48 protein-coding genes (1 of these 48 only partly in view) are annotated in these 57492 nt (G+C 62.3%); 31 read left to right on the top strand and 17 right to left on the bottom strand.

The window, feature by feature from the left end; translation table 11 throughout:
• The 9 genes in view from C8K58_RS31030 to C8K58_RS30990 are tightly spaced (at most 51 nt apart) and all read left to right on the top strand, a layout consistent with a single transcriptional unit that may run on beyond the window.
• Positions 1-1406 carry the 3' portion of a ShlB/FhaC/HecB family hemolysin secretion/activation protein gene (locus C8K58_RS31030; RefSeq protein ID WP_027607534.1) on the top strand. The gene continues 184 nt to the left of window position 1, outside the view, so 1406 of the gene's 1590 nt are visible here — the last part of the coding sequence; its start codon lies off the left edge, out of view; its stop codon occupies positions 1404-1406.
• A gap of 24 nt (positions 1407-1430) precedes the next feature.
• A complete protein-coding gene (locus tag C8K58_RS31025) occupies positions 1431-3230 on the top strand; it encodes a DUF2341 domain-containing protein (protein WP_027607533.1) in 1800 nt (599 codons plus the stop codon).
• Between the two features lie 11 nt (positions 3231-3241).
• Positions 3242-3667, top strand: coding sequence for a biopolymer transporter ExbD (locus C8K58_RS31020; protein ID WP_010211136.1), 426 nt, complete (start codon positions 3242-3244; stop codon positions 3665-3667).
• Between the two features lie 3 nt (positions 3668-3670).
• Positions 3671-4375, top strand: coding sequence for an energy transducer TonB (locus tag C8K58_RS31015; RefSeq protein WP_027607532.1), 705 nt, complete (start codon positions 3671-3673; stop codon positions 4373-4375).
• A 47-nt stretch (positions 4376-4422) separates the two neighbouring features.
• On the top strand, positions 4423-6123 hold the full coding sequence (locus C8K58_RS31010; protein WP_027607531.1) for a putative porin: 1701 nt from the start codon (positions 4423-4425) through the stop codon (positions 6121-6123).
• Between the two features lie 18 nt (positions 6124-6141).
• Positions 6142-6768: a hypothetical protein gene (locus C8K58_RS31005; protein ID WP_027607530.1), complete on the top strand. Its 627-nt coding sequence runs from the start codon at positions 6142-6144 to the stop codon at positions 6766-6768.
• Positions 6769-6788: 20 nt separating this feature from the next.
• Positions 6789-7250: a YbjN domain-containing protein gene (locus C8K58_RS31000; RefSeq protein WP_043293764.1), complete on the top strand. Its 462-nt coding sequence runs from the start codon at positions 6789-6791 to the stop codon at positions 7248-7250.
• A complete protein-coding gene (locus tag C8K58_RS30995; RefSeq protein WP_027607528.1) occupies positions 7247-8188 on the top strand; it encodes a peptidylprolyl isomerase in 942 nt (313 codons plus the stop codon). The genes C8K58_RS31000 and C8K58_RS30995 overlap by 4 nt, the downstream gene beginning before the upstream one ends.
• Before the next feature lie 51 nt (positions 8189-8239).
• Entirely contained in the window at positions 8240-9220 is a 981-nt protein-coding gene (locus C8K58_RS30990) for a LysR family transcriptional regulator (protein ID WP_027607527.1), read from the top strand.
• Positions 9221-9247: 27 nt separating this feature from the next.
• Here the strand turns inward: C8K58_RS30990 and C8K58_RS30985 are convergent, their stop codons facing one another.
• On the bottom strand, positions 9248-13933 hold the full coding sequence (locus tag C8K58_RS30985) for a dermonecrotic toxin domain-containing protein (protein WP_133822157.1): 4686 nt from the start codon (positions 13931-13933) through the stop codon (positions 9248-9250).
• Positions 13934-14091: 158 nt separating this feature from the next.
• Between C8K58_RS30985 and C8K58_RS30980 the strand changes: the two genes are divergently transcribed.
• From C8K58_RS30980 to C8K58_RS30970, 3 genes are read left to right on the top strand one after another with little or no spacing between them, the layout of a single operon-like run.
• Complete coding sequence (locus C8K58_RS30980) at positions 14092-14646, top strand: histidine phosphatase family protein (RefSeq protein WP_027607525.1); 555 nt, start codon at positions 14092-14094, stop codon at positions 14644-14646.
• A gap of 45 nt (positions 14647-14691) precedes the next feature.
• Complete coding sequence (cobF, locus tag C8K58_RS30975) at positions 14692-15447, top strand: precorrin-6A synthase (deacetylating) (RefSeq protein WP_027607524.1); 756 nt, start codon at positions 14692-14694, stop codon at positions 15445-15447.
• 11 nt (positions 15448-15458) lie between these two features.
• Positions 15459-16178, top strand: a complete 720-nt coding sequence (locus C8K58_RS30970; protein WP_027607523.1) for an alpha/beta hydrolase — start codon at positions 15459-15461, stop codon at positions 16176-16178.
• A gap of 69 nt (positions 16179-16247) precedes the next feature.
• On the opposite strand, the gene C8K58_RS30965 is transcribed toward C8K58_RS30970, so the two are convergent.
• The 3 genes from C8K58_RS30965 to C8K58_RS30955 form a co-directional block, all read right to left on the bottom strand.
• Positions 16248-16802, bottom strand: a complete 555-nt coding sequence (locus C8K58_RS30965; RefSeq protein WP_027607522.1) for a hypothetical protein — start codon at positions 16800-16802, stop codon at positions 16248-16250.
• Positions 16803-16874: 72 nt separating this feature from the next.
• The gene (locus C8K58_RS30960; protein ID WP_092357729.1) at positions 16875-18683 is read right to left on the bottom strand and encodes a monovalent cation:proton antiporter-2 (CPA2) family protein; all 1809 of its coding nucleotides are present in this window, start codon (positions 18681-18683) and stop codon (positions 16875-16877) included.
• 126 nt (positions 18684-18809) lie between these two features.
• Positions 18810-19667 carry an EamA family transporter gene (locus tag C8K58_RS30955; protein WP_108574851.1) on the bottom strand — a complete coding sequence of 286 codons (858 nt, stop codon included), beginning with the start codon at positions 19665-19667 and terminating at the stop codon, positions 18810-18812.
• A gap of 102 nt (positions 19668-19769) precedes the next feature.
• Here C8K58_RS30955 and C8K58_RS30950 point away from each other — a divergent pair, with 102 nt between their 5' ends.
• From C8K58_RS30950 to C8K58_RS30940, 3 genes are all read left to right on the top strand, one after another.
• The gene (locus tag C8K58_RS30950) at positions 19770-20552 is read left to right on the top strand and encodes a helix-turn-helix domain-containing protein (protein ID WP_027607519.1); all 783 of its coding nucleotides are present in this window, start codon (positions 19770-19772) and stop codon (positions 20550-20552) included.
• 93 nt (positions 20553-20645) lie between these two features.
• Positions 20646-22199 (top strand): DUF726 domain-containing protein, encoded by a 1554-nt coding sequence (locus C8K58_RS30945; protein WP_027607518.1) that lies wholly within the window; start codon positions 20646-20648, stop codon positions 22197-22199.
• Positions 22200-22240: 41 nt separating this feature from the next.
• Complete coding sequence (locus C8K58_RS30940) at positions 22241-23560, top strand: Nramp family divalent metal transporter (RefSeq protein ID WP_027607517.1); 1320 nt, start codon at positions 22241-22243, stop codon at positions 23558-23560.
• Between the two features lie 21 nt (positions 23561-23581).
• Here the strand turns inward: C8K58_RS30940 and C8K58_RS30935 are convergent, their stop codons facing one another.
• From C8K58_RS30935 to C8K58_RS30925, 3 genes are all read right to left on the bottom strand, one after another.
• Positions 23582-23959, bottom strand: a complete 378-nt coding sequence (locus tag C8K58_RS30935; protein WP_027607516.1) for a type II toxin-antitoxin system VapC family toxin — start codon at positions 23957-23959, stop codon at positions 23582-23584.
• Positions 23956-24306, bottom strand: coding sequence for a type II toxin-antitoxin system Phd/YefM family antitoxin (locus C8K58_RS30930; protein WP_371263389.1), 351 nt, complete (start codon positions 24304-24306; stop codon positions 23956-23958). The genes C8K58_RS30935 and C8K58_RS30930 overlap by 4 nt, the downstream gene beginning before the upstream one ends.
• Positions 24307-24432: 126 nt before the next feature.
• Positions 24433-25365, bottom strand: a complete 933-nt coding sequence (locus C8K58_RS30925) for a LysR family transcriptional regulator (protein WP_027607514.1) — start codon at positions 25363-25365, stop codon at positions 24433-24435.
• Between the two features lie 117 nt (positions 25366-25482).
• On the opposite strand from C8K58_RS30925, the gene C8K58_RS30920 reads away from it, so the two are divergent.
• The 3 genes from C8K58_RS30920 to C8K58_RS30910 all read left to right on the top strand — a co-directional run bounded on the left by C8K58_RS30920 (position 25483) and on the right by C8K58_RS30910 (position 26687).
• Positions 25483-25971, top strand: a complete 489-nt coding sequence (locus C8K58_RS30920) for a DMT family transporter (RefSeq protein ID WP_027607513.1) — start codon at positions 25483-25485, stop codon at positions 25969-25971.
• A 4-nt stretch (positions 25972-25975) separates the two neighbouring features.
• Entirely contained in the window at positions 25976-26428 is a 453-nt protein-coding gene (locus C8K58_RS30915; protein ID WP_027607512.1) for a DMT family transporter, read from the top strand.
• Positions 26429-26516: 88 nt separating this feature from the next.
• Complete coding sequence (locus C8K58_RS30910; RefSeq protein ID WP_074846300.1) at positions 26517-26687, top strand: metallothionein; 171 nt, start codon at positions 26517-26519, stop codon at positions 26685-26687.
• A gap of 44 nt (positions 26688-26731) precedes the next feature.
• Here the strand turns inward: C8K58_RS30910 and C8K58_RS30905 are convergent, their stop codons facing one another.
• Positions 26732-26995 carry a hypothetical protein gene (locus C8K58_RS30905; RefSeq protein ID WP_027607511.1) on the bottom strand — a complete coding sequence of 88 codons (264 nt, stop codon included), beginning with the start codon at positions 26993-26995 and terminating at the stop codon, positions 26732-26734.
• A 16-nt stretch (positions 26996-27011) separates the two neighbouring features.
• A complete protein-coding gene (locus tag C8K58_RS30900) occupies positions 27012-27254 on the bottom strand; it encodes a DUF6555 family protein (RefSeq protein WP_027607510.1) in 243 nt (80 codons plus the stop codon).
• A gap of 116 nt (positions 27255-27370) precedes the next feature.
• Between C8K58_RS30900 and C8K58_RS30895 the strand changes: the two genes are divergently transcribed.
• The 3 genes from C8K58_RS30895 to C8K58_RS30885 all read left to right on the top strand — a co-directional run bounded on the left by C8K58_RS30895 (position 27371) and on the right by C8K58_RS30885 (position 29380).
• Complete coding sequence (locus C8K58_RS30895) at positions 27371-28147, top strand: helix-turn-helix transcriptional regulator (protein ID WP_027607509.1); 777 nt, start codon at positions 27371-27373, stop codon at positions 28145-28147.
• Positions 28148-28216: 69 nt separating this feature from the next.
• A complete protein-coding gene (locus tag C8K58_RS30890; protein ID WP_081744482.1) occupies positions 28217-28390 on the top strand; it encodes a DUF1427 family protein in 174 nt (57 codons plus the stop codon).
• Positions 28391-28420: 30 nt separating this feature from the next.
• A complete protein-coding gene (locus C8K58_RS30885) occupies positions 28421-29380 on the top strand; it encodes a zinc-binding alcohol dehydrogenase family protein (protein ID WP_027607508.1) in 960 nt (319 codons plus the stop codon).
• Between the two features lie 16 nt (positions 29381-29396).
• Here the strand turns inward: C8K58_RS30885 and C8K58_RS30880 are convergent, their stop codons facing one another.
• The 3 genes from C8K58_RS30880 to C8K58_RS30870 form a co-directional block, all read right to left on the bottom strand.
• Positions 29397-30425 carry a purine nucleoside permease gene (locus C8K58_RS30880; protein ID WP_027607507.1) on the bottom strand — a complete coding sequence of 343 codons (1029 nt, stop codon included), beginning with the start codon at positions 30423-30425 and terminating at the stop codon, positions 29397-29399.
• 14 nt (positions 30426-30439) lie between these two features.
• Positions 30440-31387, bottom strand: coding sequence for a nucleoside-specific channel-forming protein Tsx (locus C8K58_RS30875; protein WP_027607506.1), 948 nt, complete (start codon positions 31385-31387; stop codon positions 30440-30442).
• Between the two features lie 155 nt (positions 31388-31542).
• Positions 31543-32481: an AraC family transcriptional regulator gene (locus C8K58_RS30870; protein WP_027607505.1), complete on the bottom strand. Its 939-nt coding sequence runs from the start codon at positions 32479-32481 to the stop codon at positions 31543-31545.
• A 210-nt stretch (positions 32482-32691) separates the two neighbouring features.
• Here C8K58_RS30870 and C8K58_RS30865 point away from each other — a divergent pair, with 210 nt between their 5' ends.
• Together C8K58_RS30865 and C8K58_RS30860 are read left to right on the top strand one after the other, a co-directional pair.
• Positions 32692-34002, top strand: a complete 1311-nt coding sequence (locus tag C8K58_RS30865) for a sugar ABC transporter substrate-binding protein (protein WP_027607504.1) — start codon at positions 32692-32694, stop codon at positions 34000-34002.
• A gap of 21 nt (positions 34003-34023) precedes the next feature.
• Positions 34024-34797 carry an L-iditol 2-dehydrogenase gene (locus C8K58_RS30860; protein ID WP_027607503.1) on the top strand — a complete coding sequence of 258 codons (774 nt, stop codon included), beginning with the start codon at positions 34024-34026 and terminating at the stop codon, positions 34795-34797.
• A gap of 76 nt (positions 34798-34873) precedes the next feature.
• On the opposite strand, the gene C8K58_RS30855 is transcribed toward C8K58_RS30860, so the two are convergent.
• Entirely contained in the window at positions 34874-35566 is a 693-nt protein-coding gene (locus C8K58_RS30855) for an NUDIX hydrolase (protein WP_027607502.1), read from the bottom strand.
• Between the two features lie 146 nt (positions 35567-35712).
• Here C8K58_RS30855 and C8K58_RS30850 point away from each other — a divergent pair, with 146 nt between their 5' ends.
• The 3 genes from C8K58_RS30850 to nadE are packed head-to-tail and all read left to right on the top strand — an operon-like array spanning position 35713 to position 38403.
• Positions 35713-36360: a nicotinamidase gene (locus tag C8K58_RS30850; RefSeq protein WP_027607501.1), complete on the top strand. Its 648-nt coding sequence runs from the start codon at positions 35713-35715 to the stop codon at positions 36358-36360.
• A gap of 11 nt (positions 36361-36371) precedes the next feature.
• Positions 36372-37589: a nicotinate phosphoribosyltransferase gene (gene pncB, locus C8K58_RS30845; protein WP_027607500.1), complete on the top strand. Its 1218-nt coding sequence runs from the start codon at positions 36372-36374 to the stop codon at positions 37587-37589.
• A gap of 1 nt (position 37590) precedes the next feature.
• On the top strand, positions 37591-38403 hold the full coding sequence (gene nadE, locus C8K58_RS30840) for an ammonia-dependent NAD(+) synthetase (protein ID WP_027607499.1): 813 nt from the start codon (positions 37591-37593) through the stop codon (positions 38401-38403).
• Here the strand turns inward: nadE and C8K58_RS30835 are convergent.
• Entirely contained in the window at positions 38393-38881 is a 489-nt protein-coding gene (locus C8K58_RS30835; RefSeq protein WP_027607498.1) for a type VI secretion system tube protein Hcp, read from the bottom strand. The genes nadE and C8K58_RS30835 overlap by 11 nt on opposite strands.
• 185 nt (positions 38882-39066) lie before the next feature.
• Here C8K58_RS30835 and C8K58_RS30830 point away from each other — a divergent pair, with 185 nt between their 5' ends.
• From C8K58_RS30830 to C8K58_RS30820, 3 genes are all read left to right on the top strand, one after another.
• Positions 39067-39981, top strand: coding sequence for a hypothetical protein (locus C8K58_RS30830; protein ID WP_027607497.1), 915 nt, complete (start codon positions 39067-39069; stop codon positions 39979-39981).
• Positions 39982-39989: 8 nt separating this feature from the next.
• The gene (locus C8K58_RS30825) at positions 39990-40454 is read left to right on the top strand and encodes a membrane protein (RefSeq protein WP_027607496.1); all 465 of its coding nucleotides are present in this window, start codon (positions 39990-39992) and stop codon (positions 40452-40454) included.
• A gap of 245 nt (positions 40455-40699) precedes the next feature.
• Entirely contained in the window at positions 40700-42055 is a 1356-nt protein-coding gene (locus C8K58_RS30820; RefSeq protein ID WP_065924401.1) for an MATE family efflux transporter, read from the top strand.
• Here the strand turns inward: C8K58_RS30820 and C8K58_RS30815 are convergent.
• Complete coding sequence (locus C8K58_RS30815) at positions 42039-42626, bottom strand: TetR/AcrR family transcriptional regulator (protein ID WP_027607494.1); 588 nt, start codon at positions 42624-42626, stop codon at positions 42039-42041. The two genes, C8K58_RS30820 and C8K58_RS30815, sit on opposite strands and share 17 nt — an antisense overlap.
• A 141-nt stretch (positions 42627-42767) precedes the next feature.
• Between C8K58_RS30815 and C8K58_RS30810 the strand changes: the two genes are divergently transcribed.
• Complete coding sequence (locus C8K58_RS30810) at positions 42768-43940, top strand: MFS transporter (protein WP_108574850.1); 1173 nt, start codon at positions 42768-42770, stop codon at positions 43938-43940.
• A gap of 23 nt (positions 43941-43963) precedes the next feature.
• On the opposite strand, the gene C8K58_RS30805 is transcribed toward C8K58_RS30810, so the two are convergent.
• Positions 43964-44329, bottom strand: coding sequence for a type II toxin-antitoxin system HicB family antitoxin (locus C8K58_RS30805; RefSeq protein ID WP_027607492.1), 366 nt, complete (start codon positions 44327-44329; stop codon positions 43964-43966).
• Positions 44326-44577 (bottom strand): type II toxin-antitoxin system HicA family toxin, encoded by a 252-nt coding sequence (locus tag C8K58_RS30800; protein WP_108574849.1) that lies wholly within the window; start codon positions 44575-44577, stop codon positions 44326-44328. Before C8K58_RS30800 ends, C8K58_RS30805 begins: the two co-directional genes overlap by 4 nt.
• A 210-nt stretch (positions 44578-44787) precedes the next feature.
• Here C8K58_RS30800 and C8K58_RS30795 point away from each other — a divergent pair.
• Positions 44788-57492, top strand: a 12705-nt coding sequence (locus C8K58_RS30795; RefSeq protein ID WP_108574848.1) for a non-ribosomal peptide synthase/polyketide synthase, incomplete at its 3' end; no start/stop codon positions are given.

Here is a 57492-nt window from a genome sequence, read left to right as displayed (position 1 = left end):
TTGGCCCGCAAAAGACCCTGGACGATATCGAAGGCGCGCGCGATGCGTTGCAGAAGATCTACCAGGCGCGTGGCTACCAGTCGGTGTTTGTCGAGCTGCCGGAACAGAAGGTCGATGACGGCATCGTCTATCTGCAGGTCAGCGAAACCAAGGTCGGCCGCGTGCGTGTGGTCGGCGCCAAGCACTACTCGCCGGTGGAGATCCGCGAGGAAGTGCCGGGGCTCAAGGAAGGCGCGGTGCCGGATTTCACCACGGTGCAAACCCAGCTGGCCGGGCTCAACCGCAGTGCCGGCCGGCAGGTCACGCCACTGGTCCGCGAAGGCCAGCGCCCGGGCACCATGGACGTGGATCTGCAGGTCGAAGACCAGAACCCCTGGCACGCCAGCCTCGGCCTGAACAACGACTACAGCGCCGACACCGAAAAGCTGCGCTCGGTCGCCACCCTGGGCTACGACAACCTCTGGCAACTGGGCCACAGCATTTCCCTGACCTACTTCACCGCGCCCCAGGACACCGAGAATGCCAAGGTCTGGTCGGGCTCCTACAGTGCGCCGCTGAACGAACGCTGGACCTTGCAGTTCTCCGGTTACCAGTCCGACAGCAACATCGCCACCATCGGCGGCAGCAACGTGTTGGGCAAGGGCCATTCCTACGGCGTATCCGCCATCTACAGCTTGCCGGCGGCGGGCAACTGGGCCAATTCGTTTTCGTTCGGTGTGGACTTCAAGGATTTCGACGAGCAGATGAAGTTCGGCGCCAGCAGCGACCAGGTGCCGCTCAAGTACGCGCCGTTCACCCTGGGCTACAACGGCTATCGCTACACCGAGCAATCCCAGCTGGGGCTGGGCTTGAACCTGGTGGTCGGCACCCGTGCATTTTTTGGCTACGGCAGCGACGCCGAGGAGTTCGATTACAAGCGCTACAAGGCCAGTGCCAGTTTCGCCGTGCTCAAGGGCGACCTGAATTACACCTACACCTTCGCCAACGATTGGCAGTCGGCCTCCAAGGGCGCTTTCCAGCTGGCCTCCGGGCCGCTGGTGTCCAACGAGCAGTATTCCGCCGGCGGCGCCACCTCGGTGCGTGGCTACCTGGCGGCCGAGCGCACCGGGGACGAGGGCTATTTGCTCTCCCAGGAACTGCGCACGCCGTCCCTGGCCAAGTTCCTCGGCAGTTATGTGCAGGAGTGGCGCTTCTATGCGTTCGCCGAAGGCGCGCGCATGCGCCTGCACGACCCGCTGCCCGAGCAGGAAGACGAATACAGCCTGGCCAGTGTCGGCCTGGGCACCCGCGCCAGTTTGAGCAAGTGGTTGTCCGGCAGCCTGGATTGGGGTTACCCGCTGCTCGATGGACCGAACACCCAGAAACAGGACTCGCGACTGCACTTCAGTGTGCAGGCGACTTTCTGACTTTTTCTTCCGGAGACTTCACCCATGCAACGCCTATTCCTGAGCCTGTTGATCTGCCTGGGCTTCGCGCTCCCGGCCACTGCCCACGCCTGGTGGCAGGACGATTGGCACTACCGCAAACAGATTTCGGTGGACACCACCGCCCAGGGCGCCGCGATCAGCCAGGCCCTGGGCCGCACCGCGTTGCTGGTGCGCCTGCACACCGGCAACTTCACCTTTGACGGGGTCAAGGACGACGGCGCCGACCTGCGCTTTGTGAGTGCCGATGACAAGACCGTGTTCAATCACCAGATCGAAAGCTTCGACCCGTTGATGGGCATGGCGTTGATCTGGGTCGATGTGCCCAAGGTCGAAGGCGGCCAGCGCCAGGACTTCTGGATGTACTACGGCAACCAGAAGGCCCCGGCCACCGCCAATGGCCAGCTGACGTTCGATCCGAATTACACCGCGCTCTATCACTTCGATGGCGCCAACGCGACGCCGCCACGGGACACCACGGCCTACGCCAACACCGCGTTGAACGCCACCGGCGCGAGCATCGACGGCGTGATCGGCCGCGCCTTGCAGTTCGGCGGCCAGCCGCTGCTGTTGCCGGCCAGCCCGTCGCTGCAACACGCCGCCGGCGCTGCCTTCACGTTCAGCGCCTGGCTGCGCCTGGACCAGGCCAGCGGTGAGCAAATCGTGCTGGCCCGACGTGACGGTGCCCACAGCCTGTTGCTGGGCCTGAACCAGGGCTCGCCGTTTGTGGAGATCGACGGCCAGCGCGCGGTGTCGACCCAACCGCTGAACCCGGGCCAATGGCAGCACCTGGCTTTCACCGCCGAGGGCGACAAGGTCACGCTGTATGTGAATGGCCGTGAAAGCGCCACGCTCGCCGTGGCCATGCCTGGGTTCAACACGCAGCTGGCGGTCGGCGCCGACCTGCCGGAAGCCGGCAGCACGCACCTGCCGTTCGCCGGGGCCATGGATGAGCTGCGCCTGTCCAAGGTGGCGCGCCCGGCTGCGCTGTTGCTGGCTGACGCGAGCGCCCAGGGCGCCGAGTCGAAACTGGTGGCCTACGGCGTGGATGAAGAACAGTCCGGCTTCGGCTTCGGCAGCCTGGGCTTTTTGCTCAACGCCGTACCGGTGGACGCCTGGGTGATCATCCTGGTGCTGGTGGCGATGATGTTCCAGTCGTGGGTCATCATGCTGCGCAAGAACCGTCAGGTCGGCCGCCTCAGCAGTGCCAACGAAGTGTTCCGCGAGCACTTCGCCCAGATCGGCACGCGCCTGGAGATGTATGCCGACGACGCGCAGTTGGCTGAGCGCCTGAGCCACTCTTCGCTGTGGCGCCTGTACCTGGTGGCGGTCAAGGAGATCCGTACCCGGCGTGCCCAGGGCGCCGACACCTCGTCGGTGTCGGCGGCCACCATCGAAGCGATCCGCTGCTCCATGGACGGCGTGCGCACCCGTGAGAACCAGGCCCTGAGTTCCAAATTGTCGACCCTGTCCAACGCCATCGCCGGCGGCCCGTATATCGGCCTGCTCGGTACGGTGCTGGGGATCATGGTGGTGTTCCTCGGCACGGCCATGGCCGGCGACGTGAACATCAACGCCATCGCTCCGGGCATGGCGGCGGCCTTGCTGGCCACGGCCATGGGCCTGTTCGTCGCGATCCCCGCGTTGTTTGGCTACAACCGCCTGATCACGCGCAACAAGGAAGTCAGCGCCGACATGCGCGTGTTCGTCGACGAGTTCATCACCCGCCTGGCGGAGATGCACGGCGAGAGCCAGCACAGTGAAACCGCGCACCGCCGCGACCATCACGCATCGGTTCCGGCCTGAGGAGAATCGCCATGGCTTCCGTAAATGCCTCCCACGACGATGACGATGATGCCGCCGTCGACAGCATCAACATCACGCCCCTGGTGGACGTGCTGATGGTGGTGCTGGTGATGTTTATCCTCACCGCCACCGCCCAGGTCTCGGGGATCCAGATCCACCTGCCCAAGGCCAGCGCCTCGGTGTCGCTGTCGGAGGCCAAGACCAAGGCCATCTCCGTGAATGACGGAGGCCAGGTGTTCCTCGACGCGTACCCGGTGACCCTCGGCGAACTGGAGGAGCGCCTGCGCATCGAGAAAGCGCTGAACCCGGACTTCCCGGTGATCGTGCGCGGCGATGCGATGGTGCAGTACCAGAAAGTCATCGAGGTGCTCGACCTGTTGCGCCGGCTGGAGCTGTCCCAGGTCGGGCTGGTCACCGGCAAACCGAGCCAGGGCTGAGTGATGACCGCACAGATCCCGATCGCGCCATTGCCGGTGAAGAACAAACCGCCGTTGCGCCCGTTGAAGTGGGGCGCCGGCCTGTTGCTGGGCGCCGTGGCGGCCTGGTTTCTCTGGCAGTGGGCCAATGACATGAGTGGCGTACGCCGTGAAGCGCCGAAGGTGCCGACGATTATTCCGTTGCCGCCACCGCCGCCGCCACCCCCGGAAAAACCCAAGGAACCCGAGCCCCAGGTTGAAGAGAAGGTCCCGGAACCGGTGCCCAGTCCCGAACCCGAAGAGGTCAAGCCGGCCGAGGAAGCACCGCCTTCACCGAATGAAGACCTGGCCAACCCGATGCAGATCGACGGGGATGCGCAGTCCGGTAACGACGGCTTCAACATCGGCGCCGGCAAGGGCGGCGGCATGGCCGGCAGTGGCGGCGGCGGGCTGGGGACCGGCACGTACAAGCAGTACCTGGCCGGTACCTATCAACGGCTGATGCGTGAAGACCCGGAGCTGCGCAAGAAGGCCTTTGCGATACAGATCGACCTGTGGCTGGGCACCGACGGCCAGGTGACGAAGGCGCTGGTGGCCAAGTCCAGCGGGGATGCCGACACCGACGCCCAGATGCTGGCGCTGATCCGTGCGCCTCGCGCCACCCAGAAACCTCCGGCGTCGCTGACGCTGCCCATGCGCCTGTCCCTCAAGGGCCGGCGCCCGGATTGATTGCACGAAACCTCTTACCTACGGTTTTTTACAGGAGTTGCGTACACATGATTTCCCCCGTGAATCGACTGACCCTGGCGGTTGGCATGGTCATCGCGACCCTGGTCGGGCAGGCGGCGGCCGCCCCGGTTGCGCCTTCGGAAAACGTCACCATCAACCTGATTCGCCTGCTGGTGCAGCAGGGTGTGCTGACCCAGGACACCGCCAATGGGCTGATCGCCCAGGCCGAAAAAGAAGCCCAGCAGGCCCGCCAGGCCAACGCTGCGCCGGTGGTCGCCAGTGGCCCGGCGACCGCGCCCGGCGATGTGCGCGTGCAGTACGTGCCGCAGGCGGTGCGCGACCAGATCCGTGACCAGGTCAAGGCCGAAGTCATGTCCACCGCCAAGAAGGAAAACTGGGCGCAGCCCAATACCTTCCCCGACTGGATCTCGCGCATCAGCTTTGATGGCGATATTCGTCTGCGCGACGAGTCGCGCTACTTCTCGGGCAATAACAGCAACAACATCACCGATTTTGCCAAGCTCAATGACACCGGCCCGTACGACGTCAACAAGAACTCCAACACCAAGTTCCCACCGCTGATCAACACCCGCGAGGACCGCGAGAACCTGTTCCGCCTGCGGGCACGCCTGGGCATGAAAGCGGTGATCTCGCCGGAATGGACCGCCGGCATTCGTATCGCCACCGGCTCCGACAATAACCCGGTGTCCACCACCCAGACCCTGGGCGGCGGCTTTGGCAAAAAGGACATCTGGCTCGACCAGGGTTACCTGAGCTGGAAAACCACCGACTACATGACGTTGACCGCCGGGCGCATCGGCAACCCGTTCTATTCCACCGACATGATGTATTCCAACGACCTCAACTTCGACGGCGTGGCGGCGATCTTCAACCATAGCCTCAACAGCGAGTGGGGCCTGTTCGGTACCCTTGGCGCCTTCCCGGTGGAGTACACCTCCGACACCGCCAGCACCAATGGTATCGACAAGGAAGACAGCGACACCAAATGGCTGTTTGGCGGGCAGATCGGCGCGGATTGGAAGATCAACCGCAGCAACCGCCTCAAACTCGCCGCGGCTTATTACCAGTTCCAGGACATCGAAGGCGAGCGCTCCAGCCCTTGCTCCACCTGGCAGGGCGCGGCAGGTTGCGACACCGACGGCACGCGCGTGGCCTTCATGCAGAAAGGCAACACGGTGTTCAACCTGCGCAACAACACCACCAACCCGGCGGATCCTGCGCGCACACCCGACCCGCAGTACGTAGGCCTGGCGTCCAAGTTCGATGTGCTGGACCTCAACCTGGTCTGGGACAGCGAACTGCCCAGCGACTTCAAGCTGCGCAGCCAGGCCAACTTCATTCACAACCTGGCCTACGACAAGGGCGAGATGCTCAAGCGCAGCGAAGGCGAGATCGTCAACAACATCAACAGCAACGGCCAGTTTGAAAGTGGCGGTAATGCGCTGATGGTCTCGTTCACCCTCGGCAGCGCCCTGGAGATGCGCAAGCGCGGCGACTGGAACCTGTTGGCCGGCTACAAGTACATCCAGCCCGACGCCTTGCCCGACGGCTTCAACGACTCGTCGTTCCACCTGGGCGGCACCAACGCCAAGGGCTATTTCATTGGCGGCAACTACGGTATCGACAAGAACATCTACGCCAGTGCGCGTTGGTTGAGCGCCTCCGAAGTGTATGGCCAGCCGTTCGAAGTCGATGTGATGCAACTGGAACTCAACACGCGCTTTTGATGCGCAGGGAGATGCCACATGAACACACGAATCTGCGCGCTGTTACTGCTGCTGGTGAGCACCGGCGCGTCGGCCGAAGGCATGGAGGAGCGCCTGCGTACGCAACTGCGCAGCACCACCCAGCAATTGCAGGCGCTGCAAAGCGAACAGGCCCAGGCCAGTGCCGCACGGCTGGCCGCCGAAAACCAGGCCAAACAGGCCCAGGCGCAAATCAAGCAATTGACCGCTGAGCTGGAAAAGGCCCGTGGCACCGCCGAGCAACTGGCCGGCCAGCAACAGAGCCTGCACAGCCAGGCGCAGGCCCAGGTGGCGGCGAGCAACGAGCAGATCGGCAAGTTCAAGAAGGCCTATGACGAACTGCTGGTGCTGGCCAAGGGCAAGGAAGCCGAGCGCGCGCGCCTGCAGGCGGCCTTAAGCGAACGTGACACACAAGTGCAGCAATGTTCAGTCAAGAATCAACAGATGTACGGCGTGGCCCAGCAACTGCTCGCGGCCTACGAAAAAATCGATGTGGCCGAGGTGATGAGCATTCGCCAGCCGTTCGCCAGCAGCGCACGGGTCAAGTTCGAGGAACTGGCCCAGGGTTTTGGCGACGATCTGTACAAGAGCCGTTTTGATGCGCCCCAGGCAGCCGCCAATCACTGATAGACAAGGAAGAGATCACCATGAGCGAATTGATCACCAGCGTCACCGTCCAGAGCCTCACCGACCTGTTGCAGGACGCCGGCTACCGGGTTAACCAGAGCGAACAGAACGGCATCGTTCAGTTGCTCAGCGCCAGCCAGGGCATCGGCTTTGCCGTGCGCTTCGGCAACCCGGCGGCGGAGCAGGGCAGCTATGTTGACTTCACCTACAGCTGCGCGCTGCGGGTACAGGGCGAGTTGCCCGAAGGCCTGGCCCCGGTATGGAACGCCTCGCGGCGCTTTGCGCGGTTGTCGGTGCAGGGCGAGTTCCTGTTGATGGAAATGGACGTGGTGGTGGCCGGGGTTGGCGTCACGCACCTGCGCAGCCAGTTGGAATTGTGGGATCGCCTGTTGCAGGAGTTTATCGTCTACCTGCGTGAGTACAGCCAGCAGGCCGCGCAGTTGCAGGCTGCCGCGGTGGGTGAAGAGGTGGCGGTGCTGTGAAAAAGCCAACCCTGATGCTCGGCGCGGGGGCGCTGGCTGTGCTGGTGGTGGCCGTGGCGTTGAGCCTGCGACCGGGCAGCGACCCGGTGGCGGCGCAGCAATCGGCGCCGGTGATCACTCCCGCGCCTAGCGGGCCAGCGGTGGCGCGCCTGGGCAACCAGCAGATCGACCTGGCGGAGCTGAAAAGCGTGCTGGCCAGCCTGCCGGCCGAATCCCGCGAGCAATTGCGCGGCAACCGTGGCGCCCTGGAAACCTGGATTCGCTCGAGGCTGGCGCAAAAAGCCGTGCTTGAACAGGCCGATGCCCAGGGCTGGCGCCAGCGCCCGGAGGTGGAGCAGCAGACCCGCGCCGCCGCCGAGCAGATCGTGTTTCGCGACTACATGCTCTCGGTCAGCCAGGTACCGGCCGACTACCCCAGCGCCGCCGAGTTGCAACAGGCCTACGACAGCGGCAAGGCGCAATGGGTGACGCCGCCGTTGTACCAGGTGAGCCAGATTTTCCTCGCGGTGAATGACCCGCAAAACCTCGACGCCGTACGACGCCAGGCCCAGGAACTGAGCCGCAAGGCCCAGGCCGCGCCGGCTGATTTTGCCGCCCTGGCCACGCAGTTTTCCCAGGACCCCGACAGCGCCGCGCGCGGCGGCGATTCGGGGATGCAGCCGTTGCAGCAACTGGTGCCGGAGGTGCGCGGCGCGGTGGCGCGGCTCAAGGTCGGTGCGGTCTCGGACGTGGTGCAGAGCCCGGCCGGGTTTCATGTGCTCAAGCTCATCGGCCAGCAGCCGGCGCGCACCGCCACCCTGGACGAGCTGCGTGAACGCCTGACCCAGGCCCTGCGCGCCCAGCGCCAGGAACAGATCGCCAAGGCCTACCTGGAAGGCATGCTCAACACCGCGACCTTGAGTATCGACGGCGCCGAGTTGAACAAAGTGCTGGAGTAACACGCCTCAACCCGCATTGGATGCACAGACCAACCAGACAGGGAGTCTCCCATGGCATTTCTCGAACCGTCTGCCCCACAGGGGCCCACTGCTTACCGTGCACCTACCGAGCCACGCAGTGCCTGGCTGGCCCTGGCCAGCGAGATCGACCCGGAGGTGGCCCGCTACTTTCTGGTGAGTGCGCGCTGCGGCTGTTTCATGCAGGCCGCGCGCAGCCTGAATATCAAGGCAACCCTGTTGCGCAAGCGCCTGGCCCAGCTGGAAGAACACCTGCGCCATGCGCTGTTCAGCTACCAGGGCAACGGCCTGGTGCTCAGCCGCGACGGCCAGCAGTTGCAGGCCCAACTGATCGCCCTGGCCCATGAACGGCGCCTGCCGGTACTGGAACAGCCGCTGATTCGCCTGGCGGTGGCCGAGCCGATCCTGCACGACATCCTCGGCCGCGACCTGATCGCCTTGCTGCGCCGCAATGCCAGCGTGCGCCTGGAGATCATCTCCCTCGACAGCCACCTGTCCCTGCAAGCGGTGGACGTGGATGTGGTGCTGTGGCTGGCGGACACCGACGGTCCGGTGCCCGGCCCGAGCTTCGTCACCGAACCGCCGCGGGCGCTGGCGCGATTGCGGTACCTGCCGCATATCGCCAAGCGCTATTCACGCCTGACCACGCGCCCGGACAGCGTGGAAGACCTGGCTGACTACATGCTGGTGCAATGGCAGCCGGACGCCCAGGTCGAGGCCCTGCAGCCGTGGAACCAGGTGGTGCAACAGCGCCTGGCGGCGGTGGTGCAGGTGCATGCCTATTCGCTGATGCTGGAGATGATCCGCTGCGGCGCCTGCATCGGTTTGCTGCCGCACTACATGAGCAGCTTCGACCGGGGGCTGGTGGCGTTGCCGGGGTTGTTGGCCGAGGACAGCATGCAGCGCCAGGTGTGGCTGGCGGTGAATGCGCAGGTGCGCCACCCCGAGGCGGTGCAGATGATCGTCGAGTTGATCATCAGCACCTTTGAGGGGCGGCGGGAGTGGTTTGACTAGCGCAGCAATGCGAGGCTAACGGTGTCGTTAGCTTGCCTTGGTATCAACCTTGAGTGTTTCGAGGTATACCAGTCTGGTTTTACCTTCCTCGACCTTGTAGGTAAAGACAGGATATGACTTCCCATCGAACTCGGGGCCGGCTCGGTTAATGGCTCTCTGAAACTGTGGCTTGGCGGCCTCCCAGGTCTGACCGTTTGAACCATAGAAAACCAGGCCGGCCAGTGCGTCGGGTGGCACGCCCACTGTCTGGATTTCGCTGTTTTCAAGTGGGTTGTCGGGATGCTCGCCTTGTTGGGTTTTCAGTTCCGTCAATAAGTCTTGCATGCCTTTGCGGGCGTTCTCCTGCCCCATGTAACGCGTGTCGGCCTGGATGTTCCCAGAGAAGGCATCTTTTTCATGTATGGCGGTGATGTTGTTCTGGAGTTTTTCCGGAAACGCCAAGATGGCCATGTTTCGCGGCAGGGCTCCAGCGTTGTCACCCATTTTGTAGTAGTTGGGCAGCAAGTCTGCTTGAGCCAGGCTCCATTTGCGCAGCCCTCCATGTCCTCTGTTGGCATCGCCCTGTGCGCGAATGTTGTCAAGGGTCTCACCGGTGTTATGAAACTCCAGATGCGCGTTTCTGAGCTGAAGGGTTCTGATCAGTAATCCGTCTTTTTCGAAGGCTTCAATGACGGGGCGATATTGCGTTCCATCTGTTGCAGTCGAGGTTGTTACTTCGGTGGTGGGCACACGATTGTTTTCAACGACCGTTGTTGGTGGTTCGATGCGGCCTCCTGACACGAAGGCATTGTCAGTTAGTGGCGGTCGCCCACTATTTTCGGGCAGCATGCCGACGGCACTGCTTGAGTTTGAACGTGCAGCAGATCTTGATCCTGCAGCACGATGAAGAAACAGCAACATTGCGAAGTTGACCAACAGATCGGCTGCGGCGGTTAGTTTATCGCCCTTTTTACCTTCTTCTTCATTAGTCAGAGTTTCGAGATCGCCAAGGACGCCGTAAAGCTGCATTGCCATGCCGAGGACGGCAGCGGGTCCGCGAAGAACGGGCAATACTGCGGAGAGGACCATAAATCCACCTTCTTTCAGTGTCGCCCACCGACTTTCCGAATCCGAAACCGTGTGCTGTTCTTGCAACGAGATCATGGCCTTGGCATTGGCCTCGTACAGATAGTTCATCAATTGACCGGATTGCAGTTTTGTTTGCAGGTCATCCATCGCAGTTCCGGCGGTGGCGATCGTCGGCGCATCCGGCTTTCGCAATGCATTGAAGTCACTAAAAAAAACTCGGTTAGCTGGCAGGTGAGGTTCGCTGAACCCTCCATGGCGATAAACCGTGCGGCTGGACTCATCCGGTAGCCAGGCAATAATATCGGTTTGCAACTTTCCGGGCTTCTGGATGGCTTCCATCAATGCCTGCCGCGAAGGAAACTGCAGCAAAGGTGCATCGTTCATCAGTGGGCGATAGAGAATATGAGGGCCTTGGGTGCTGTCCTTGGGTTCGATCAGGAACATATTCTCAACAACGTCAGGGCTGCTGCCGGGCTGACGTACGAACGCCAATGGACGCATTGTGATCTCTTTGCCGTCAACCGTTTTATTGCCTGGCGTGGGATCAAGAATTGCCTGGAGATAGCGAAACCCCATTGCGTTATCGAAGCCGGACTCGCCTTTGGCGGTCAGTTCCAGGGCTTTGATTTTTAATTCAATGGGCACTTGCTGCCCATAACGTTGTTGGCGCTCTGTCTTTTTAGTTGGGTCGTCAAGCAATTCCTTTTTAAGTAACTCAGGATAGTTCTTGCCGACATCGATGCCCGCAATAAGCGTGTCGAAAGCATCTCTATTGCTTAGGGCGGGTATAAGCGCTCCCGTTGTTTTGTTTCGTACTTCTACTTCGGTGAACATGAACTGTGCAAGGTTCTGCATGAACGCTTCGGTGAGGGACATTTTACCGGACTTTTGGCGCACTAACGGGGTTGTAAGGTAGGCAAGATTCGTGGAGTAGTGCACTTCCACATCATCGATATCACAGGTGAAGGGGGGCGGTGAGAGGGCTTTTACTTGGTCCTGTATATACGTGTGGAGGTCAGGGATCCCGCTGTTATAGGTTTGTTCTTTGTTGCGATGCATGTAGCCCGCCAATTCCGTGGTGAGCTCATACAGCATGAAACGGTTGACATCGGTGGTGTTTTTTATCCAGTCGGACACCTTTTCCGCGGCTGCGTCAGAGGGCTGGGAGGAGAGCAGTGCAGGGTAGGTGGTGACTGCATCCGCGTTGTTTCTGTTGATAAGATTGCTTGCCTGGATATAGAACGCATCGGCATCCACTTTGGTCACTTCAGTGCTGAACGTTGCGTTCGGTTGTTGTATTTTCAGGTTCCCTTCCCACGCCTGTTTGGCTGCATTCAACGAGTTGTAGGGGGTCACCTTGCCGCTCGGCTCGCACACCAGCACGAGCGTACGCCCCGGGTACATACGTTCTATGACCAGGTTGGGGGTCAGGGATTGCGGGGTATCGGGGCGGGCATTGTCGGTGCTGGAGAAAGCGAACACGGTTACGGAGCTATCCGCCAATTTGGGGCGTGTCGAGCCGTGGGGGTACCTGGCCACCAGGTCGAGGGTTTCCCGTTGCATGTCATTCAACCCAGGGTGTTTCATACTGGCCAGGAGCAGGTTGCTGCGCATCAGTTCACCGAGCATCAATCGGCGATCTCCGCCGAAAATGGACGCGTCGGCACCGACACCAGGGGCGGGTTCATTGAAAGGTGGCTTGCCCCAATAATCGAGCCTGGCTGCTTGCATGGCTTCGTCCAGCTTGCCTGGCAACTGACTGATAGCCGTTTGCAGCGCCGATCTATCGATGTTCAGCGCGGTGCCCGGCGGATTGCCCGTAAGTGCCTGCGCGTTCGCACGCGTGTCGACAAACTTGCCGTCATGGCTGAACACCGGTGCATCGGCACCGGCAATATGGTTAAGGGCGAGTTCCATAAGGGGTGTTTCCAGGAACTGGCCCGGATTCTGCGGGTCCGGGGCGGCGAAGGCCAACTGCTGGACATCGACGTTCAGAGAGGGAGATGCCGTGCTGATGGCATCCTTTAGCAATCCGGCTACCACTGTTTGACGGTTCGGTTCGCCCCCAAACAGACGCTGTCCGATGATATCCGCTGGCGTTACAGGCTGGGCGGATGGCATGGCCGGCGTAGGTATGGCCGCGTCGATCTGGTTGCGTCTGAACGGCGTTGTGGGAACGGGGAAGCTTGGCGGGGGGAGTCCTTCCGTATGCGCCAGGCGCTGTTTGGCTGCCTGTTGGTGTTCGCGCACAGCAAGGGAGAGTGGGTCGTTTGGAGGATTGTCTTTGTCCAGGGCAGGGAACCCATCGCGAATGAGTGCTGCGCTTTGTTCGAGCCACTGCGGTGAGCCGTAATGCTCGCGGACTCCGTAAAAATCCAGAATGCCCGCCATGGGGAGATTTTCCCTAACGTAGTTATAGTTCTGCAATCTCTGCGAACTGCTACCCCTTATCTCGCGCGCCGCTTTCAAAATGTCATCTTGAATGGGTTTCCAATGTCGATTTTTAACCGGGAAATGGATCCATTTGAAGCTGCCGTCCGAGCTCCTTATCTTGCAAAACAGAGTCCCTTTATTATCGATTTCTACAGTTCTTGGATCTACGCAGTGTGTTTGCATGAACTTCTTGAAAGTATCGCTGGAGAGAGCCTCTTTATAGGCTTGCACTGCCTGCATATAGGATGAATCCTTAGGAAGGTCGGAGACCGTCAATTCAGTCGCTTCGTTCTGGCCGCCTGTGGCTTTGACTCCCACCCATCTGCTGACATCACGGGCAAGTTCCCGGTCGGCCTCCTCGACACGTTGCGAGATTGTCGGCGTGCGGTTGGCATCTGCTACACCCCTGGTTTCGTTGTAGGTCGCCGTGGCGATGGCGTTCTCGACTTCGCCTTGTGCCTTCCTGACGCGCATGAATTGCGGCGCCAACGGACCGTTGTGGGGCATCAGGGATTTGAAGGTGCCGCCCTGGAGGCTGCGGATTGAACTGAGCAGGTTGATCTGACGGCTCGCGGGCTCTTCGCCATAGAAGTTACCCACTACGTCAATCGGGGCACTGTGTTCGCCGGTGTACTGGAACGATTCAACTCGACCGGCAGCCACCTCTTTTGCCGCGGCTGCGACAGCGGCGCTGGCTTCTCGCCAGCCAGGTGTCGCGTGGGAGAAAAGTTGAGTCTTGCCATTGATAGTGCATTCCATCGAGTCCGCATGGGGGAACCACCTGAGGCTGGAAATATCGATGTTGTGGTTCTTGGCATAGCTTGCGAACGGCTCTTGTTTGAGCGCCAGTGTGAAGAGTGCCCAAGCCTGGCCGAAGGTGGAAAACGGTGGAATGTCAGTGACCGTGGGAGGCTGGTCGGCGGTTTTCGGAACAGAACCTTTGCGACTTTCCAGCAGCATCAATGCGGCGCAATACTGGAACGCCATTTCCTTATCGCTCTTGTGCAGCAGTTGCTTGCTTTGTTCCAGGGTGTGTTGAAAATGGGGATCCCTGGGGCTGGGCGGTGGATTCACAGGCCACTGTGTGACGGTTTGAATCAGTGACCGTTTGGTCCTGCCCTGTACTGACGGTTCGCCGTCCTGAGCGCTCGCCGATGATCGGGTTGTGGCTGGCTGTGGTTGTACGGTTACCGGCTGGGACATGATGGTCATAGGATTTTCTCGTAATGGTCAGGGAAAAGACGACACCGTAATCGCGTTTTGTTGCCTGCGACCTGTGGCTTGTAGGGAGTGGCATGTCTAAACTCGGCAGTTCCGCCCATGTGTTTCTGGTGTATACGGAGCCCTATCCCGATGCAGAGCGAGCAGTGATGCAGGCCACCCGCTTGACCCTCATTTGCCACGCCGCCACGCCTGCTCAACAGTACGGGCGTTTTCCCGATAACGAGTCCGTGGCGATGGATTGGCAAGCCGCCGCGCTGTCCCTGGCCGGGCGCTATAAGAAAACCCCGCGCCTGGTGTGTGCGCCCGAGGCACGCGCCAGGCAGACTGCAGGACTGTTCGGCAGTGACGCGGTGATTGAGGATGCCCTGCGCGATGGCGATTTCGGACGATGGAAAGGTGTGGACATTGGTCGCCTGCACGGCGATGAGTTGCAGGCCTGGCTCGCTGACAGCGCCAGCGCGCCCCATGGCGGCGAGTCGGTCGATCAGGTGTGCAGGCGGGTGGCGCAGTGGATGCAAACCCTGGAGGCCCAGCCCGGGCACATCGTGGCCATCACCCATCCCTTTGTCGTCCGCGCCGCGTTGCTGCATGTCATGCAGTGCCCGGTGTCGATGTTCTACCGGATCGACGTCGAGCCGCTGTCCGCCACCGAGCTGCGCTTCAACACGGTGTGGCGCCTGCGCCTGGAAACTCACGCCTGAGGGCGTGAACATGGCAAAATCCACGCCCCGCAATGAGAGCACCCCATGAAACGCATCCAGATCATCGGCATTGGCGCCGGCAACCCTGACTACATCACGATGCAGGCCGTGAAGGCGCTGAACCGCACCGACGTGTTTTTCCTGATGGACAAGGGCCAGAGCAAGGACAAGCTGATCGACCTGCGCCGTGAGATCTGCGAGACCTATATCACCGAACCCGGCTACCGCTTTGTCGAGGCCGAATGCCCCGAGCGCGTACGCGGCGACGTCGACTACACCACCGCCGTGCAGGACCTCAACCGCGACAAGCAGGCCACCTTCGAGCGCATGATCAACGAAGAAATGGCCGACGGTGAAGTGGGCGCCTTCCTGGCCTGGGGCGACCCGGCACTGTACGACAGCACCATCCGGATCCTGCAGGCGATCCTGGCCAGTGGCCGCTGCGCCTTTGAATTCGAGGTGATTCCCGGCATCACCAGTGTGCAGGCCCTGGCGGCCCAGCATAAGGTGCCCTTGAACCGTATCGGCAAGTCCATCGAGATCACCACGGGGCGTCGCCTGGCGGCGGGGCAGGCCAGCGAGGCCGATACCCTGGTGGTCATGCTCGACGCAGAAGATTCCTACCGCACGGTGGCTGATCAGGACCTGGAGATTTACTGGGGCGCCTACCTGGGCACGCCGGATGAGATATTGATCAGCGGCAAGGTCAGTGACGTGGCGGAACAGATCGAACGGGTGCGCAAGGCGGCGCGCCTTGAGAATGGCTGGATCATGGACACCTATTTATTGCGCAAACCCTGAGGTCATTTCCCATGCTCAAACTGTTTGCCTTGGCGCTGACCCTGATGGCCGGCGTTGCCCACGCCGATTCCGAGTTGCACACCGATTTGCCGCTGGCGTACCTGGAACAGACCCAGGGCGATGCGCGCAACGAGCCGCTGGTGATTTTCCTGCACGGGTTCGGCAGCAATGAGGAAGACCTGTTCGGCATCAAGGACGCACTGCCGTCCACCTGGACCTACCTCTCGGCCCGTGCGCCGACGCCGGTGCAACCGAATGGCTTTCGCTGGTTTACCAAGACCCCAGGTGACGGCGATTACGATGGTGTGACCGCCGATTTGCACAGCAGCGCCCAACTGATCAAGGATTTTGTCGGCCAAGCCACCGCGAAGTATCACACCCAGCCTGACCGCGTATTCCTGGTGGGGTTCAGCCAGGGCGCGATCATGGCGTATGAGGTGGCTTTACGTGACCCGCAGCTGGTGCGTGGCATTGCGGCGCTGAGTGGCAGCGTGCTGCCGGTGCTCAAGGCTGAGCTCAAGCCGGATCAACGCTTGAACAACCTGGCGATCTTTATTGGCCATGGCACCCTGGACCAGGCACTGCCCTATGCCTCGGCGACGCGGGCGAATGAGGTGTTGGTGGGGCTTGGGTTGAAGCCGGAGTTTCATGGCTATCCGGGGATGAACCACACGGTCAGTGAGGCGGAGGTGCAGGATCTAAAGGCCTGGCTGGAAACGAGTTTGAAGTGAGCGCGCTGAACAAAGGTGGGAGGGGGCAAGCTCCCTCCCACCTTTGATGGGTGTTGTCAGGACTCTTTGTTATTTGCCGCCGGTAATCTGCTTCACCAGCTCTGCATGCCCCTTCGCATCATCGGCCCGCGAGATCGCCTGGATTACCAGCAAGTGGTTGCCGGAGCCGCCGAGGAACGTGGAGTTCAAGGTCTTGCCGCCGCCCTGGGTGGCGGTGCTGTCCACCTGGCGCAGGCCGAGGCCCTTGAAGGTCAGTTTCTTCTCGCTCAGCTTCTTGAAGTCGGGCAGGGCAGCACTCTGGTCCTTGACGAAACCGGCCACGGCACCATCGAGGAACTGCGGGTCGTTGTCCTTGATGCTCACCCCGTCGTTACGCACGGTTTCGGCGACGATCACCACGCTTTTCGTGCTCTGGTTGGCGTACATCGTGCCTTGGGTATTGGCGCTGCCGTCCTCGGCCTTGCCGGCCGGGAGGGTGTCGGCGGCATATCCCTTGGGCAGGTTGAAGTTGAACTTACCGCCCAGGGTGGAGATGGTTTGCGTGGCCGGCTTGGCGGCGGCGAAGACGCTGCCGGCGGTCAGCGCGAGGGCCAGCAGGATAGCGGTCTTGGTGAACGTGGCCATGAAGCGCTCCAGGGGTGAACGAGATTGCGGCACATTCTGTCAGAAAATTCGCAATATCGTTCGCCCTTAGCCTCACACCTTGTCGGACTCTTCCTCAAGCCGATCCATTTCAAACAGTCGCGCCAGTTCCGCCCGGGCTTCCTGGGCGGTCTGCATCACCTTGGCCGCATCGTCGTACACCGCGTGCTGGGCGGCGAGCACTTGCAGGTCGTGGTTCTTGAAGCGGGTGATGCGGGCATCGGCCTGGGCCTGGGTCAACCCGAGGCCCACCAGGGTACGGCGGCTCATTTCCAGGCTGGAGTAGAAGGTCTCGCGAACCGGCGAGGCGTCGAGGTCCACCAGGCGGTGCACGTGCTGGCGGTTACGCGCACGGGCGATGATCTGCATGTGCGGGTAGAGGTTGCGCACCAGTTCGGCGGTCTTGATGTTGATCTCCGGGTCGTCCATGGCGATCACGAAGAACTCGGCCTGGTCGACCTTGGCGGCGTGCAGGATCTCCGGACGTTGCGGATCACCGTAGAACACCGGCATGCCGCCGAAACTGCGGGTCAGTTCGATGGTTTCCACCGAGGTGTCGAGGGCGATGAAGGAGATGTTCTGCGCGCGCAGGATCCGCGCGACGATCTGGCCCATACGGCCCATGCCGGCGATCACCACGCGCGGCGCATCGCTTTCGATGGTGCGGTATTCCTCCGGTACTTCCACCGGCTTGACCTTGGGCTTGAACAGCTTGGGGCAGACCAGCAGCAACAGCGGGGTGACGGCCATGGACAGGGTGATGGTCAGCACCAGCACGTCGTAGAGGTGCGGTTCGAACAGGCCCTGGTCGCGGCCGATCTTGAACACCACAAAGGCGAACTCACCGCCCGCCGCCAGCACCACACCCAGGCGCAGGGCGCTTTCGCGGTTGAGATCACCTACCATGCGGCCCACGGCGTACAGCAGCGGCAGCTTCAAACCGATCAACAGCAGGGTCAGGCCGATCACCACCAGCGGCGAGCTGAGCAGCAGGCTGAGGTTGGCGCCCATGCCCACGCTGATAAAGAACAGCCCCAGCAGCAGGCCCTTGAACGGCTCGATCTGGGATTCCAGTTCGTGGCGGTACTCCGAGTCCGCCAGCAGCAGGCCGGCGAGGAAGGCGCCGAGGGCCATGGACACGCCCACCAGTTCCATCAGCCAGGCGGTACCGATCACCACCAGCAGGGCGGTGGCGGTGGACACTTCGCGCAGGCCGGTCTTGGCGACGATGCGAAACACCGGCCGCAGCAGGTAGCGCCCGCCGATGATCACCACGGCAATACTGCCGAGGATCTGCAGGACGTGTTGCAGGCCCTGGGCTTCGGTGGCCGGATGATCGCTGCCGGCCAGCAGCGGCACCATGGCAATCAACGGGATCGCGGCGATGTCCTGGAACAGCAGGATCGCAAACGCCAGGCGCCCGTGGGGCTGGTTCAGCTCCTTGCGCTCGGCCAGGCTTTGCAGGCCGAACGCGGTGGACGACAGCGCCAGGCCAAGGCCGAGCACGATGGCGCTGTTCCACGACTGGCCAAACAGCCACAACGCCACCGCGCCCATGACCAGGCCGGTGAGCAGCACCTGGGCCAGGCCGACGCCAAATACCGCCTTGCGCATCACCCATAAACGCTTGGGCGACAGCTCCAGGCCGATGATAAACAGCAGCAACACCACGCCCAGTTCGGAGAACTGCGCGACGCTTTGCGGGTTACCGATCAGGCCCAATACCGACGGGCCGATGATCACACCGGCAAACAGATAGCCCAGCACCGCGCCCAATTGCAGGCGCTTGGCCAGGGGCACGGTCAGCACGGCGGCGAGCAGGAACACCACGGCTGCTTGTAACAGATTGCCTTCATGGGGCATTGCGAACTCCAGGATCTTTAAAACCAATCGACAGGAGGGTATTAGAGCGCTTTTTACCTTTCGAAAATTGTGTTTTTGCTGCGTTTGAGGGGACAACACGCCAGTGTGTGTCTGGCGGCGGGCGGTTCACGCCGGCTTGCGGTACAAACCCACGGCCAGGCCGACGACGATGATCGCAATCGAGATCAGGTCTGGCGCGGGAACGCGCTCGCCAATCAGCAGCATCGAACTGCTGATCCCGAACACCGGAATCAACAACGACAGTGGCGCCACCATGGACACCGGGTACAGCTTGAGCAGCGAGTTCCAGCCCCAGTAGGCAAAGTGCGTCGCCAGGTACACCTGAAACAGAATGGACAGGATCGCAATAATGTCGAGGCTGGATTGCAAGCCTTCGAACGGCGCGCTGCCATGCATCAGCCACGCCATGAGAAATAACGGGATCGGCGGAAACAGGCTGGCCCACACCATGAACGAGAAGACCTCAGTGACCCCCGACTTCTTGACGATGACGTTACCCACGCTCCAGGCCAGCGCACTGAGTACGATCAACATCACACCCAGCACTGCGTGGCTGCCTTCTCGGGTGGAGATGATAGCTGCCAGGCCGATCAGGGCCATAAATGCACCCGCCATTTGCGTCCCGCGGAGTGTTTCCCTGAACAACACGCAACCCCAGCCCATGGTGAAAAATACGCTGAGTTGAATGATCAATGACGCGATGCCGGGGCTCACACCCCTCTCGATGCCATAGTTGATCACGCCCCACATGCCCAGCCCGAAGATGACGCCGTAGGCGGCCACGTAGCTGAATTTGACGGCGGGGCGCTTGATGAAGAACACCAGCGGCAGGGCGGCGAGGGAAAAGCGGATGCCCGTGAGGACAAAAGGGTCGACCGAGCGCAGGCCGAGTTTGGTGATGGGGAAATTCACCCCCCATACCAGGGTGACGAGCACGGCTAACGCCAGGTGTTTTTTCAGCATGGAATGTTCCCTTGGTCATGACGCTTTTCGAGGGCGTTGATGTTAGGGAGGGGCGGGTTGGCCCGCTTGCTATACAAGGCCATCTTTTGACAGAATCGGGCCATGATTCCGACCTTTGATTCCGCCAGCCCAGAAGCCGTGGTAACGCTGCGCGAATACCCTTGCGGCACCGTCTTTGAGCGGCACACGCACTCACGTGGGCAGTTCGCCTATGCCTCCACCGGCGCGCTGAAAATGTTCACCGATCTCGGCAACTGGGTGGTACCGCCGCAACGGGCGATCTGGGTGCCGGGTGGTGTGCCCCATGAAATGCATATGCGCGGGGATGTGGTGATGCTCAATACCTACCTGGACGCCGATGCCGCTAAGCGGGCGCGGTTGCAGGAGCGCTGCCAGGTGTTTGAAGTGTCGCCCCTGCTCAGGCATTTACTGGAGGCGGCGCTGGCTATCGACTCCTCGGCATTACCCAGCGTGAGGCATCACTGCGTGCTGACGCTGTTGATTGATGAAATCGCAGCCATGCCCGAGCTGCCACTCAGCGCGCCATTGCCGCGCGAGCCGCGGCTGGCGCGAGCATGTCAGCGCTTCCTGGATGCGCCCACGCAGAAAATCACCCTCGATGAGATGGCTGATTGGTCGAACATGAGCCGGCGCACCTTCACCCGCCATTTCTACGAGGGCACGGGGATGACGTTCGTGTCCTGGCGCCAACAGGTGTGCCTATTGGAAGCCACCGCACGGCTAAGCCATGGCACGTCCATCACCGATGTCGCGTTCGAATTGGGGTTCAGCAGTTCCAGTGCATTCACCTCCGTGTTCCGGCGCAACCTGGGGGATTCGCCGGCGCGCTACCTGGCCAAATCAAAGGCTGCGGCGCAGTTCTGAGCCTTCGCGACCGCCACGCCGGTCAGGATTCACCGTTCTGCAGGCCTCCCTTTGTTATTATCGCCGTCCCTCGTCACCAGGAGTCACCGGCCCATGCAGCACCAGTGGGATGAAATGCACCGCACCCGCAAGCCCACGTTCGTATTGTGCGGCGAGCCTCAGGGCGATGTGCTCAATCTCTATGTTCACGGTTACTCGGCGTTCTTTAACCGGCAACAGCTGGGCAATTTCAAGCAACAGCTGGCGGGTATCGAGGGGTCGACCAACCTGATGCTGTTCTGGCCGGCGGGGCATTTCCTGGAAAACCTGTTTGCGCCCTTCAAGGAGGTGATCGCCGCGATGCTGGGGGGTGGCAGCATCGGTGCCGCGACCGTCGGCGTGGGCAAGGCGATTGCCTATTTTCTCGACCACTATAAAAGCGTCGAGGCGCGGGTGGACGAAGTGGCCAGGAGCTTGCTGCCGGAGCTGGCCAGCTACCTGCATGGCGAGGCGCTGGAGGTGCGGCGTATCAACCTGATCGGGCATTCCCTGGGGGCGCGGATTCTGGTCAAGAGCCTGCTGGCCAGCCCGGATACCGCCCGGGAACTGCCGTTGGACAACCTGCTGTTGATGGGCGGGGCGATCTGTACGTCCAGCCCTTGGGATGAGGTGTGTGCGCCGCTCAAGGGGCGGGTGATCAATTGCCACTCCAGCAAGGACTGGGCCCTGGCCATGAAGCCGGACACCGAGCGGTGCATCGGCCGGTATGCGATCCCGGTGACGCCGGCACTCAAGGCCAAGGTTACCAATGTGCACCTGGCTACTTTTGATCATGCCGCGTACTGGCCGCAGTTGCAGACCGTGGTGCAGTACACCGACCTGTTGCAGGAGCGGCGCGGCCTGATCCGCGCCGACCAGCGCAGCAGCGAGGTACGCTTTGCCGAAGAGGACACCGACTTGTTTGCGGCCCTGGTGCAGGCGCGGCCGGAGGAGCTGGCGTTCCTGGCCGAATTGATGGCGCAAAAGCGCAGTGCATCGATCGACGCCACGGTGCGCGAGCCGCTCAAGCTGGCCATCGAGTTGCAGCGCATGGGCGGCGACAGCTTTATGAACCTGGCCCGTGGCCATGGCGTGAACTATCGGCAGATTGCCGAAGAGGTGGCGCAGCGACTGGGAATCAAGTTTGCCGAGCCCGTTGAAACGGTGGCATTGGCTGACCTCGAAGCCCGGGTCGCGGAAAAGCTGCTCGAGCAGTACAAGGACAAACTCAGCCACGCCGACCGCCAGGTATTCGATGCTGAGCTCAAGGCGGCCGCGCAAAAGGAGCAGGGTCTGTTCAGCCGTTTCGATCTCGGCCGAACAGCCACTACGGCGTTGAGCGGCACGGCGCTGGCCGGGTTGACCGGGTTTATCCTGCGTCGGGGTGCGGCCTCCGCGATCCCGGTGGTCGGCCAGGCGTTGGCGGCGGCGATGCTGCTGGTGAGTGGTGTACGGGCGTTTTCCGGCCCGGCGTACTCGATCACCACCCTGGCCGTGCTGGTGATTGGGGGGATTCGCCAGCGCATGGAGCGTGAAGCCTTGAACCAGGAGATGGACCTGGTGGTGCAGGTCGTGGAGGCGTTTGACCTGCCTCGGAAGACGGTGATGCGCACGGTTGCTTCCGACTGATAAGCTGAGCCCCTGTCGAGTGTGTTTGCCTGGGATACCGCGTGAAATTCAGCCTGCCGAAAATCGCTACCGCTCCATTCTGCCCGCCGGAAGTGGCCGGCTCCGTTGCCGTTGACCCCAAGGCGTCCTTCTTCAAGCGCATCCTGATGTTCGCCGGCCCCGGCCTGCTGATCTCCATCGGCTACATGGACCCGGGCAACTGGGCCACGGCCATCGAAGCCGGGTCGCGCTACGGCTACAGCCTGTTGTTCGTGGTATTGCTCGCCAGCCTGGCGGGGATGGCGGTGCAGTGCCTGTGCTCGCGCTTGGGTATCGCTACCGGCAAGGACTTGGCGCAACTGTGCCGTGAGCGCTACAGCAAACGCTCGGCACGCACCCAGTGGGTGCTGGCGGAAATCTCCATCATCGCCACCGACCTCGCCGAAGTACTCGGCTGCGCCCTGGCGTTTCACCTGTTGCTGGGCGTTTCCCTGACCACCGGCATTGTCATCACCGCCTTCGATACGCTGTTGGTCCTGGCCCTGCAAAACCGGGGGTTCCGCCGCCTGGAAGCGATCATGCTGGCGCTGGTGGCGACCATCGGCGTGTGTTTCTTCATTGAGCTGGTGCTGATCAAACCGTATTGGCCGGATGTGTTCAGCGGCTTCACCCCATCACTGTCGGCCATCAGCGATGCCGCGCCGTTGTACCTGGCCATCGGTATTCTCGGCGCCACGGTGATGCCCCATAACCTCTACCTGCACAGCTCGGTCGTGCAAACCCGCCTGATCGGCAAAGACCTCGCCAGCAAACAGGACGCGGTCAAGCTGGCCCGGATCGACACCATTGGCTCCCTGGCCCTGGCACTGCTGGTCAACGCCGCCATCCTGATACTCGCGGCCTCCGCCTTCTACAAGACCGGGCACACTGGGGTGGTGGAGATCCAGGACGCCTACCGCTTGCTTGACCCGTTGGTGGGCGGCGCCTTTGCCAGCATCCTGTTCGGCATCGCCTTGCTGGCGTCCGGGCAAAGCTCGACCTTTACCGGCACCATCGCCGGGCAAGTGATCATGGAGGGGTATCTCAACCTGCGCATTCCCTGCTGGCAACGCCGCCTGATCACCCGTGGGCTGGCGCTGATCCCGGCGTTTCTCGGGGTGTGGTTGATGGGCGACCAGGCCATTGGCAAGCTGCTGATCCTCAGCCAGGTGGTGCTCAGCCTGCAGTTGCCGTTTGCGTTGTACCCGTTGATCCGCATGACCGGCGACAAGCAGCTGATGGGGCCGTTCGTCAATCGCCTGCACACCCGGGTGCTGGCATGGTTTCTGTTTGCGCTGATCAGTGGCGCCAATGCGTGGTTGATCGGGCAGTGGGTGTTCTGAGTTCCAGGCCGTAGGTGCGGGCTATACCAGGATTGCCAAGGATGTGTACTGGGCAATCTGCGTGTCGGCGGTCAATAGCCTCATCGGTTCACTGATGGCTGTCGCTACGATGAGCCGATCAAAAGGGTCTTTGTGATGAGGCTCAAGCTCCTTGACGGCGATCGCGTGTTCCGAGGTGATGGGCAGTTCGACGAAACCGCTTTCAAGGCAGTATCCCCGGATTTCGTCCAGGTCTGCATCGAGTTTTCCAAGGCCGACCTTGATCGCCATTTCCCAGAAGGTTGCCGCGCTGACGTAGATCTCTGCGGCATTCTCGATCAGTCGTCGGGCTTTGCTGGATAGCTTCGGGTCGTCACTCAGTGCCCAGAGCAGAACATGGGTATCCAGCAGCACCCTCATGGATGGCTGCTCTCAAACGCATCCAGCAGATCGCCTGGCAGGGGCGCATCAAAGTCCTCGGGGACAACGAGCTTTCCTTTCATCGCGCCAATTCGCTGACCGTTGGATTTCCCCACGGGAACAAGTTGTGCCATCGCACGCCCATGCTTGGCAATGGTGATAATTTTGCCGGCGGCGGCGTCATCCACCAGTTTTGACAGGTTATTTTTTGCTTCGCCCAAGGGTACGGTAATCATGAGGTGCTCCGCGTATTTTGGCCAAATATAGCCAAAACTGGGTGAGCTATCCAAGACGAGCCGACCGCTGGTTGCCGCCTCACGTTCAGCGCGTGACGGCTTTGGGTACATGAAAACCATGGCATCTCTCCAAAAAGGACATCGCCAAAGTCTGCCCCAATGCACCCGGTCCAAAATAGGGTGGCCCGTTAAATCAGACCGAACCTACTTTTACTACTCGGAAAATTCCTCAACCGTTTATCGATCCCAATACGGCACCGTCCCAAAACACTCCACGAAATAATCGATCACCGTGCGCACCTTCAGCGACAGCCTGCGGCTCCCCGGCCACAGCGCCGCGATCTGCTGCGGCTCCAGCGTGGTCGCCACTTCATATTCCGTCAGTACTGCTTGCAGGGTGCCAGCGCGCAGGCCTTCGCCGATCAGCCAGGACGGAAACACCACCAGGCCCAGGCCTTGTTCAGCGGCGTGGGTGAGGGTGTCGGCGTGGTTGCCGGTGATCGGGCCCTTGACGCTGTAGGGCGTCCAGTCGTCCTGGCCTTTGCGGAAGAACCAGCGTTGCTGGCCGGTGATGCCCTTGTAGGCCAGGCACTGATGATGGAGCAGTTCCTCGGGGTGCTGGGGCGTGCCCTGGCGGGCCAGGTAGGCTGGGCTGGCGGCGAGGCGAAAGCGCTGGGGGGCGAAGATGCGTGCCTGCATGCTGGAATCGTTGAGCACGCCGATACGGAACAGCAGGTCGGTGCCGTCTTGCAGCGGGTCGACGTATGTATCGGTTTGCTGGATGTCCAGTTGCAGCTTCGGGTAGCGCCGGCATAACTCGCCCAGCCACGGTGACAGGTGACGCTGGCCGAACACCATCGGCGCGTTGATGCGCACCAGGCCGCTGGGTTCGCTTTCCTGTTCCTGCAGGGCCTGGCCGGCGGCTTCCAGCTGTTCGAGCAGCAAGCGCGCGTGTCGCCCCAGCAGGCGCCCGGCCTCGGTGGGGCTCACTGCGCGGGTGTGGCGGTAGAGCAACTGCTGGCCGAGGGCCTGCTCCATCAGTTGGATCTGCCGGGAGATGGAGGAGGGCGCCAGGCCTTCGCGGCGGGCCACTTCGGAAAAGCTGCCGTGATCCAGCACCGCGACGAACAGGCGCAGCGCCTTGAAACTCAATTCATTCAAGCCCTGCATCAGGCCTCCGGGTTGTGCGTATTGCGCAAAGGTGTTGTCGGCATACTCCCATTTATCGCACAGGCAGGCCACCGGATAATGCGTGCCATGTTTCCTTTATTGACGCGCAGGTGATGTATGCAGGCCAGTTCTATCGAGGGTGTGGCGCAAGCCAGGCCAAAAAACAGCCTTTTACGGTTGCTGTTGTTGCCGCTGGTGATCCTGGCAGGCATGGGGCTGTCGGTGGAGGCCGGGTTGCTCGGGCCATTGGGCGTGCAGGTTGGGCATTTATGGGCAACCTTGAGCATCTTCGGTGTCGGCTCGGCGATTCTGTTTTTGCTGCTGCTGTTCAGCGGCCCGCAAAAGGGCCCGGCGTTGTCCGAGTTGCCGCGCTGGCAACTGATCGGTGGGTTCCTGGGGCCGATGTATGTGGTGGTGCTGACCCTGGCCACGCCGCACATCGGTATTGCCATGACCATGATCGCAATTTTGTCCGGCCAGGTGGGCAAGAGCGTGCTGATCGACCATTTCGGCTGGTTCGGCACCGCACGCAAACGGGTCAATGGCGAGCGCTGGATAGCCCTGGCGTTGATTGTGGCGGCACTTGTTCTGATTGCACGAGGGTAAGGCGATGAATCTGATTCTGTTATTGGTGCTGGTGATCGCGGCGGGCGCGGTGTTGAGTGTGCAGGCGGCGATCAATGGTCGCCTCGGCCAGGCGGTGGGCGTGTTGCGCAGCAGTCTGCTGACGTTTGCGGTGGGCGCGCTCACTACCGCGTTGTTGATTTTCTTCTTCGAGCCGGCCCAGTCCGTGAGCCTGCTCGACGTACCCAAATGGCAATTGACCGGCGCCCTGTTCGGCGTGGTGTACATGATGGTGATGGTCGGGGCCGTGCCGGTGGTCGGTACTGCAGTGGCGACCGTGGCCGTGATTACCGGGCAATTGGGCATGGGCATGCTGATCGATAACTTCGGGTGGCTGGGCAACCCGGCCGTCGAACTGTCGAGCAGCCGCATCCTGGCGATGGTATGCCTGGCTCTGGCCTTGGTGTTCATGTACCGCAGCAATACGCGCACCGACTGATGGTTTGAACCATCGCCGACGCCTGGCAGTCACTGCTTAAGGTGCCGGCAACCGCCGCACCGGACGACCATGAAGAAGGAGTCTGGCCATGCCTGATCAAACCTGTGCCTGCCCGCATTGCAAGTGTGTGCTGGGCGTCGATGCGGTAATGAAGGACGGTAAGGGCTATTGCTGCCAGGGCTGCGCCGAGCATCATGCCCATGGCGAGCCTTGTGCGGCGGCGACGGGGTGCGAGTGCGCCAAGTCGGCTAAAGGCTGAATACGTTCGCAGGGAGCGTCGATAGTGGGCTCCCTGCGTATCCCTTACTGGGGTTCCAGCTCCAGGCGCAGGCTGTGGTCGGACAAGCGCCGGCTGTCTTTTACCACGCCGCTGGTTCGTCGACCTTCGAGGGCCAGCACCAGGGTCTGCGCATCATGCAAATCGTCCGGCAGCGGCTGGAACACCTTCAGCACCAGCCAGCCGGGCTTATGCTGCACGCTCACCTGGCACTCGACATGCTTGGCCAGTGGCCCGAACAATGTGTCCCGGGTGTAATCGATGCGTGCCTTGCCGTTGATTGAATCCATGCTCATTTCTCCTTGATCAAGCCTGGGCGCGCGCATCCGAGCGGCGCCATTGCACGTTTTTTATGCCGAATTTCTCGGCCTGTTCCTGGCTGGTTTTCTTCACCCGCTCGCGGGCGAAACGGCCGATACGGCCCACGCCAGCGTCACAGCTTGCCCAATGCCAGGCCTCCAAGGTATCGAGCTTTTCCAGACGAATAATGAAGGACTTGGCTTCGCCATGAAGGGTGTAGTCGATCACAAACAGTTTTGCGTTATTCATTGGCCCCTCAACCCTGGTGGTGTAAGCAAGTGATCGCCCTCGGCGGCAAAAATTCACTCGGATTGTCCGGCGGTGGTCATTACCATGGCGGCTGACTCCCGATAGATGTGCTCCCCATGGCCCTGGCCGCACCCCCTGACCTCAGTGATCACGCCGTCCCCGTGCAACCCTTGGCGCGTACTTACCCGCGTGGTCTGTACGTGGAGCCCCATCGCCACGACTGGGGCCAATTGCTCTATGCCATGAGCGGCGTGATGTGGGTCGAGACCCCTCGTGAAGCCCTGGTGGTGCCGCCCCAGCGTGCGGTCTGGCTGCCGCCGGGTGTGGAGCATGGCATCCGGGTGGTGTCGGATTTACAGATGCGCAATATCTACTTGCGCCCGGCCTTGGCGGCGACATTGGACCGCCAGGTGCAGGTGATTGAAGTCGGTGGGCTGCTGCGTGAGTTGATCGTCACGCTGGTGGAACAGGGCGACAGCGGTGACGCGGGGTATTACGCCGCCTTGGTCGGCCTGGCCCTGCTGGAGTTGCAACGGGCGCGGCGCTCGCAGATTCGTATCGCCATGCCGGTGGAAGCTGACCGCCGGTTGATCAGCGCTTGCCAGGCGGTGATGGCCGCACCTTCGCTGGACATCCCTTTCGAGCAGCATGCCGAAGCGGCGGGTGCCAGCGTGCGCACCTTGGCGCGACTGTTCCAGCACCACCTGGGCATGGGCTTTGCCGAATGGCGCCGCCAGGTGCAATTGGCCACGGCGGTGGCCGAGTTGATCCAGGGCCAGTCGGTCAGTGCTGTCGCGCGTTCCCTGGGCTATTCGCCGAGCAGTTTCAGCGACATGTTCCGGCGTGAACTGGGGATGGCGCCTTCCCAGTACGTGAGTTGGCCGAAATCCTGAAGCCCTTGGCCGATGCTGCCGGGATGGGCTCCCTACACTAAGCCCATCAACCCAACAGGCGTCGCCCCCATGAGTTACCTGATCTCCCTTGGCATTGGCCTTTTTGTCGGCGTGATCTACGGCGCGCTGGACTTCCGTTCGCCCGCACCGCCTGCCATTGCGCTGGTGGGCCTGATGGGCATGCTGCTCGGCGAAAAACTCTGGCCCATGGGGCGGCAGTTGCTCAGCGGTTGGTGGTCCTGATTCCTTTTCTCCCTTCGATGGATACTGGCAATGAAAGCACTGCAATTTTCCGCTACTGGCGACCTCGGCGCCCTGAGCTTCGTCGACGTCGCCACGCCGGTACCGGCCGCCGATGAAGTGCTGGTACAGATCAAGGCGGCGGGCCTCAACCCCAGCGACGTGAAGAACGTACTCGGGCGTTTCCCCTACACCACCGTGCCGCGCATACCTGGCCGCGACTTCGCCGGCGTGGTCGTGCAGGGGCCCCAGGCGCTGGTGGGGCAGGAGGTCTGGGGCACCGGTCGCGACCTGGGCTTTTTCGCCGACGGTTCCCACGCCCAATACCTCACCGTGTCGGCCAAAGGCGTGGCGCATAAACCTGCCCACCTGAGTTTTGCCCAGGCCGCCAGCCTGGGTGTGCCCTACACCACGGCCTGGGATGCGCTGCAGCGCAGTGGCGTGGGCAAAGGCACGCGCTTGCTGGTGATCGGCGCCAATGGGGCGGTGGGCAGCGCGGCATTAGCCTTGGGGAGGGTCCTGGGTGCCCAGGTGTTGGCGGCGGTGCGCAAGGCTGACCAGGTCGAGGTATTGCAGGCGCAAGGGTTCGACGCGATTGCGTTGGGCAAGCCCGAAGCGCTGGGCGCGCAGGTGAATGCGGTGTTCAAGGGCGGCGCCGATGTGATCTTCGACACCACCGGTTTCTGGCTGCCGGCGGCCGTGGCAGGCCTGGCGCCGTTCGGTCGCATCGCGATCATTGCCGCGCCGGTGGACGGTCACGTACAACTGCCGGCCCTGGCCCTGTATCGCAAGGGCGGCTCGGTGGTGGGGATCAATTCATTGCTCTACAACTGTGAGCAGTGCGCGGTGATGCTGGAGCAGTTCGGACGTTTTTTCGACGAAGGCTTGTTGCCGCTGCCCACCGGCCTGCGCGAGGTGGCGCTGGCCGATGGCGTGCAGTGCTATGAGGACGTGAATCAAGGCTGTGCGGACAAGATCATCTTGCTGCCTTGACCCATGTCGCTCCGCACTAGGCTTCTGGGACGCCTTTTTCCCACGCCTGCCAGTTCTTGAGGATCGCCTGTACCAGCGGGTTCCCCGTGCGGTACAGGTTTTCCAGCGCCGGTACGAACCCGCCCTGGTCGGCGTACTTGAGCAGGTTGTCGACTTCGCTGTAGCCGGGGTATGGGCGGTCGAAGTCCGAACCGGCACGTACGACGGCCAGGCGCTGGATGTCCACCAACCCCTCGCGGCTGGCGCGCAGCAAGGCTTCGTAGGTGGAGTTGTCTTCCTGTTGGGTGGTGCAGTACTCGCCTTTGTTATCCGTGAGCAGCTTGGTCCACACCTCGGCGCGTTCGCTCAGGCGCGTACCGGAGAACCAGGTGTTGCCCGCCAGGGTGTCGCAGCGGGTGACTCGCGGCGGCTGGTTGGCGGGGGCGGCGGGGTAGTGTTTGCGCCAGGCGGCGGACTCTTTGCTTTCCGTAAGTTCGACGGTGTGCGACAGGGCGAACGCCTTGGCCTGCAGCTTGGGGTTCAGCTCAAACACTTCGGTCTTGTAGTCCAGCGGCGGCTTTTCGTTGGGCCCCTTGGTGTTGATGCCAAGGTAGCCGGTCGGCCAATCCTTGGGCGCATCCCGCGAATCCAGCTCCCACTGGGTGCCGAACTCCACCAGGTAGTGGGCCCAGGCGGCAGTGCCGATGGTGCCGTGTTTCGGGCTGATCCCGGCAATCCCGGCGATCAGGAAATAGCTCTGGCGCAGGTCGAACTTGGGCGACAACGCCAGGGCCAGGGTGGACGCGGCGGCGTTGGTCTGGCCCATGCCGGTCACCAGCAGGCACACGTCCCGGGTGTTGCAGCGGATCACCGGGTATTCGGCAGACAGGCCCGGCACGCGCACTTCCTGCTTGAGTTCCAGGCGGTCGATCCAGGTTTGCGCCTCGGGGGCGAACATGGTGATCAGCATCACCTTGGGCTTGATGGGGGCAGCAGAATCAGCCAGCACCACATGGGGCAGCAGGGCAAGGCCGACGGCCAGCGAAAGACGGGTAAATGTATTCATCTAATACTCCTTGATCAGAATTGGTAGCCCACGCCAGCGTAATAACCCCAGCCGTCGGAGCGGGCGCGGAAGTTACCCTCGCCGAAGTTCAACTCACTGCCATCTTCCCAGTTGCCGCCGTTATGAAAATAACGACCGACCAGGGTGAAGCGCAGGTGGGTGAAGGAATACAGCAGCACGTTGGTCGCCACCAGGGCGTTGGCGGTGCGCGCCGGGTTGTCCTTGTGCAGGTCCGAGCCGAAATCGTAGTTGGTGAAACCGATATAGGTCAGCGACGCACCGTTATCGAACTTGCCGATGGGCACGATGTATTTCATCTGTGCGCGGTAGCCATCCCAGGAATACTCATTGCTGGCGCCGTAGTTTTCCCACTGGTAACGCCCGTAGAAGTTCGCCGACAAGTTGACCCGCGAGTGGGTGTCGATATCGGTGCCGAGGCCGCTGTACAGGGTGTTGGCACGGTTGGCTTTGTTGCTGCCGTGGTCGTAGATCCAGTCGAACGCCACATACCATTCCTTGAACGGGCCGATGGCCAGGCTGCGTCCGGCCAGGTAGTCGATGGAGATACGCGGCTCGTGCTCCATGAACACCGGCGAGCCATGGTCCCACGCGCCTTTGTCGTTACTGTTGCCGATGCCGAGGATCTTCGGCACGTCGATGTAGCCGTACAACTCGAAGGGCCCCTTGCGGCCGAAGTACTCGTATTCCAGGTACACATCATCCTGGGGCTTGGGGCCGAAGCTGATGTCTTTACTGCCGATCAGCGTCAGGTCCTGGTTGAACCATTCCGACAGATAGACGCCTTTTTTTGCCGGGCTGGCCTCAGGGCTCAGGGTTTCGCCCTGTGCTGAGTCATCCACGGGTTTTTCCTGCGCCAAAATGGGCGCGCTGAGTACTCCCGTTACGGCGGCCAGTAGCAAGGAAACACCAAAGCAGGCACGGGGCCTTGAGGTGGGGTGCATTGAAAGTCCCTATTCGTACGCGGTTTGAACCCGATTCATCGGGTCGTGGTGAACTTGGCGGTCAAGTTCGTACCGCAAACGGTTGCACAGGCTGTACCAACTTTTCTTAATGGCTTGAATGTCATGGAAAAAAGCAGAATTACTCGACCTTTTGATCAGAAATGACTGGGTGTCATTTTCTCGATGGGGTTGAACAGGTGTATCGGCGGTTCGCGGCGATATTCACTGGGCGTCTGGTGCATCTCGATCCGGAAGTGCCGGTTGAAGTTGGACAGGTTGGCGTAGCCCACTTCAAAACAGATATCCGCCACCGACATCTCGCTTTGCAGCAATAACCGACAGGCGCGTTGCACGCGGAATTTGCGCATCAGGTCGATAAACCCATGGCCCGTGTTGCGCTTGAAGAAACGTGAGAAGCCCGGTTCGCTCATGTCCAACTGTTGGGCGATGACCGAGAGGCGCACGTCGCCGGTGAGTTCGCGCATCAGGTAGTCGAAGGCCTTGTTGATGCGCTCGGCGCTGCGTGCGTCCAGGGTCGGGGCGTAACAGGGGCTGGCCAGGGCCTTTACCTGCTGGGCCGGGGCGTTTTTCAGGCTGTCGAGCAGTTGCAGGAACAGGGTCAGCCGTTGCAGGCCGTGGGCGTTGCCGATAGCTTCCATCAACCTCGCAGCCTGTACGGCGGTGTCGCCGCTGAACTCCAGGCCGCGCCGGGCCTGTTCGAACAACGGCTGCAAGTCGCCGAGTTCCGGCAGGGTGTTGCGCAGGGCGAGGAGGGCGGCGCCGTCGAATTGCAGCACCACGTCGCGGCCGGCCAGGTGTTCGCCGGGGGCCAGTTCGCCGATCCAGTCATGGGGCAGGTCCGGGCCGATCAGCGCCACATGCCCGGCACTGAACGCACCGATATAGTCGCCCGCCACCAACTTGCCGCTGCCTTGGCGGATCAGGTGGATTTCAAATTCGGGATGGTGATTCCAGCGCGCCAGATCGTAAGGGTAGTCGTGCTCAAACCAGCGAAAGCAGTGCTGCGGCTCGGGCAGGATCACCTCAAGCTCGGCGGGGCGATGTTCGAACAGCTTGGCGCGACTGACGGGCATGGTGCTGCCTCTTCTATGGGTGCAGTCGCCTCAAAATACGCGGGTGGCACTACCTGCGCTACCCCCGGTTTCGCCCGGCACTGATACTTTTTTGCGCCCTATTCAGCGGTTAAAAAAGTATCAGCCAGGCATGCGTCAGGCGTTTGTGAGGGCCTGGCCCAAGCTGCTGTAATCGGCCCTCAACAACAAAAACAACAGGTGGAAACCGCTATGTCCAAGATTCCGCAAGCGTTGTTCCTGCTTTCCGGCCTGGCCTTGGCTATGCCCAGCCAGGCAGCCGACACCGTGACCATCGCCACGGTCAATAACAGCGACATGATCCGCATGCAGCGCCTGTCCAAAGTGTTCGAGCAGCAGCATCCGGACATCCAGCTCAACTGGGTGGTGCTGGAAGAAAACGTGCTGCGCCAGCGCCTCACCACCGATATCGCCACCCAGGGCGGCCAGTTCGATGTGCTCACCATCGGCACCTACGAAACCCCGCTGTGGGGCGCCAAGCACTGGCTGGAACCGCTGACCCAATTGCCGGCCGATTACGACGCCGACGATATCTTCCCCTCGGTCCGCCAGGGCCTGTCGGTCAACGACACCCTGTATGCCTTGCCGTTCTACGGGGAAAGCACCGTCACCTACTACCGCACCGACCTGTTCAAGCAGGCCGGTCTGAGCATGCCTGCGCACCCGACCTGGACCCAGCTGGGTGAATTCGCCGCCAAGCTCACGGACAAGAACAACGGCCAATACGGCATGTGCCTGCGCGGCAAGGCCGGTTGGGGCGAGAACATCGCGCTGCTGAGCACCATGGCCAACGCCTTCGGTGCGCGTTGGTTCGATGAGCAGTGGAAGCCTGAGCTGACCAGTCCCGAATGGACCGCCGCCGCCAACTTCTACGTCAACACCCTCAAGCAATACGGCCCGCCCGGCGTGTCCAGCAACGGTTTCAACGAAACCCTGGCGCTGTTCAACAGCGGCAAGTGCGCGATCTGGGTCGATGCCAGCGTCGCCGGCTCCTTCACCACCGACAAGAGCCAGAGCAAAGTCGCCGACAGCGTAGGCTTCGCCGCGGCCCCCACCGAAGTCACCGACAAGGGATCCTCCTGGCTGTACGCCTGGTCGCTGGCCATCCCGGCCACGTCCAAGCACAAGGACGCCGCCAAGGCCTTTATCGCCTGGGCCACGTCCAAGGACTACATCCAGCTGGTCGCCGATAAAGAAGGCATCACCAACGTACCGCCTGGCACCCGCCAGTCCACCTACAACGCGGGGTACCTCCAGGCCGCACCGTTTGCCCAGGTGACCCTGGAGATGATGCGGCATGCCGACCCCGCGCACCCGTCGGCCAAACCCGTGCCGTACGTGGGCATCCAGTACGTGACCATTCCCGAGTTCCAGGCCATCGGCACGTCCGTCGGCAAGCTGTTCTCGGCGGCGCTGACGGGGGGCATGTCGGTCGAGCAGGCGTTGCTCCAGGCGCAGTCCACCACCGAGCGCGAAATGAAACGCGCCGGCTATCCCAAATAATGTTCAAAGGACAGATGCCTTATGAAACGACTCGAAGGTAAGAGCGCGCTGATCACCGGCTCGGCGCGCGGGATTGGCCGCGCGTTTGCCCAGGCCTATATCGCTGAAGGCGCGACCGTCGCCATCGCCGACATCAACCTGCAGCGGGCCCGGGACACCGCCGCCGAACTTGGTCCGCAGGCCTACGCGGTAGCGATGGACGTCACCGACCAGGCTTCCATCGACAGCGCGATTGCCGCCGTGGTCGCCCAGGCCGGCAAGCTCGACATCCTGGTCAACAACGCGGCGCTGTTCGACCTGGCGCCTATCGTCGATATCACCCGCGACAGCTTTGATCGGCTGTTCTCGATCAACGTCGCCGGCACGCTGTTCACCTTGCAGGCCGCTGCCCGGCAGATGATCCGCCAGGGCCATGGCGGCAAGATAATCAACATGGCCAGCCAGGCCGGGCGGCGTGGCGAGCCGTTGGTGGCGATCTACTGCGCGACCAAGGCGGCAGTGATCAGCCTCACGCAATCGGCGGGGCTCAACCTGATCAAGCAGGGCATCAACGTCAACGCCATCGCCCCGGGCGTGGTGGATGGCGAGCATTGGGACGGGGTGGATGCGTTGTTCGCCAGGCATGAAGGGCTGGCGCCTGGCGAGAAGAAGCGGCGGGTGGGGGCCGAGGTGCCGTTCGGGCGGATGGGGACGGCCGAGGATTTGACCGGGATGGCGATCTTCCTGGCGTCCAAAGAGGCTGACTACGTAGTGGCGCAAACCTATAACGTGGATGGCGGTAATTGGATGAACTAAGCCATACACCGCTCAAAATGTGGGAGGGAGCAAGCCCCCTCCCACATTTGAAGGTCATCGTTCTTGAAAAGGGTGCCTAGTCGGCAAAACTGCGATCAAAGAAGTAAACCGCCCCAGGCTTCAGGTTCTCCACCGTCGCCTGGGGCCTGCCGCCTTCACCCTGTTTCTTGCGCCCCGTCTCGCGCAAATATCCCGCCTCCGTCAGCTTCAACAGGCGCTGGCGAATACTGGTCTTGAGCACCGGCCGTTCCAGCACCAGGGAAAAGATCGTGGTCGCCTCCGGCGCGCTGAATTCATTGCCCAGGAACATCAGCGGCAGGTTGCTGTACAGCGACTTGGAGAACAACCGCTCCTGCACGGCCGCGGCGATGCTGTTGTGATCGAACGGCAACTTGATGCTGCCATCAGCCACCGCCTTCAGCGCGAACCAGCCTTGATGCGCACTCGGCGCCACCTCATCCGCGACGATCGCCAGGTAGTACGTGGACGACGACCAGCAACGCGGATCGCGAAACGCATCGCCCACCGTGCCCACTTGCTCGCTCCAGGCCAGCTCCAGGCCGACCTTGCTGCTGGCGCGCAAGCGTTCCACCGCATCCTGGAGGCTCAGATCTTGCACGCCGCCATTCACCACCACCCCCGGCAACGCCCAATGCCCGGCGAAGGGTTCGGCTTCGCGCTTGTTCAGCAACAACTTGAGTTCCCCGGCGGCGCGGCAGTAGCACAGCACGCATAGGTCGACGGTATGGAGGTAGGGGCTAAGGGGCATGTGACGTCCTTCTGAACAGCGGTGGGGCACAGTCTAACGGATCGAACAGATATGTCATGTACTTGGTTCAGGATAGATAAATAAATGTTTCTTGCAATGAAAGTACATGACGTGTACTTTTGTTTCCAGGCCACAGGAGAACCGCCATGACCCTTGCGAAAACTGCCATTGCTTCATTCGACGTCGATGCCCAGAAGAGCTTCACGCCGTTGTGCCCCAACGAGTTGCCGGTGGCCGGCGGTGACCGGATCGGTGCCGAACTCAACTACATGGCCAGCCTTGCCGGCCACCGCGTCGGCAGCAAGGACGCCCACACCCCGCACGCACCCTGGGTGGTCGCCCAGCACAGCGAGATGCTCCAGCCCACTGGCCTGGTACACGCCGACGTGACCTGGGTCAGCCACTGCGTACCGGGCACCGAAGGCTTTACCTTGCTCGACGAGTTGCCCACGCCCTATGACTACGACTACTTCATCTGGAAGGGCGTCGAACCTGACCTGCACCCCTATGGCGCCTGCTACCACGACCTGCACGACAAACTCTCCACCGGCGTGATCGAGTACCTCAGGGCCCAGGGCGTCACTCGCGTGATCGTCGGCGGCCTGGCCCTGGACTACTGCGTCAAGACCACCGCCTTGCAACTGCTCAAGGCCGGCCTGGAGGTGGTCCTGCACCTGCCGGCGTGCCGGGGGATCAGCGAGGAGGGCGGCGTACAGGCCGTCAATGAGTTGCTCAAGGCCGGTGCCGTCATCAGCAGCACCCGCGAAGAACTGGCCGCGATGGCCACGCGTTAAGGAGATACACCATGGAAAGTGCCTACGACTACGAAGCCCCGGTGATCCAGGGCTTGCTCGACACCGACTACTACACCTTCACCATGATGCAGGCGGTGTTGCACCAGCACCCGAATGTCGATGTGGAATACAACTTCATCGTGCGCGCCAAGGAAAAGCTCGGCCACCTGATCCCCGAGTTACGCGCCGAGCTTGAGAACATGGCTGGCCTGCAGATGCGTGAGGGCGAGCTGCGCTTTCTGTTCAACCCACGCTTTCGCGAATACCTGACCCCCGACTACGAACGCTTCCTCGGCCTGTTCCGCTTCAACCTGCGCTACATCCACGTCAGTGAAGTCGACGGCCAACTGAACATCCGCGTGGTCGGGCCGATGCTGCACTGCATCATGTTCGAACAACCGCTACTGGCGCTGGTCAGCGAGCTGCGCAACCGCGCCAAATACCCCGACGTGACCCTGGAAGACGTCACCCGCAAGCTCTACCAGAAGTTCGACTGGCTGGAGAGAAACCTCAGTCGCGACGAGTTGGCCGACCTGCGGGTCTCCGATTTCTCCACGCGCCGGCGCCTGTCGTTCAAGGCCCAGCGCGAAGTGGTGGACATCATGCGCCGCGACTTTCCCGGCCAGTTCGTCGGCACCAGCAATGCGCACCTGGCTTACGAATTCGACCTGCCACTGATCGGCACCATGGCTCACCAGTGGATGATGGTGCACCAGCAACTGGGGCGGTTGCGCGAAAGCCAGAACGCCGGCCTGGAAAACTGGGTGCGTGAATACCGCGGCCGCCTCGGCATTGCCTTGACCGACACCATCAGCACCGACTTTTTCCTCAAGGATTTCGACCTGTACTTCGCCAAGCTCTACGACGGCCTGCGCCAGGACTCCGGTGACCCCATCGCCTGGGCCGACAAGGTGCTGGCCCGCTACAAACAGCTGGGTATCGACCCGATGACCAAGGACCTGATGTTCTCCGACGGCCTGAACTTCGAAAAATGCCTGCCGATCCTGCGGCACGTGCGTGGCAAGGCCAAGTTCGGTTTCGGCATGGGCACCAGCCTGGCTTGCGATGTGGAAGGCGTCGAGCCGCTGAGCATCGTCATGAAACTGGTGCGCGTGCACGGCGAACCGGTGGTGAAGTTCTCCGATGACCCGGTGAAGAACGTCTGCGAAGACCCCTCGTTTTTGCAGTACGCAGCGAAGGTATTCAATGTCGGCAACGTGGAGGTGTGACATGCAGGAACGTATCGCGCAGGAACTCAATATCGATCGCACATTGGTGAAGGGCGGTGAAGCCCAGGAAATCCAACGGCGTCTCGACTTCATCAAGACCACCTTGCGCCATTCAGGCTGCAAGGCCCTGGTACTGGGCATCAGCGGTGGCGTCGACTCCCTCACCGCTGGGCGCCTGTGCCAATTGGCGGCGGAGCAATTACGCAGCGAGGGCTACGCCGCGCGCTTTATCGCCATGCGCCTGCCCTACAAGACCCAGGCCGATGAGAGCGATGCCCAGGCCTCGCTGGATTTCATCACCCCGGACCACATCGACACCCTGAACATCGCCGCCAGCGTCGACGGCCTGATGGCCAGCCTCGGCGCCACCGAAGCCAGTGCCTCGCAGGTGGATTTCATCAAGGGCAACGTCAAGGCCCGCACCCGCATGATCGCCCAGTACGCCGTGGCCAACCTGCACAACGGCCTGGTGGTCGGCACCGACCATGGCGCCGAAGCATTGATGGGCTTCTTCACCAAATTCGGCGACGGCGCGTGCGACCTGGCGCCATTGTCGGGCCTGACCAAGACCCAGGTGCGCCTGTTGGCCAGTGCCCTTGGGGCCCCGGCGAAGCTGGTGCACAAGCAGCCCACTGCCGACCTCGAAGAGTTGGCGCCGGGCAAGCTGGATGAGCACGCCTATGGCTGCACGTACGAGGAGATCGATGCGTACCTGATGGGTGAGCCAGTGAGTGAGCGGGTACGGGCGATTGTCGAGGGGGCGTATAGCAAGACAGCGCACAAGCGCGCGCTGCCTGTCGTGCCTACACCTTGATATTTTCGCGAATGTTCCAGCCGAACCGGATGGCCCCGCCATCCTTGCCGCCATCGGCTTTCTGTGGCTGGTAACTGACTTCCACCTTGGCGAAGTTAAGGCTGATTTCTTCCGTCAGTACGTCATTGGTTGCCGCTGCACGCGTGTCGTAAGTGGCAACCATGACCTCCTTCAACGTGATCACCAGATACTCCACGCTGCTGTCGCCTCCAGCCTTGCGCACCACAATGCGTGCTTCGGGGTAATGCTTGCCGGTGGCACAGGCCATCATCAGGTTTGGGGTGGATTTATCCAGTGTCTTCTCAATCGCGATATTCGCCATATTGACCTTGCCCGCGCCGCCGCCCGTACCGCTATGCATGGAGCCGGATTGGGACAGGCTCCAACCCCAACGGGTGATATCGATTTCATCACGATGCACCTGGTCCCTGGACTCGCCCTTGATGTCTCCCAGCTTCAAAAACATATCGGTCGCCATATTCGCTCCTTGTCTGATCGTTCGCCGGTGGTGGCGCGGGGCGTACTTTTCCTATTCCCAGGATTGACTACAAGACGCTGAGGCCAGATCGGGAAGTGCCTGTCTTAAAAAAGGAAACCTTCCTACATTCCTGGCAGATATTGATTCTTTACGCTCTGCGCTCTTGTGGATTCAGGAGTAAAGGAATGGCCACCAGCTTATTGAAGGACGGTTTCCCGAAGGCTCACCTCACCACCCGTGAGCGGGTAGAAAGCAGCATTGACCTGCGTCGACTGTTTGCTGTGATCGACGCCGATCCTGCAATTGCCGGGGCAGGGGTGGTTTACCTCGACGCCCAACTGTGGCCGGTGACGTTGCGTGAGTTTCAGCCGATTTGCAGTGTGTTGCCCAAGCGCGTGATCTTGCGGGAGATGCCGAGGTCGGTGGCGCGGTTGGATTTTGTGCGGCGGTTGGAGCATGAGCCGGTGGAATCGCAACTCGTGTTTGAGGCGCTCGGGATGGGGCTTGCATGCGGCAGTGCGATTTTAGGTTGGCTTGTGGCAGTCAGTGGTACTGCTGCAATCCCATTTACTGGCGGTATCGGCTCAGTGGTTGCAGTTGTTGGCTATACGTCTGCTACGGCCAGTTTCGCTCAGTGCATTGTTGGCGGGTATCGTGTGTACAACGAATTGACCGATCCCTCGAAAAATCAACTGCTGGACAGTGATCCTTGGTATCAACATGCAACCGCTGCTCTGGACGCTGTTGCGCTTGTGGGGGCCGGCACCTCCTTCCTAACGACTGTAAAGCTAGTCAGTTTGACGAAGGCAACCACCGGCAAGGGTTGGTACCCAGTACTCAAGGGGCTTACTCGACAGGAAAGAGCAAAATTGACGAAGGAGTTGTTGAGTATTCAACATCCGCGGTTGACTTCGAAAATGATCAAGTTGAAACAGCTGGCAGGTGATTTACCTAAGCGACTGACCCCTGCGAAGCTTCGTCATGCCACGGTTACTCAGATCAAGGATGTCGTAGGCGCTTCAATGACTGTGGGAGGTAGCGTTGTAAATGGCAATTTTCGAACGATTGCCGTGGGGTTATATGAGGCGTTTGAAGAATGATATTTCTGATGACTTACAAGGAACTTCTGCGTTATTTGAAACGCTATTTTCCTGTTTCTACGGGGGCACTTTTTGCTCAAGGTTTTACGATTGCCATCGGTGTTCCGATGATGATTGGCAGTTACTTTGAAGTGCTACCCGCCGGTGAGAACCTCAGGTATTCCTATTTTTCGGTACTCGGTGCGTCTTTTCTTATTGCCCACTGCAATTTCATGGTTGTCCGTGGCTATCCAGGATGGATATGGGTCCCAGTTATCTTGATGTTCTTGTGCTTGGTTGGTGTTCTACCCACCATCGCCTATCGCCCTCATAAGGTTTTCTATGTGTCAGGCATTCTGTTTCCATTGCTTGCCCTATTACTGCTCAACAGCAAGCGCCACCGCGAAGCTCGCAATGAGTGGGTAAAACTGCGCGAAAAGCGCCAGCGCATCGGCAGAATAATCCGCACCCAGCGCCAACGAGTCCGGCGCTAGGCGCGGTTATAAGGCCCTACCGCTCAATCGACCGACTCACCGCGCCTTTCTTGGACTGTGCATATTCCATCGGCACGCCGAGCCGTTTCTGAACGGCGACCTGAGTCGGGGTGACGCTGAAGATCCAATGTGGGCATCGGAACCAGCGAGTGTTGGCGATCCATCCATCATGCAAAGCACAGGAAGATCGGATCCAATTACGGTATAACCCTCGGACGCTTTAGTTTTCCGAGGCCCCGTTTTTCATGCAAAGCCCTTTGCAACGCCCGCTGTGGCAGGTCTACCTGATCTTTCTGGCACCGATGGTGCTGTCCAATTTCCTGCAAAGTTTTTCCGGCACCCTCAACGGTATTTATGTCGGGCAGATGCTCGGTACCCAGGCGCTGGCGGCGGTGTCGGGGATGTTCCCCATCGTGTTCTTCTTCATTGCCCTGGTGATCGGCCTGGGGGCGGGCGCTTCGGTGCTGATTGGCCAGGCCTGGGGTGCCCAGGAAACCGGGATGGTCAAGGCGATTACCGGTGCCACCCTGACCCTCGGTGCACTGGTGGGCCTGATCGCAGCGGTGCTGGGCAGCCTGTTTGCGCGCCCGGCGTTGCAGGCATTGGGTACGCCTGCGGATGTGCTCGACGATGCCGTGGGCTATGCCCAGATGATGATGCTGATCATGCCGCTGCTGCTGGTATTTATCCTCTACACCCAGCTGTTGCGCGGGGTCAGCGACACGATCTCGCCGCTGCTGGCGCTGATGGTCTCGACCCTGGTCGGCCTGCTGTTGACCCCGGCGCTGATTCGCGGCTGGATCGGCCTGCCGCCCCTGGGGATCCAGAGCGCGGTGTACGCAGGCCTGGTGGGGAATGCCTCGGCGATGCTGTTTCTGATCCTGCGCCTGCGCCATAAAAACCATGTGATGGCGCCGGACCGCGAACTGCTCGCGGCCTTGCGCCTGGACCGCGTCATTCTCGGCAAAGTCCTGCGCATCGGCTTGCCTACAGGCTTGCAGATGGTGGTGTTGTCGCTGTCGGAGTTGGTCATCCTCGCCTTGGTCAATGGCCATGGGTCCCAGGCCACGGCGGCCTATGGGGCGGTGACGCAGATCGTCAACTACGTGCAGTTTCCGGCCCTGTCGATTGCCATCACTGCTTCGATCCTTGGGGCCCAGGCGATTGGGGCAGGGCGGCTGGAGCGTATCGGGCCGATCCTGCGTACCGGGCTGTTGATCAATACGTGCCTGACCGGTGGCCTGATCGTGCTGGGCTATCTGTTGTCGCACTGGTTGCTCGGGTTGTTCATCACCGATGACGCCGCACGCGTGAATGCCGAGCACCTGCTGCACATCATGCTGTGGAGCATCCTCGTGTTCGGCTTCCAGGCCGTGATCGGCGGGATCATGCGCGCCAGCGGCGTGGTGCTGATGCCGGTGGCGATCTCGATCTTCTGCGTGCTGTGTGTCGAGCTACCGATGGCGTACCTGCTGAATGCGCACTTCGGCCTGGAAGGCGTCTGGATGGCGTTCCCGGTGACGTACCTGGCGATGCTGGGGTTGCAGGCCGCGTACTACCGGCTGGTGTGGCGGCATAAGCAGATCAAGCGGTTGGTATGAGTTTCAGGCCGCGCAGCAGGATTTCCAGGCCCTGCAAACCTTGCTCCAGACGCTCCTGCGGATGTTCTGACCGGGCGATCCACAGGGCGGTGTTGACCAGGCTGCCATTGATCAACTGCGCCAGCGCCAGGCTCGGTGCGTCAGGGACGACGCCCGCGTGCATCAGGGCTTCCAGCTGTTGGCGCAACGACTCGACACAGTGTTGCTGGGAGCCGGTATCGCCCAATACAGCCGGCGCATCCTGCAGCACAACGCGTTGGATTTCGCCGTCCTGGGCCATGCGCAAATAAGCGCGGCAGCGTTCGCAAAAACCGCTCCAGGGGTCTTGGGCTTCGTCTGAGATACGCTGCAAACATGCGTCCATCTCACGATCGAGTTGAGCAACCACGGCGGCCAGCAGCCCCTTTTTGTCACCAAAGTGATGGTACAGCGCGCCGCGTGTCAGGCCGGCGTGGGCCGTGAAATCGTCCATCGATGTGTTGGCATAGCCTTGCGTGGCGAAGGCCTGCCGTGCACTGGCAAGCAGCCGGGCGCGGGTGTCTTCGATCATTTCGGCACGGGCTCGGCTCATGGGCAGGACTCACAATGGGCAAGTGAAAGATTGACATACGCCGCGTATGTTACGCATGATTCGCCACATACGCACCGTATGTATTTTGCCTTGATCACTGCGGATAGCAAGTTCCAGGGCATCAGGAAGAGGTTGAGCAGGATGGCAAACCCTTACGCCGAGTTGTTCCAGGTTCCCGGCTCGCGGGCCTTCGTATTGGCCGGCATGCTGGCACGCATGCCGGTGTCCATGGCCGGTATTGGCTTGATCACCATGCTTTCCCAGGTGCACGGCGGCTATGGCCTGGCCGGTTCGGTGGCGGCGGTGTTCGCCCTGGCCACGGCGTTTTGCGCGCCGCAGGTGTCACGCTTGGTGGACCGGTACAGCCAGGGCCGGGTGCTGCCGATTGCCGCCCTGATCGGCGGCGGGGCGCTGTTGCTGCTGTTGCTGTGCACGCGGTTGCAGGCGCCGACCTGGACGCTGTTCCTGTTTGCTGCCCTGGCGGGCTGCATGCCGAATATGTCCGCCATGGTGCGGGCGCGCTGGACCGAGCTGTACCGCGGCCAGCCCAGGCTGCAAACCGCATTCGCCCTGGAATCGGTGCTGGATGAGGTGTGCTTTATCATCGGTCCACCGATTTCGGTGGGCTTGAGCGTGGTGCTGTTCCCCGAAGCCGGGCCGCTGGTGGCCGCGCTGCTGCTGGCGGTTGGGGTTACCACGTTTGTGCTGCAACGCGCGACCGAACCCCCTGTGCATGAACACCACGCTCACCATCGGGGCTGGCTGATCGCCTCACCGTCGGTGCTGATCCTGATGATCCTGCTGCTGGCCATGGGGGTGATCGTGGGTGTGGTGGATGTGGTCAGCGTGGCCTTTGCCCAGCAGCAGGGCCAGCCGGCGGCGGCAAGCATCGTGCTCTCGGTGTACGCCATCGGCTCGTGCCTGGCGGGGTTGGCCTTTGGCACCCTAAAACTCAAGGCGCCGCTGCCCCGGCAGTTCCTGTTCTGCGGCGCGGCGACGGCGTTGACCACCTTGCCGTTGCTGCTGGTCACCCACATTCCGGGCCTGGCAGTAGCCATCTTCATTTCCGGACTGTTCTTCGCCCCTACCCTGATCGTGTCCATGGCCCTGGTGGAAAAGAGCGTGCCCGCGAGCCGCCTGACCGAAGGCATGACCTGGCTGATCACCGGCCTGAGCATCGGCGTGGCCATCGGTGCCGCCAGCTCCGGCTGGATGATCGATCACTTCGGGGCAGCCAGCGGGTTCTGGGTGGCGCTGGCGGCGGGGGCGGTGGTGATGGGGTCAGCGGTGTTGGGGTATCGGCGGTTGGGTTGAGCATTACAACCCACAATGAAACGTCAGCCAGTCACGGGGCAGGAATCCCCTCGGTGGTGTTGCAGGAATTCGTTCAGCGCCTGGCGCGTCAGGTCATTCAGGGTCACCTTTTTACGTGTCGCTTCAAGGGCGGCGGCAAGATGAAGATCGTGGCCGACCCGCACGTTGAAAGAGCCTTTGCACGGCTTCTCCGGTGTTTGCCCAAGGGCCTTGCAGGTAGCGAGGTAGTCGTCCACAGCCTCGCGAAACGCGGCGTCCAGTTCCGCGACGGTTTTGCCTTCGTAACTCACCAGTGCCTTGATGAACAGGATCTTGCCGAACAGGCAATTGTCTTCGAGGCTGGCTTCGATAGAGCCGATGTAGCCATTGTGTTTCAGTTGGTTGTTCACTGAATCAGTTCTCCTGATTTCAATTGTTCGATGATCTGGCGTCGAATGTAGTGTTTCAGTTCGTTGCCGGGATGAGGCTTGTGCAAGGTGATCATTGCGCTCGGATCGCCGATGTCGAACTTGACCCGGCTTCCAGCCCCCTCAATCTGTGTGTAGCCGAGACGATGCAGCAGCGTGACGAGCTCTGGCCAGGTAAATGCCATCTGCTCGTTGAGCAATTTGGCGAGCAGCTTTTCATTTTTGGACACGGCGTTCCCTGCGTGTAACTAAATGTAGTTGCAAAAAGTGGTATTCGTCAATGCTAGCTGGGGTTCGTGGGTCTTTCCCGAGGATTGATGTAACCCCTGATGACAGCTCGCTCTACGCCTCCCATCCCCCGCTAATTTTTCCCTGTCCGGTTCGTTTTATAGGGACGACGTGCCTTTGTGCTTCCTGCCTATTGCTCCGGACTCCAACAAATGAATGCTGAAGACTCCTTGAAACTTGCTCGCCGGTTTATCGGGTTGCCCCTGGAAAAGCGCCAGCTGTTCCTGCAGGCACTGCAGAAAGAAGGGGTGGATTTTTCGCGGTTTCCGATTCCGGCCGGCGTGGAGGCAGAGGACCGCCAGGCGCTGTCCTATGCGCAACAGCGCATGTGGTTTCTCTGGCAACTGGACCCGAGCAGTGGCGCCTACAACCTGCCGGGCGCGGTGCGCCTCAAGGGTGCGCTGAACCTGGGCGCCATGGAGCAGGCGTTTGCCAGCCTGGTGGACCGGCACGAAACCCTGCGCACGGTGTTCCAGCGCCAGGCCGATGAGCGCCTGATGCAGGTGGCCGTACAGCCGTCGCTGGCCATTGAGCAACTGGACCTGACGGCGTTGGCCGCGGCCGAACGCGAACACGCCGTCAACGATGCGGCCACCCGCCAATCGCTGCTGCCGTTCGACCTGGAACACGGCCCGCTGTTGCGTGTGCAACTGCTCAAGCTCGATGCCCAGGAGCACGTACTGCTGCTGACCCTGCACCATATCGTCTCCGATGGCTGGTCGATGAACGTGTTGATCGACGAGTTCATTCGTTTCTACGACGCCCATGAGCGCAACGAAGCGCCGCCATTGCCAGCGCTGTCGATCCAGTACAGCGACTACGCCCTGTGGCAGCGCCGCTGGCTGGAAGCCGGGGAACAGGCCCGTCAATTGGAATACTGGCAGGCGCGCCTGGGTGATGAGCACCCGGTGCTGGAACTGCCGACGGACCGCCCGCGCCCGGCCATGCCCAGCTATCAGGGCACCCGCCACACCTTCGCGATTGAGCCGGCGCTGGCCGCGCAGTTGCGCACCTGCGCGCAACAGCACAACGCCACCCTGTTCATGCTGCTGCTCGGCGCCTTCAATGTGTTGCTGCATCGCTACACCGGCCAGGGCGATATCCGCGTCGGGGTGCCTATCGCCAACCGCAACCGTACGGAAGTCGAAGGGTTGATCGGCTTCTTCGTCAACACACAAGTCCTGCGCACTGAGCTGAGCGGGCAAACCCGGGTCGCCGAGTTGCTGCAAGGTATCAAGGAGCACGCCCTTGGCGCCCAGGCGCACCAGGAATTGCCCTTCGAGCGCCTGGTGGAAGCCCTGAAGGTCGAGCGCAGCCTCAGCCATACGCCGCTGTTCCAGGTGATGTACAACCATCAGCCGGTGGTGGCCGACATCGCTTCGGTCAGCACCGCCTCCGGCCTGGAACTGGCCCTGGTGGAGTGGCAAGGCCGCACCACCCAGTTCGACCTGACCCTCGACACCTATGAAAAGTCCGGCACCCTGCACGCTGCGCTGACCTACGCCAATGACCTGTTCGACGCGCCGTCCATCGCGCGGATGGCACGCCACTGGATCAGCCTGTTGCAGGCCATGGTGGCCGATGGCGAACAGCGCATCGGCGAGTTGCCGATGCTGGCCGTCGATGAGCAACAGAGGCAGGTGCACGCCTGGAACCAGACCGCACAAGCGTATCCCACCGAACGTGGCATTCATCACCTGATCGAAGACCAGGTACAGCGCACGCCGGATGCGCCGGCGCTGGTGTTCGGCGCGACCACGCTGACCTACGCGCAACTCGACGCCCGTGCCAACCAACTGGCACATGCCTTGCGCGACCACGGGATCGGTCCTGATGCGCTGGTGGGTATCTGCGTTGAGCGTTCCATCGAGATGGTCATCGGCCTGCTGGCTGTGCTCAAGGCCGGCGGCGCCTACGTCCCCCTCGATCCCGAATATCCCCAGGAACGCCTGGCCTACATGATCGAAGACAGCGGCATCCAGCTGCTGCTCAGCCAGCACAGCCTGCTGCCACTGCTGCCTGTCGAAGGCATTCGGGTGATGCGCCTCGACCAGGCGCCCGGCTGGCTCGACGCTTACAGCGTCGCAGCGCCCGCCGTCGACATCCACGCGCTGAACCTGGCCTATGTGATCTACACTTCCGGTTCCACCGGCAAGCCCAAGGGCGCCGGCAACAGCCATCGCGCACTGGTCAACCGCCTGTGCTGGATGCAGCAGGCCTACGGCCTGGATGCCAGTGACGCGGTGCTGCAGAAAACCCCGTTCAGCTTTGATGTGTCGGTGTGGGAGTTCTTCTGGCCGCTGATGACCGGCGCCCGCCTGGTGGTCGCCGCCCCTGGCGAACACCGCGAGCCGGCGCGCCTGATCGAGACCATCGGCGAGCACGGGATCACCACCTTGCACTTCGTGCCGTCCATGCTCCAGGCGTTTATCCATGAGCCGGGCGTGCAGGCCTGCATAAGCCTCAAGCGCATTGTCTGCAGCGGCGAAGCCTTGCCCCTGGACGCGCAACTGCAGGTGTTCGCCAAGCTGCCCCAGGCCGGTTTGTTCAACCTCTATGGTCCGACGGAAGCGGCCATCGACGTGACCCACTGGACCTGCATCGACGAAGGCCGTGACGCCGTGCCCATCGGCCGTCCGATTGCCAACCTCGGCACCTACGTGCTCGATGCGCAGCTCAACCCGGTGCCTGCCGGCGTGGCCGGCGAGCTGTACCTGGGCGGTACCGGCCTGGCGCGCAGCTACCACCGCCGTCCGGCGCTGACCGCCGAACGTTTTGTGCCCAGCCCCTTTGGTGACGGCGCGCGCCTGTACCGTACCGGCGACCGGGTGCGCCAGCGTGGCGACGGTGTGATCGAATACCTTGGCCGTCTCGACCACCAGGTCAAGCTGCGCGGCTTGCGCATCGAATTGGGTGAAATCGAGACACGCCTGATGCAACACCCGGCGGTGCGTGAGGCGGTGGTGCTGGTACACGGCGGCAAACAACTGGTGGCCTACCTGGTGCTGGAGGGCGAGACGCCCACCGACCTCAAGGCCTGGCTGCTCGGCAGCCTGCCGGAATACATGGTACCGACCCATATGGTGCCCCTGGCCAAGCTGCCGGTGACCGCCAACGGCAAGCTCGACCGCAAGGCCCTGCCGTTACCGGATGCAACACCACAACAGGCCTATATCGCGCCGCAAGACGACCTGCAAAAAGCTCTGGCGGCGATCTGGAGCGATGTGCTCGGCGTCGAGCAGGTGGGCCTGGACGACAACTTTTTCGAACTGGGCGGCGATTCGATCATCTCCATCCAGGTGGTCAGTCGCGCGCGTCAGGCGGGGATTCGCCTCAGCCCGCGCGACCTGTTCCAGTACCAGAGCGTGCGCAGCCTGGCGTTGGTGGCCGGCTTCGAGCACACCGCCGTGATCGACCAAGGTCCCGCCCGCGGCGAGGTGATCCTCACCCCGGTGCAGCAAGGCTTTTTCGCCCAGGCGATCCCCGCGCGTCACCACTGGAACCAATCGTTGTTGTTGACCCCGCGCGAGCGCTTGGAACCGGCGCGCCTGGAAGCCGCCCTGACCCAGGTGATCAACCATCACGACGCCTTGCGCCTGCGTTTTGTGCAACAGGCCGACACCTGGCAGCAAGCCTATGCCGCGCCGGTCACCGCGCCGGGCCTGTGGCAAGCACAAGCCAGCAGCGACGATGAGCTGTCGGCGCTGTGCGATGAGGCCCAGCGCAGCCTCGACCTGGCGCAAGGCCCGCTGCTGCGTGCCGCTTTGATGAGCATGGCCGATGGCAGCCAGCGCCTGCTGCTGGTGATCCATCACCTGGCGGTCGATGGCGTGTCCTGGCGCATCGTCCTGGAAGACCTGCAACAGGCTTACCGCCAGGCAGCGTTGCCGACCAAGACCAGCGCCTACCAGCTGTGGGCCGAACAGTTGCAAGCCCATGCCCGCACGCTGGACGACCAACTGCCGTACTGGCAGGCGCAGTCGGCGGACGCGGACTTGCCGTGCGACAACCCCCAGGGCGGCCTGCAAAACCGCTTGGGCAGCAAGCTCGAAATACGCCTTGACGCCGAACACACCCGTCAACTGCTCCAGGACGCGCCAGCGGCCTACCGTACTCAGGTCAACGACCTGTTGCTCACCGCCCTGGCGCGGGTGGTCAGCCGTTGGAGCGGCCAGGCCGCCGCACTGATCCAGCTGGAAGGCCATGGCCGCGAAGACCTGTTCGACAGTGTCGACCTGACCCGCACCGTGGGCTGGTTCACCAGCCTGTTCCCGGTACGCCTGCAAGCCGACGGCGAGCTGTCGGCCGCGATCAAGTCGGTCAAGGAGCAGCTGCGCGCCGTGCCCGCCAAAGGCATCGGCTACGGTCTGCTGCGCTACCTCGGCCCGCCTGCGGCCCGCGAAGCCCTGGCGAACCTGGCCGCGCCACGCATTACCTTCAACTACCTGGGCCAGTTCGACCGCCAGTTCAACGAATCCGCGTTGTTTGTACCGTCTACCCAGGGCAGCGGCCAGGCCCAGGATGCCGAGGCACCGTTGGCCAACTGGTTGACTGTGGAAGGGCAGGTGTACGGCGGTGAGCTGGCGCTGCAATGGGGGTTCAGTCGCGAGATGTTCGAGGTGTCGACTGTGCAGCAGTTGGCGGATGACTACGCGGCAGAGCTCAAGGCCTTGATCGAGCATTGCCGAGCCACCCCGGCAGGGCAGGTTACCCCTTCGGACTTCCCACTGGCGCGCTTGACCCAACAGCAACTGGACGCGTTGCCCGTGGCGGGGCCGGCGATTGCCGACCTTTATCCGCTGTCGCCGATGCAGCAGGGCATGTTGTTCCATACCCTCTACGCGCCAGAAGCCCAGGCGTACATCAACCAGTTGCGCGTGGATATCGACGGCCTCGACCTGCTGGCGTTCGGCCGCGCCTGGCAGGCGGCACTGGACCGCCATGACATTCTGCGCAGCAGCTTCCACTGGCTGGGCCTGGACAGTGCCCATCAAGTCATCCAGCGTCAGGTCGACGTGCAGTTGCACGTGATCGAAGACATCGATGCCGACTTCGATGCGCTTGCCGAGGCTGAACGCGAGAAGGGCTTCGCGCTTAATGCTGCGCCGCTGTTTCGCCTGATGCTGGTGCGGGGCGCCGGTAACGCCTGGCATCTGATCTTCACCAGCCACCACATCCTCATGGACGGTTGGAGTAACGCCCAGTTGCTGGGTGAAGTCATCGCCCACTATGCCGGCCAGGCCTTGCCCGCGCCGCTGGGGCAGTTCCGCGATTACCTCGGCTGGCTGCAACAGCAAGCGTCGGGTGAGACGTTCTGGAAAGCCGCCCTGGCGCCGTTGCAAACACCCACCTTGCTCGCGCAAGCGCTACGCGCGCCGGTCGATGGCCTGGGCACGGCTGAGCATCAATTGATCCTTGAGGGCGAGTTCACACAGGCCCTCGGCGAGTTCGCCCGTCGCCAGAAAATCACTCTCAATACGGTGCTGCAAGGAGCGTGGAGCCTGTTGCTGCAGCGCTACACCGGTCAGGATTGCGTGGCCTTTGGCGCGACTGTCGCCGGGCGTTCGGCACCGCTGCCGGGGATCGAGCAGCAACTGGGCCTGTTCATCAACACGCTGCCTATCGTCAGTACGCCTTCGCCAGCCCAACCGGCCGCCCAATGGCTCAACGAGTTGCAAACCCTGAATCTCAGCCTGCGTGACCACGAGCATGTGCCGCTGTACGACATACAAGGCTGGGCCGGCCAGCAGGGCGCATTGTTCGACACTTTGCTGGTGTTCGAAAACTTCCCTGTGGCCGAGGCCCTGAAGCAGGGCGCACCCGCAGGCCTGGCGTTTGGCCATATTCACAACCATGAACGCACCCATTACCCTTTGACCTTGGGCATTGAGTTGGGGGCCAGCCTGCGCCTGGAGTTCAGTTACGACCGGGCGCGGTTCAGCGCTGAACAGGTCGCACGCTTGAGCGCCAACCTGCACCACCTGCTGGTGCAGTTGCTCGCGGATGCCCAGGCGCCCCTTGGCAACCTGCAATTGCTTGACGCCACCGCACAGCGCGACGTGCTTGCCCTGAGCCAGTCGCCGGGCGCTGCCCAACGCCAGCTGCGCGTGCACGAACGCATTGCGGCCCAGGCTGCTGCCACACCGGACGCGCTGGCGGTACAGGCTGGCGAAGCGCGCTTGAGCTATGCCCAGCTCAATGCCCATGCCAACCGGCTCTCCCATCGCCTGCTGGAACTGGGCGCGGGCCCGGGCCAGCGCGTGGGCCTGGCGTCGCGGCGCGGCCCGCAACTGATCGTCAGCCTGCTGGCCGTGCTCAAAAGCGGTGCGGCCTATGTGCCCCTGGACCCGAACTATCCCGCCGACCGCCTGGCCTACATGCTGGCGGACAGCCGCCTGGACCTGTTGCTCAGCGAAGCCGGGTTGCTGGCCGACCTGCCGCTGCCGCAAGGGCTGGCCCGTCTGGACTTCACCGTCTCCGGTACCGAGCTGGCCGGCTACCCTGTCAGCAACCCACTCACCCACGCTGCCGCTGCCGATCTGGCGTACGTAATCTACACCTCGGGCTCCACCGGCCAACCCAAGGGCGTGGCCATCGACCATGCGGCCCTCGGCCAATTCTGCGACAGCGCCGAGGTCTACAGCCAACTGTGTGCAGAGGACCGCGTGCTGCAGTTCGCGACCTTCAGTTTCGACGGCTTTGTCGAACAGTGCTACCCGCCGCTGTGTGTGGGCGCCGCGCTGATCATGCGTGGCGATGAACTGTGGGATGCCGGGCAACTGGCACGGGAAATCGTCGAGCAGGGCGTGACCCTGGCTGACTTGCCGGCGGCCTACTGGTACCTGTTGGCCAAGGAGTGCGCGGCCGATGGTCGCGCCCTGGGTAACCTGCGCCAGGTGCATGTGGGCGGCGAGGCCATGTCGGTGGAAGGGCTGCGCGCCTGGCACGCGGCCGGCCTGGGCGGCGTGCGCCTGGTCAACACCTACGGGCCGACAGAGGCCACCGTGGTGTCCAGCGTGCATGAGTGCCAACTGGCGGATGCCAGTGATGCGTTCGGTGTGCCGATTGGCCGGGCGAGCGATGGTCGCTCGCTGTATGTACTCGACAGCGGTTTCGAGCTGTTGGCCACCGATGGCGTCGGCGAGCTGTGCATCGGTGCCGAGTTCGGCCTGGCCCAGCGTTACTTCGACCGCCCGGCGTTGACCGCCGAGCGCTTCCTCCCGGATCCGTTTTCGACGGTTCCCGGTGCGCGACTCTACCGCAGTGGCGACCTGGCCCGTTACAACGAGGCGGGCGCCTTGGAGTACGTGGGGCGTATCGACCATCAGGTGAAGATCCGCGGGTTCCGTATCGAAATGGGCGAAATCGAGGCCAGTCTGCAAGCCCTGCCGTGGGTGCGCGAAGCTGCCGTCGTTGCGCAGCCGAGTGCCACCGGTACGCAATTGGTCGCGTACGTTGTCGCGGCCCACGGCCAATCACTGGATACCCAGGCGCTGGCGGCGGTCTTGCGCCAGTCCTTGCCGGATTACATGGTGCCGGGGCATTGGCTGGTGCTCGATGCCCTGCCGTTGAACAACAACGGCAAGCTTGACCGCCGCGCACTGCCGCTGCCGGACCTGAGCCAGGCGCGACACGCCTACCGCGCTCCGCAAAGCCCGCTGCACATGCAATTGGCGGCGATCTGGCAAACGGTGTTGCACGTCGAGCAGGTGGGGCTCGATGACCATTTCTTCGAACGCGGTGGCCATTCGTTGCTGGCCACTCAGGTGATCTCCCGCGTGCGTCACGACCTCAAGCTGGACGTGCCGTTGCGAGCGTTGTTCGAGCAGCCGACGCTGGAAGCGTTCGCGGCGGCCTGCGCAGGGTTGCAGGCCGGCACTGCCAGCTCGATGGTGGCGCTGGGGCGCGACCGGCCGTTGGCACTGTCCTTCGCCCAGGAACGCCAATGGTTCCTTTGGCAACTGGATCCCTGCAGCACCGCCTACCACGTACCGACCGCATTGCACCTGCGCGGTGAGCTGGATATCCCGGCACTGGAGCACGCGTTCCAGGCCCTGGTGCAGCGTCATGAACCGCTGCGTACCACCTTCGTGGAAGAGGCTGAGCACACCTGGCAGGTCATCCAGCCCAACCTGGCGATGGTGATCCAACGCCAGCAGGTGCAAGACTCGGCCATCGAGCAGGCGGTCGCGCAAGAGATCCAACGCCCGTTCGACCTGCTCAACGGTCCGCTGATGCGCGTCATGCTGCTGGAGATCACGGCCGCGCACCATGTGCTGGTGATCACCCAGCACCACATCATCTCCGACGGCTGGTCGATGCAAGTGATGGTCGACGAACTGCTGGCGCTGTATCAAGGCCAGGCGCCGTTGCCGGCCTTACCGATCCAGTACGCCGACTATGCCGTGTGGCAGCGCGATTGGATGGCGGCCGGGGAGAAACAACGCCAACTCGATTACTGGCGTGCACGCCTGGGCACCGAACACGCGGTGCTGGAACTGCCCCTGGACCACCCGCGCCCGGCGGTGCAAAGCCATCGCGGTGCGCGTCGGCGGGTACATCTGGACAACGCCCTGGTGGCCGAGCTCAAGGCACTTGCCCAGCGCCAGGACGTGACTTTGTTCATGCTTCTGCTGGCGTCGTTCCAGACGTTGCTGCACCGCTACAGCGGCCAGGCCGAGATCCGTGTCGGGGTGCCGATCGCCAACCGCAATCGCCTGGAAACCGAGCGTCTGGTTGGCTTCTTCGTCAACACCCAGGTGCTCAAGGCCGACCTGCACGGGCAGATGGCCTTCGAGCAGTTGCTGGCCCAGGTCAAGCAACGTGCCCTGGAAGCCCAGGCCCATCAGGACTTGCCGTTCGAACAACTGGTAGAAGCGCTGCAACCGGAACGCAGCCTCAGCCATAACCCGTTGTTCCAGGTGATGTTCAATCACCAGGACAACCTGCGCGCCGGCCCGGTGCAACTGCCTGGCCTGGCTCTGCAGCCGGTGGATTGGGCCGGTCACACGACCCAGTTCGACCTCAATCTGGAAACCGAGGAGTCCGTCGACGGCCTTTGGGCATCCCTGACCTACGCCACCGACCTGTTCGACGCCGCCACCCTGGAGCGCCTGGCCGTGCACTGGCAGAACCTGCTGCGCGCAGTGGTCAACGATGCCTCCCAGGCCCTGGACGAACTGGCGATGCTCAGCCCATCGCAATGGCAGCAGATGGTCGAAGACTGGAACCACACGAGCGTCGACTACCCACGCGAGCGCTGTGTCCACCAGTTGTTCGAAGCACAAGCCCTGACACAGCCGCACGCCATCGCGCTGCAATTTAATGGCGAGGCCGTGAGCTACAGCGAACTCAACCGCCGCGCCAACCGCCTGGCCCATCGCCTGATCGCGGCGGGCGTCGGCCCGGACGTGCGGGTGGCGGTGCATGTGGAGCGTTCCCTGCACATGGTGGTCGGCCTGCTTGCGACCCTCAAGGCCGGTGGCGCCTATGTGCCGCTGGACCCGCAATTCCCGGCGGAGCGCCTGGCCTTCATGCTCGAAGACAGCCGCGCCCAGGTGCTGCTGACTCAGTCGCCGCTGATTGGGCGCCTGGTGCAACCGCAAGGCCTGCAGGTGCTTTTGGTCGAGGACGCCGGCGGTGACGAACACAACCCGCAGGTCAGCGTCACGCCACAACACCTGGCCTATGTGATCTACACCTCCGGCTCCACCGGCAAGCCCAAGGGCGTGATGGTGCCGCACCAGGCGCTGTGCAGCTTTACCTGCGGCATGGTCGGCACCCTGGACATCGGCGCGCAGGCGCGGGTGCTGTCGCTGACGACGTTCTCGTTCGACATCTTTGCCCTGGAGCTATACGTGCCGCTGACAGTCGGCGCCACGGTGCTGCTGAGCGGTCAGGAACTGGCGCTCGACCCGGAGGCGATAATCGATCTGGTCACCGCCCAATCCGCCAGCGTACTGCAAGCCACGCCGTCCACCTGGCGCATGCTGCTGGAAAGCCCACGTGCCGACGTGCTGCGCGGTATCAAGTGCCTGTGCGGCGGCGAAGCGCTGCCGGCCGATCTGGCCCAGCGCATGCTCGACCTGCAAGGCCCGGTATGGAACCTCTATGGTCCCACCGAAACCACCATTTGGTCGGCGGCCCATCGCCTGCTGGAGGCGCAACCTTTGGTCGGGCGCCCGATCGCCAACACCGCGTTGTTCATCCTCAATGCCGGACTCAGTCCATGCCCGGTGGGTGCGGCCGGCGAACTGCTGATCGGCGGCGTCGGCCTGGCACGCGGCTACCACGCGCGGCCAGCCCTCACCGCCGAACGTTTCGTGCCCAACCCGTACGGCGCGCCGGGCGAGCGCCTGTACCGCACCGGCGACCTGGCACGCTACCGTGCCGACGGCGTGGTGGAGTACATCGGCCGGGTCGACCATCAGGTCAAGGTACGCGGTTTTCGTATCGAACTGGGCGAAATCGAAGCTTGCCTGCGCGAGCATGAAGGCGTTCGCGAAGCCGTGGTGCTGGCCGACAACGACCGCTTGATCGCCTACCTGGTGACGTCTGCGGCACAGCCGGCGCAAGCCTACACAGCGGCATTGCGTGAGCGCCTGCCGGACTACATGGTGCCGGCGCACCTGATGTTCCTCGACAGCCTGCCCTTGACCCCCAACGGCAAGCTCGACCGCAAGGCCTTGCCCAAGGTCGATACCCGCCTGTTGCTGAAGAGCCATGTGGCCGCCGTCACCCCGCGCGAACAACAGGTCGCGGCGATCTGGGCCGAGGTGCTGGGCGTGCCCCAGGTCGGTCTTGACGACCATTTCTTCGAGCTGGGCGGGCATTCGCTGCTGGCCACGCGGGTGGTATCGCGGGTGCGCCAGGCACTGGCGCTGGAAGTGGCGCTCAAGACCCTGTTCGAACACCCGTTGCTGGGTGACTTCGTGATGGCCCTGGGTGAGGAGGGCGTGCTCGCGCCGGCGCTGCTCAAGGCCGATCGCAGCCAGCCGTTGCCGCTGTCGTATGCCCAGGAACGTCAATGGTTCCTCTGGCAACTCGACCCCGAAAGCGCCGCGTACCACATCCCCAGCGCCCTGCGTTTGACAGGCCCGTTGGACCTGGCGGCGCTGCAACGCAGCGTCGACACCTTGCTGGCACGCCATGAAAGCCTGCGCACCCATTTGCGCCAGGACGCCGCCGGTACGGTCCAAGTGATTGAAGACTCGGGCCTGATTGAAATCGATTTGGTCGACACCGATGAAGCCGGCCTCAAGGCACGGGTGGCTGACGTCGTTGCGCAGCCATTCGACCTGCTGCGCGGGCCGTTGCTGCGGGCCCGGTTGCTGCGCCTGGCCGAGGACGAACATGTGCTGGTGCTGGTGCAGCACCATATCGTCTCCGATGGCTGGTCGATGCAACTGATGGTCGAGGAGCTGGTGCAACTGTACGCCGCCTTCAGCCACGGGCAGACGCCAGCCCTGCCGGCCTTGCCGATCCAGTACGCCGACTATGCCGTGTGGCAGCGCCAATGGATGGAGGCGGGAGAGAAGGCCCGTCAACTGGCCTACTGGCATGAGCAGTTGGGCGGTGTGCAGCCTGTGCTGGAATTGCCTTTCGACTACCTGCGCCCGGCCGTGCAAAGCCATCGCGGCGCTCGCCTGGGCATCGAGTTGCAACCGCAGCTGCTGGCCGGTTTGCGTCGCCTGGCGCAGAGCGCCGGAGTGACGTTGCCGATGGTGCTGCTGGCGTCCTACCAGGCGTTGCTGCACCGCTACAGCGGCCAGGAAGACGTGCGTGTCGGGGTGCCGATCGCCAACCGCAATCGCCTGGAAACCGAGGGGCTGATCGGTTTCTTCGTCAATACCCAGGTGCTCAAGGCCGATATCCACGGGCAGATGAGCGTTGTGCAACTGCTGCAACAGGTACGCCAACGTTCCCTCGAAGCCCAGGCCCACCAGGACCTGCCGTTCGAGCAGCTGGTCGAAGCGCTGCAGCCCGAGCGCAGCATGAGCCTGAGCCCACTGTTCCAGGTGATGTTCAACCATCGCGTGACCTCGGCAGCCAATCACCTGCAACGCCTCACCGAACTGGACGTCGAAGTGCTGAGCTGGGATGAAGGCGTGGCCCAGTTCGACCTGGCACTGGACGTGGAGGAAAGCCAGGCGACCCTGCGTGCCTCCCTGAGCTACGCCACCGATCTGTTTGCCCCAGCGACCATCGAGCGAATGGCCGGCCACTGGCAGAACCTGTTGCAGGCGATGGTTGCCGATCAACAGCAATCCATCAGTCAACTCAACCTGCTGGGCCAGGATGAGCAACGACATATCCTGCAGCTGTGGAACCAGACCGACGCCGGCTTCTCGGCCGAGCGTCTGGTACACGAAATGGTTGCCGACCGCGCCGCCGAAAACCCCGCTGCGGTGGCGGTCAAGTTCGATGCGCAAACCCTGAGTTATGGCGAGCTGGACCGCCAGGCCAACCGCCTGGCCCATGCCCTGGTCGCCCGTGGCATCGGCCCCGAAGTGCGCGTGGCGATTGCCATGCCGCGCAGTGCCGAGAGCCTGGTGGCGTTCCTCGCGGTGATGAAAGCCGGCGGCGTCTACGTGCCGCTGGATATCGAGTACCCGCGTGATCGCCTGCTGTACATGATGCAGGACAGCCGCGCGCAACTGCTGCTGACCCATTCCAGTGCGTTGCCGCAACTGCCGATTCCCGACGGCATGCAGACGCTGGCCATCGATCGCACCGAGGCGTGGGCCGACTACAGCGACACCACGCCGGCGGTAAAACTGCACGGCGACAACCTCGCCTACGTGATCTACACCTCCGGCTCCACCGGCCTGCCCAAGGGCGTGGCGGTGTCCCATGGG

Source organism: Pseudomonas sp. GV047, from assembly GCF_003058245.1.
GTDB classification, from domain to species: Bacteria; Pseudomonadota; Gammaproteobacteria; order Pseudomonadales; family Pseudomonadaceae; genus Aquipseudomonas; species Aquipseudomonas marginalis.
The sequence above is the reverse complement of the archived record's forward strand: the minus strand, read 5'-3'. Positions and strand labels throughout refer to the sequence as shown.

What these genes read in the sequence shown, in the direction of transcription:
- C8K58_RS31025 (WP_027607533.1), top strand. Translation starts at nt 1,431, where the DNA reads ATGCAACGCCTATTCCTGAGCCTGTTGATCTGCCTGGGCTTCGCGCTC.
- C8K58_RS31020 (WP_010211136.1), top strand. Translation starts at nt 3,242, where the DNA reads ATGGCTTCCGTAAATGCCTCCCACGACGATGACGATGATGCCGCCGTC.
- C8K58_RS31015 (WP_027607532.1), top strand. Translation starts at nt 3,671, where the DNA reads ATGACCGCACAGATCCCGATCGCGCCATTGCCGGTGAAGAACAAACCG.
- C8K58_RS31010 (WP_027607531.1), top strand. Translation starts at nt 4,423, where the DNA reads ATGATTTCCCCCGTGAATCGACTGACCCTGGCGGTTGGCATGGTCATC.
- C8K58_RS31005 (WP_027607530.1), top strand. Translation starts at nt 6,142, where the DNA reads ATGAACACACGAATCTGCGCGCTGTTACTGCTGCTGGTGAGCACCGGC.
- C8K58_RS31000 (WP_043293764.1), top strand. Translation starts at nt 6,789, where the DNA reads ATGAGCGAATTGATCACCAGCGTCACCGTCCAGAGCCTCACCGACCTG.
- C8K58_RS30990 (WP_027607527.1), top strand. Translation starts at nt 8,240, where the DNA reads ATGGCATTTCTCGAACCGTCTGCCCCACAGGGGCCCACTGCTTACCGT.
- C8K58_RS30985 (WP_133822157.1), bottom strand. Translation starts at nt 13,933, where the DNA reads ATGACCATCATGTCCCAGCCGGTAACCGTACAACCACAGCCAGCCACA.
- C8K58_RS30980 (WP_027607525.1), top strand. Translation starts at nt 14,092, where the DNA reads ATGCAGGCCACCCGCTTGACCCTCATTTGCCACGCCGCCACGCCTGCT.
- cobF (WP_027607524.1), top strand. Translation starts at nt 14,692, where the DNA reads ATGAAACGCATCCAGATCATCGGCATTGGCGCCGGCAACCCTGACTAC.
- C8K58_RS30970 (WP_027607523.1), top strand. Translation starts at nt 15,459, where the DNA reads ATGCTCAAACTGTTTGCCTTGGCGCTGACCCTGATGGCCGGCGTTGCC.
- C8K58_RS30965 (WP_027607522.1), bottom strand. Translation starts at nt 16,802, where the DNA reads ATGGCCACGTTCACCAAGACCGCTATCCTGCTGGCCCTCGCGCTGACC.
- C8K58_RS30960 (WP_092357729.1), bottom strand. Translation starts at nt 18,683, where the DNA reads ATGCCCCATGAAGGCAATCTGTTACAAGCAGCCGTGGTGTTCCTGCTC.
- C8K58_RS30955 (WP_108574851.1), bottom strand. Translation starts at nt 19,667, where the DNA reads ATGCTGAAAAAACACCTGGCGTTAGCCGTGCTCGTCACCCTGGTATGG.
- C8K58_RS30950 (WP_027607519.1), top strand. Translation starts at nt 19,770, where the DNA reads ATGATTCCGACCTTTGATTCCGCCAGCCCAGAAGCCGTGGTAACGCTG.
- C8K58_RS30945 (WP_027607518.1), top strand. Translation starts at nt 20,646, where the DNA reads ATGCAGCACCAGTGGGATGAAATGCACCGCACCCGCAAGCCCACGTTC.
- C8K58_RS30935 (WP_027607516.1), bottom strand. Translation starts at nt 23,959, where the DNA reads ATGAGGGTGCTGCTGGATACCCATGTTCTGCTCTGGGCACTGAGTGAC.
- C8K58_RS30930 (WP_371263389.1), bottom strand. Translation starts at nt 24,306, where the DNA reads ATGTACCCAAAGCCGTCACGCGCTGAACGTGAGGCGGCAACCAGCGGT.
- C8K58_RS30925 (WP_027607514.1), bottom strand. Translation starts at nt 25,365, where the DNA reads ATGCAGGGCTTGAATGAATTGAGTTTCAAGGCGCTGCGCCTGTTCGTC.
- C8K58_RS30920 (WP_027607513.1), top strand. Translation starts at nt 25,483, where the DNA reads ATGCAGGCCAGTTCTATCGAGGGTGTGGCGCAAGCCAGGCCAAAAAAC.
- C8K58_RS30915 (WP_027607512.1), top strand. Translation starts at nt 25,976, where the DNA reads ATGAATCTGATTCTGTTATTGGTGCTGGTGATCGCGGCGGGCGCGGTG.
- C8K58_RS30910 (WP_074846300.1), top strand. Translation starts at nt 26,517, where the DNA reads ATGCCTGATCAAACCTGTGCCTGCCCGCATTGCAAGTGTGTGCTGGGC.
- C8K58_RS30905 (WP_027607511.1), bottom strand. Translation starts at nt 26,995, where the DNA reads ATGGATTCAATCAACGGCAAGGCACGCATCGATTACACCCGGGACACA.
- C8K58_RS30900 (WP_027607510.1), bottom strand. Translation starts at nt 27,254, where the DNA reads ATGAATAACGCAAAACTGTTTGTGATCGACTACACCCTTCATGGCGAA.
- C8K58_RS30895 (WP_027607509.1), top strand. Translation starts at nt 27,371, where the DNA reads ATGGCCCTGGCCGCACCCCCTGACCTCAGTGATCACGCCGTCCCCGTG.
- C8K58_RS30890 (WP_081744482.1), top strand. Translation starts at nt 28,217, where the DNA reads ATGAGTTACCTGATCTCCCTTGGCATTGGCCTTTTTGTCGGCGTGATC.
- C8K58_RS30885 (WP_027607508.1), top strand. Translation starts at nt 28,421, where the DNA reads ATGAAAGCACTGCAATTTTCCGCTACTGGCGACCTCGGCGCCCTGAGC.
- C8K58_RS30880 (WP_027607507.1), bottom strand. Translation starts at nt 30,425, where the DNA reads ATGAATACATTTACCCGTCTTTCGCTGGCCGTCGGCCTTGCCCTGCTG.
- C8K58_RS30875 (WP_027607506.1), bottom strand. Translation starts at nt 31,387, where the DNA reads ATGCACCCCACCTCAAGGCCCCGTGCCTGCTTTGGTGTTTCCTTGCTA.
- C8K58_RS30870 (WP_027607505.1), bottom strand. Translation starts at nt 32,481, where the DNA reads ATGCCCGTCAGTCGCGCCAAGCTGTTCGAACATCGCCCCGCCGAGCTT.
- C8K58_RS30865 (WP_027607504.1), top strand. Translation starts at nt 32,692, where the DNA reads ATGTCCAAGATTCCGCAAGCGTTGTTCCTGCTTTCCGGCCTGGCCTTG.
- C8K58_RS30860 (WP_027607503.1), top strand. Translation starts at nt 34,024, where the DNA reads ATGAAACGACTCGAAGGTAAGAGCGCGCTGATCACCGGCTCGGCGCGC.
- C8K58_RS30855 (WP_027607502.1), bottom strand. Translation starts at nt 35,566, where the DNA reads ATGCCCCTTAGCCCCTACCTCCATACCGTCGACCTATGCGTGCTGTGC.
- C8K58_RS30850 (WP_027607501.1), top strand. Translation starts at nt 35,713, where the DNA reads ATGACCCTTGCGAAAACTGCCATTGCTTCATTCGACGTCGATGCCCAG.
- pncB (WP_027607500.1), top strand. Translation starts at nt 36,372, where the DNA reads ATGGAAAGTGCCTACGACTACGAAGCCCCGGTGATCCAGGGCTTGCTC.
- nadE (WP_027607499.1), top strand. Translation starts at nt 37,591, where the DNA reads ATGCAGGAACGTATCGCGCAGGAACTCAATATCGATCGCACATTGGTG.
- C8K58_RS30835 (WP_027607498.1), bottom strand. Translation starts at nt 38,881, where the DNA reads ATGGCGACCGATATGTTTTTGAAGCTGGGAGACATCAAGGGCGAGTCC.
- C8K58_RS30830 (WP_027607497.1), top strand. Translation starts at nt 39,067, where the DNA reads ATGGCCACCAGCTTATTGAAGGACGGTTTCCCGAAGGCTCACCTCACC.
- C8K58_RS30825 (WP_027607496.1), top strand. Translation starts at nt 39,990, where the DNA reads ATGACTTACAAGGAACTTCTGCGTTATTTGAAACGCTATTTTCCTGTT.
- C8K58_RS30820 (WP_065924401.1), top strand. Translation starts at nt 40,700, where the DNA reads ATGCAAAGCCCTTTGCAACGCCCGCTGTGGCAGGTCTACCTGATCTTT.
- C8K58_RS30815 (WP_027607494.1), bottom strand. Translation starts at nt 42,626, where the DNA reads ATGAGCCGAGCCCGTGCCGAAATGATCGAAGACACCCGCGCCCGGCTG.
- C8K58_RS30810 (WP_108574850.1), top strand. Translation starts at nt 42,768, where the DNA reads ATGGCAAACCCTTACGCCGAGTTGTTCCAGGTTCCCGGCTCGCGGGCC.